The organism is Streptomyces sp. NPDC029164 (assembly GCF_055563995.1).
This window is the reverse complement of record NZ_JBVHWW010000018.1, coordinates 56,833-113,523: the sequence shown is the minus strand read 5'-3', so window position 1 is coordinate 113,523 and position 56,691 is coordinate 56,833. Positions and strand designations below refer to the sequence as shown.

General features: G+C 72.5%; 46 protein-coding genes, 1 tRNA gene and 1 riboswitch (2 of these 48 cut by a window edge). Of the genes, 19 read left to right on the top strand and 28 right to left on the bottom strand.

The annotated features are described in order from the left end of the window. Positions 1-1,296, top strand: the 3' portion of a protein-coding gene (locus ACZ4VT_RS19100; RefSeq protein ID WP_467951062.1) for a type III PLP-dependent enzyme domain-containing protein. 60 nt of this gene lie to the left of the window's left edge; the window shows 1,296 of its 1,356 coding nt (coding positions 61-1,356); the start codon falls outside the window, past its left edge; its stop codon occupies positions 1,294-1,296. Between the two features lie 99 nt (positions 1,297-1,395). Here ACZ4VT_RS19100 and ACZ4VT_RS19095 read toward each other — a convergent pair whose 3' ends face one another. Next, complete coding sequence (locus tag ACZ4VT_RS19095) at positions 1,396-2,238, bottom strand: MurR/RpiR family transcriptional regulator (RefSeq protein WP_467951060.1); 843 nt, start codon at positions 2,236-2,238, stop codon at positions 1,396-1,398. Positions 2,239-2,390: 152 nt separating this feature from the next. Between ACZ4VT_RS19095 and ACZ4VT_RS19090 the strand changes: the two genes are divergently transcribed. Continuing rightward, on the top strand, positions 2,391-2,765 hold the full coding sequence (locus ACZ4VT_RS19090) for a hypothetical protein (protein ID WP_467951058.1): 375 nt from the start codon (positions 2,391-2,393) through the stop codon (positions 2,763-2,765). 297 nt (positions 2,766-3,062) lie between these two features. Here ACZ4VT_RS19090 and ACZ4VT_RS19085 read toward each other — a convergent pair whose 3' ends face one another. Then, entirely contained in the window at positions 3,063-4,445 is a 1,383-nt protein-coding gene (locus tag ACZ4VT_RS19085; protein WP_362811416.1) for a cystathionine beta-synthase, read from the bottom strand. Positions 4,446-4,573: 128 nt separating this feature from the next. Here ACZ4VT_RS19085 and ACZ4VT_RS19080 point away from each other — a divergent pair, with 128 nt between their 5' ends. The 3 genes from ACZ4VT_RS19080 (at position 4,574) to ACZ4VT_RS19070 (ending at position 8,191) form a co-directional block, all read left to right on the top strand. Next, positions 4,574-5,587 carry an SGNH/GDSL hydrolase family protein gene (locus ACZ4VT_RS19080; RefSeq protein ID WP_467951056.1) on the top strand — a complete coding sequence of 338 codons (1,014 nt, stop codon included), beginning with the start codon at positions 4,574-4,576 and terminating at the stop codon, positions 5,585-5,587. A gap of 232 nt (positions 5,588-5,819) precedes the next feature. Next, positions 5,820-7,040, top strand: coding sequence for an acetyl-CoA C-acetyltransferase (locus ACZ4VT_RS19075; protein WP_467951054.1), 1,221 nt, complete (start codon positions 5,820-5,822; stop codon positions 7,038-7,040). A 326-nt stretch (positions 7,041-7,366) separates the two neighbouring features. Next, positions 7,367-8,191: a hypothetical protein gene (locus ACZ4VT_RS19070; RefSeq protein WP_467951052.1), complete on the top strand. Its 825-nt coding sequence runs from the start codon at positions 7,367-7,369 to the stop codon at positions 8,189-8,191. Here the strand turns inward: ACZ4VT_RS19070 and ACZ4VT_RS19065 are convergent. Continuing rightward, positions 8,175-8,519 carry a hypothetical protein gene (locus ACZ4VT_RS19065; protein ID WP_467951050.1) on the bottom strand — a complete coding sequence of 115 codons (345 nt, stop codon included), beginning with the start codon at positions 8,517-8,519 and terminating at the stop codon, positions 8,175-8,177. The two genes, ACZ4VT_RS19070 and ACZ4VT_RS19065, sit on opposite strands and share 17 nt — an antisense overlap. Before the next feature lie 101 nt (positions 8,520-8,620). Here ACZ4VT_RS19065 and ACZ4VT_RS19060 point away from each other — a divergent pair, with 101 nt between their 5' ends. Beyond that, the gene (locus tag ACZ4VT_RS19060) at positions 8,621-8,851 is read left to right on the top strand and encodes a DUF4287 domain-containing protein (protein ID WP_030716449.1); all 231 of its coding nucleotides are present in this window, start codon (positions 8,621-8,623) and stop codon (positions 8,849-8,851) included. Positions 8,852-8,966: 115 nt separating this feature from the next. On the opposite strand, the gene ACZ4VT_RS19055 is transcribed toward ACZ4VT_RS19060, so the two are convergent. Both ACZ4VT_RS19055 and ACZ4VT_RS19050 read right to left on the bottom strand, forming a co-directional pair. Next, positions 8,967-9,818: a Bax inhibitor-1/YccA family protein gene (locus tag ACZ4VT_RS19055; RefSeq protein ID WP_467951047.1), complete on the bottom strand. Its 852-nt coding sequence runs from the start codon at positions 9,816-9,818 to the stop codon at positions 8,967-8,969. A 146-nt stretch (positions 9,819-9,964) separates the two neighbouring features. Beyond that, positions 9,965-10,046: transfer RNA gene (locus ACZ4VT_RS19050), tRNA-Leu, on the bottom strand. 408 nt (positions 10,047-10,454) lie between these two features. Between ACZ4VT_RS19050 and ACZ4VT_RS19045 the strand changes: the two genes are divergently transcribed. Both ACZ4VT_RS19045 and ACZ4VT_RS19040 read left to right on the top strand, forming a co-directional pair. Beyond that, on the top strand, positions 10,455-11,219 hold the full coding sequence (locus tag ACZ4VT_RS19045; protein WP_362811422.1) for an ABC transporter ATP-binding protein: 765 nt from the start codon (positions 10,455-10,457) through the stop codon (positions 11,217-11,219). A 58-nt stretch (positions 11,220-11,277) separates the two neighbouring features. Beyond that, positions 11,278-13,830 (top strand): ABC transporter permease, encoded by a 2,553-nt coding sequence (locus ACZ4VT_RS19040; RefSeq protein WP_467951045.1) that lies wholly within the window; start codon positions 11,278-11,280, stop codon positions 13,828-13,830. 93 nt (positions 13,831-13,923) lie between these two features. On the opposite strand, the gene ACZ4VT_RS19035 is transcribed toward ACZ4VT_RS19040, so the two are convergent. The 9 genes from ACZ4VT_RS19035 to ACZ4VT_RS18995 form a co-directional block, all read right to left on the bottom strand. Beyond that, entirely contained in the window at positions 13,924-15,351 is a 1,428-nt protein-coding gene (locus tag ACZ4VT_RS19035; protein WP_467951043.1) for a class I SAM-dependent methyltransferase, read from the bottom strand. A gap of 145 nt (positions 15,352-15,496) precedes the next feature. Then, on the bottom strand, positions 15,497-16,873 hold the full coding sequence (locus ACZ4VT_RS19030; protein WP_467951041.1) for an NAD(P)/FAD-dependent oxidoreductase: 1,377 nt from the start codon (positions 16,871-16,873) through the stop codon (positions 15,497-15,499). 390 nt (positions 16,874-17,263) lie between these two features. Then, a complete protein-coding gene (locus tag ACZ4VT_RS19025) occupies positions 17,264-18,205 on the bottom strand; it encodes a Ppx/GppA phosphatase family protein (protein WP_467951039.1) in 942 nt (313 codons plus the stop codon). Continuing rightward, entirely contained in the window at positions 18,202-18,741 is a 540-nt protein-coding gene (locus ACZ4VT_RS19020; protein ID WP_351292336.1) for a DUF501 domain-containing protein, read from the bottom strand. Before ACZ4VT_RS19020 ends, ACZ4VT_RS19025 begins: the two co-directional genes overlap by 4 nt. A gap of 47 nt (positions 18,742-18,788) precedes the next feature. Then, positions 18,789-19,277 (bottom strand): FtsB family cell division protein, encoded by a 489-nt coding sequence (locus tag ACZ4VT_RS19015; protein ID WP_467951037.1) that lies wholly within the window; start codon positions 19,275-19,277, stop codon positions 18,789-18,791. A 100-nt stretch (positions 19,278-19,377) separates the two neighbouring features. Next, positions 19,378-20,664, bottom strand: a complete 1,287-nt coding sequence (gene eno, locus ACZ4VT_RS19010; protein WP_069920566.1) for a phosphopyruvate hydratase — start codon at positions 20,662-20,664, stop codon at positions 19,378-19,380. A gap of 274 nt (positions 20,665-20,938) precedes the next feature. After that, positions 20,939-21,640: a transglycosylase family protein gene (locus ACZ4VT_RS19005; RefSeq protein WP_467951035.1), complete on the bottom strand. Its 702-nt coding sequence runs from the start codon at positions 21,638-21,640 to the stop codon at positions 20,939-20,941. A gap of 3 nt (positions 21,641-21,643) precedes the next feature. Then, positions 21,644-21,816, bottom strand: a riboswitch (cyclic di-AMP (ydaO/yuaA leader). A 276-nt stretch (positions 21,817-22,092) separates the two neighbouring features. Further along, positions 22,093-23,133 carry a transglycosylase family protein gene (locus tag ACZ4VT_RS19000; protein ID WP_467951033.1) on the bottom strand — a complete coding sequence of 347 codons (1,041 nt, stop codon included), beginning with the start codon at positions 23,131-23,133 and terminating at the stop codon, positions 22,093-22,095. A gap of 69 nt (positions 23,134-23,202) precedes the next feature. After that, positions 23,203-24,510 (bottom strand): cytochrome P450 family protein, encoded by a 1,308-nt coding sequence (locus ACZ4VT_RS18995; RefSeq protein WP_467951031.1) that lies wholly within the window; start codon positions 24,508-24,510, stop codon positions 23,203-23,205. 148 nt (positions 24,511-24,658) lie between these two features. Between ACZ4VT_RS18995 and ACZ4VT_RS18990 the strand changes: the two genes are divergently transcribed. After that, on the top strand, positions 24,659-25,852 hold the full coding sequence (locus tag ACZ4VT_RS18990) for a globin domain-containing protein (protein WP_467951030.1): 1,194 nt from the start codon (positions 24,659-24,661) through the stop codon (positions 25,850-25,852). Positions 25,853-25,892: 40 nt separating this feature from the next. On the opposite strand, the gene ACZ4VT_RS18985 is transcribed toward ACZ4VT_RS18990, so the two are convergent. Beyond that, positions 25,893-26,885 (bottom strand): nucleoside triphosphate pyrophosphohydrolase, encoded by a 993-nt coding sequence (locus ACZ4VT_RS18985; RefSeq protein WP_467951029.1) that lies wholly within the window; start codon positions 26,883-26,885, stop codon positions 25,893-25,895. A gap of 28 nt (positions 26,886-26,913) precedes the next feature. Beyond that, on the bottom strand, positions 26,914-27,537 hold the full coding sequence (locus tag ACZ4VT_RS18980) for a SurA N-terminal domain-containing protein (protein WP_467951028.1): 624 nt from the start codon (positions 27,535-27,537) through the stop codon (positions 26,914-26,916). A gap of 177 nt (positions 27,538-27,714) precedes the next feature. On the opposite strand from ACZ4VT_RS18980, the gene ACZ4VT_RS18975 reads away from it, so the two are divergent. After that, complete coding sequence (locus ACZ4VT_RS18975) at positions 27,715-30,069, top strand: YfhO family protein (RefSeq protein ID WP_467951027.1); 2,355 nt, start codon at positions 27,715-27,717, stop codon at positions 30,067-30,069. On the opposite strand, the gene ACZ4VT_RS18970 is transcribed toward ACZ4VT_RS18975, so the two are convergent. The 3 genes from ACZ4VT_RS18970 to mfd all read right to left on the bottom strand — a co-directional run bounded on the left by ACZ4VT_RS18970 (position 30,057) and on the right by mfd (position 35,954). After that, entirely contained in the window at positions 30,057-31,577 is a 1,521-nt protein-coding gene (locus tag ACZ4VT_RS18970; protein WP_467951025.1) for a protein kinase domain-containing protein, read from the bottom strand. The genes ACZ4VT_RS18975 and ACZ4VT_RS18970 overlap by 13 nt on opposite strands. After that, a complete protein-coding gene (locus ACZ4VT_RS18965) occupies positions 31,574-32,200 on the bottom strand; it encodes a hypothetical protein (RefSeq protein ID WP_467951024.1) in 627 nt (208 codons plus the stop codon). The genes ACZ4VT_RS18970 and ACZ4VT_RS18965 overlap by 4 nt, the downstream gene beginning before the upstream one ends. A gap of 214 nt (positions 32,201-32,414) precedes the next feature. Next, complete coding sequence (gene mfd / locus ACZ4VT_RS18960; RefSeq protein WP_467951023.1) at positions 32,415-35,954, bottom strand: transcription-repair coupling factor; 3,540 nt, start codon at positions 35,952-35,954, stop codon at positions 32,415-32,417. Between the two features lie 425 nt (positions 35,955-36,379). Here mfd and ACZ4VT_RS18955 point away from each other — a divergent pair, with 425 nt between their 5' ends. Then, positions 36,380-37,642, top strand: coding sequence for a DUF2079 domain-containing protein (locus ACZ4VT_RS18955; RefSeq protein ID WP_467951130.1), 1,263 nt, complete (start codon positions 36,380-36,382; stop codon positions 37,640-37,642). Between the two features lie 97 nt (positions 37,643-37,739). Here ACZ4VT_RS18955 and ACZ4VT_RS18950 read toward each other — a convergent pair whose 3' ends face one another. Together ACZ4VT_RS18950 and ACZ4VT_RS18945 are read right to left on the bottom strand one after the other, a co-directional pair. Continuing rightward, the gene (locus tag ACZ4VT_RS18950) at positions 37,740-40,325 is read right to left on the bottom strand and encodes an ABC transporter permease (RefSeq protein WP_467951021.1); all 2,586 of its coding nucleotides are present in this window, start codon (positions 40,323-40,325) and stop codon (positions 37,740-37,742) included. Beyond that, positions 40,322-41,098 carry an ABC transporter ATP-binding protein gene (locus ACZ4VT_RS18945; RefSeq protein ID WP_376620465.1) on the bottom strand — a complete coding sequence of 259 codons (777 nt, stop codon included), beginning with the start codon at positions 41,096-41,098 and terminating at the stop codon, positions 40,322-40,324. The genes ACZ4VT_RS18950 and ACZ4VT_RS18945 overlap by 4 nt, the downstream gene beginning before the upstream one ends. A gap of 371 nt (positions 41,099-41,469) precedes the next feature. On the opposite strand from ACZ4VT_RS18945, the gene ACZ4VT_RS18940 reads away from it, so the two are divergent. Both ACZ4VT_RS18940 and ACZ4VT_RS18935 read left to right on the top strand, forming a co-directional pair. Next, the gene (locus ACZ4VT_RS18940; protein ID WP_467951020.1) at positions 41,470-43,125 is read left to right on the top strand and encodes an MFS transporter; all 1,656 of its coding nucleotides are present in this window, start codon (positions 41,470-41,472) and stop codon (positions 43,123-43,125) included. Between the two features lie 90 nt (positions 43,126-43,215). Then, positions 43,216-44,088, top strand: a complete 873-nt coding sequence (locus ACZ4VT_RS18935; RefSeq protein WP_467951018.1) for a hypothetical protein — start codon at positions 43,216-43,218, stop codon at positions 44,086-44,088. Between the two features lie 392 nt (positions 44,089-44,480). Here ACZ4VT_RS18935 and ACZ4VT_RS18930 read toward each other — a convergent pair whose 3' ends face one another. After that, positions 44,481-45,044, bottom strand: a complete 564-nt coding sequence (locus tag ACZ4VT_RS18930) for a CGNR zinc finger domain-containing protein (protein ID WP_467951016.1) — start codon at positions 45,042-45,044, stop codon at positions 44,481-44,483. Between the two features lie 81 nt (positions 45,045-45,125). Here ACZ4VT_RS18930 and ACZ4VT_RS18925 point away from each other — a divergent pair, with 81 nt between their 5' ends. Next, a complete protein-coding gene (locus ACZ4VT_RS18925) occupies positions 45,126-46,037 on the top strand; it encodes an alpha/beta fold hydrolase (RefSeq protein WP_467951015.1) in 912 nt (303 codons plus the stop codon). Between the two features lie 75 nt (positions 46,038-46,112). On the opposite strand, the gene ACZ4VT_RS18920 is transcribed toward ACZ4VT_RS18925, so the two are convergent. The 3 genes from ACZ4VT_RS18920 to ACZ4VT_RS18910 all read right to left on the bottom strand — a co-directional run bounded on the left by ACZ4VT_RS18920 (position 46,113) and on the right by ACZ4VT_RS18910 (position 50,633). After that, positions 46,113-46,988, bottom strand: a complete 876-nt coding sequence (locus ACZ4VT_RS18920) for a cellulose-binding protein (protein ID WP_467951013.1) — start codon at positions 46,986-46,988, stop codon at positions 46,113-46,115. A gap of 134 nt (positions 46,989-47,122) precedes the next feature. Beyond that, positions 47,123-49,612, bottom strand: a complete 2,490-nt coding sequence (locus ACZ4VT_RS18915) for an SUKH-4 family immunity protein (RefSeq protein WP_467951011.1) — start codon at positions 49,610-49,612, stop codon at positions 47,123-47,125. A gap of 7 nt (positions 49,613-49,619) precedes the next feature. Further along, positions 49,620-50,633 (bottom strand): SMI1/KNR4 family protein, encoded by a 1,014-nt coding sequence (locus tag ACZ4VT_RS18910; RefSeq protein WP_467951009.1) that lies wholly within the window; start codon positions 50,631-50,633, stop codon positions 49,620-49,622. A gap of 230 nt (positions 50,634-50,863) precedes the next feature. Here ACZ4VT_RS18910 and ACZ4VT_RS18905 point away from each other — a divergent pair, with 230 nt between their 5' ends. After that, a complete protein-coding gene (locus ACZ4VT_RS18905) occupies positions 50,864-51,442 on the top strand; it encodes a YwqJ-related putative deaminase (protein ID WP_467951007.1) in 579 nt (192 codons plus the stop codon). A gap of 2 nt (positions 51,443-51,444) precedes the next feature. Beyond that, positions 51,445-51,954: an SUKH-3 domain-containing protein gene (locus ACZ4VT_RS18900; RefSeq protein ID WP_362803046.1), complete on the top strand. Its 510-nt coding sequence runs from the start codon at positions 51,445-51,447 to the stop codon at positions 51,952-51,954. A 488-nt stretch (positions 51,955-52,442) separates the two neighbouring features. Here the strand turns inward: ACZ4VT_RS18900 and ACZ4VT_RS18895 are convergent, their stop codons facing one another. The 3 genes from ACZ4VT_RS18895 to ACZ4VT_RS18885 are packed head-to-tail and all read right to left on the bottom strand — an operon-like array spanning position 52,443 to position 54,996. Next, positions 52,443-53,456, bottom strand: coding sequence for an acyl-CoA dehydrogenase family protein (locus ACZ4VT_RS18895; RefSeq protein WP_467951004.1), 1,014 nt, complete (start codon positions 53,454-53,456; stop codon positions 52,443-52,445). After that, entirely contained in the window at positions 53,456-54,601 is a 1,146-nt protein-coding gene (locus ACZ4VT_RS18890) for an acyl-CoA dehydrogenase family protein (protein WP_467951002.1), read from the bottom strand. The genes ACZ4VT_RS18895 and ACZ4VT_RS18890 overlap by 1 nt, the downstream gene beginning before the upstream one ends. Further along, complete coding sequence (locus ACZ4VT_RS18885; protein WP_467951000.1) at positions 54,601-54,996, bottom strand: enoyl-CoA hydratase-related protein; 396 nt, start codon at positions 54,994-54,996, stop codon at positions 54,601-54,603. Before ACZ4VT_RS18885 ends, ACZ4VT_RS18890 begins: the two co-directional genes overlap by 1 nt. 215 nt (positions 54,997-55,211) lie before the next feature. On the opposite strand from ACZ4VT_RS18885, the gene ACZ4VT_RS18880 reads away from it, so the two are divergent. The 3 genes in view from ACZ4VT_RS18880 to ACZ4VT_RS18870 are tightly spaced (at most 26 nt apart) and all read left to right on the top strand, a layout consistent with a single transcriptional unit that may run on beyond the window. After that, on the top strand, positions 55,212-55,994 hold the full coding sequence (locus ACZ4VT_RS18880) for an SDR family oxidoreductase (protein WP_467950998.1): 783 nt from the start codon (positions 55,212-55,214) through the stop codon (positions 55,992-55,994). Positions 55,995-56,020: 26 nt separating this feature from the next. After that, the gene (locus ACZ4VT_RS18875) at positions 56,021-56,659 is read left to right on the top strand and encodes a TetR/AcrR family transcriptional regulator (protein WP_467950996.1); all 639 of its coding nucleotides are present in this window, start codon (positions 56,021-56,023) and stop codon (positions 56,657-56,659) included. A gap of 23 nt (positions 56,660-56,682) precedes the next feature. Beyond that, positions 56,683-56,691, top strand: partial view of an acetyl-CoA C-acetyltransferase gene (locus ACZ4VT_RS18870; protein WP_351593765.1) — the beginning only. It continues 1,149 nt past the right edge of the window; 9 of the gene's 1,158 nt are visible here — the first part of the coding sequence; it begins with the start codon at positions 56,683-56,685; its stop codon lies off the right edge, out of view.

The window sequence follows — 56,691 nt, the reverse complement described above, 5'->3', positions numbered from 1 at the left end:
GCCGCCGTCGAACAGGGACTCGTGGGCGGGGCCGACTCCGCGGAGCCCCTGACCTGCCTGCTGGACACCACCGGGATCCGGGCCTCCGCCGCCGCCCTGACCAGCGCCTTCGCGGACGCCCTGGCGCCCGGCACCCCCGTCCTGCACGCCTTCGCCGTCAAGGCCGCCCCGCTCGTCCCGGTCCTGCGGCTGCTCGCGGACGCCGGGCTCGGCTGCGAGGTGGCCAGCCCCGGCGAGCTGGCGCTCGCCCGGGCGGCGGGAGTGCCGGCCGGGCGGACCGTCCTGGACTCCCCCGCCAAGACCGTGGCCGAACTGCGCGAGGCCCTGGCCCTCGGCATCGCCGTCAACGCCGACAACCCGCAGGAACTGGAACGACTCGACGCACTGGTCGGCGCGGGCCCGGCCCGGTCCCCGATCGGCGTACGGATCAACCCGCAGACCGGCGCCGGGACCATCGACGCCCTGTCCACCGCCACGTCGACCTCGAAGTTCGGGATCGCCCTGCGGGATCCCGGGGCGCGCGAGTGGCTCGTACGGGCCTACCTGGACCGGCCCTGGCTCACCCGCCTGCACGTCCACTCCGGCTCACAGGGCGTCCCCCTCACCCTGATCGCGGAGGGCGTACGGGAACTGCACGCGCTGGCCGAGGAGATCAACGAGGCGGCCGGACGCCGCCAGGTCGACACCCTCGACATCGGCGGCGGCCTGCCGGTGAACTTCGCCTCGGACGAGCACACGCCCCGGTTCGACACGTACGTGGCCGCGCTGCGCGAGGCGGCCCCCGGGCTCTTCTCCGGCGCGTACGGCCTGGTCACGGAGTTCGGCCGGGCCCTGCTGGCGAAGCACGGGCTGGTGCTGGCGCGGGTCGAGTACACCAAGACCAGCGGCTCCCGGCCGATCGCGCTCACGCACGCCGGGGTGCAGCTGGCGACCCGCACCGCGTACGCCCCGGCGGCGTGGCCGGTGCGGATCCTGGCGTACGACGCGAAGGGCGTGCCGCGGGCCGGCGCGCCGGTGGCGCAGGACGTGGCGGGGCCGGCCTGCTTCGCGGGGGACCTGCTCGCGACGGCCCGGGAGCTCCCGCGGCTCGCCCCCGGCGACCTGATCGGTGTCCCGGACACCGGCGCGTACTTCTTCACCGCGCACTACGGCTACAACAGCCTCCCCCGCCCGGCGATCCACGGCTTCACGGTGGGTCCGGGGGACGAGGTCCGCTTCAGCCTCGCCAGGCCGGCGCAGCGCCTCACCGAGATCGTGGCCGAGGCGGGCGGCGCCCACGGCGAGGCCCTGCTGTAACCGCTGCGCGCGGCCTCCTGGGCTCCGCCCAGACCCCTGGGGACTCCGCCCCAGACCCCGCTCCGGGCAGAGCCCGGCGGGGTGCGGGAGCCGCGCCGGCTATTCCACGAAGAGGCCGCGCGCCGCGGCCCTGGCGTCGAAGGCTTCCAGCCGGGCCTGCGCGTCCGGGAGGGCGTCGGCCATGGCCTCCAGCAGCACCCGCCCCAGCAGCATCGGCGCGCACGCCGTGTCGAAGGCCAGCCCCGTCCCGACCGGCGCCGGGATCAGCAGGTCCGAGTGGCGGGCCACGGGCGCGAAGGCCGAGTCGGCGACCGTCACCACGGTCAGGCCGGCCGCCCGCGCGTGCTCCAGCGCCTCCGCCACCTCCCGGGGATGCCGCGGCAGCGCGAAGCACAGCAGCGCCGAGGCCCCCGCGCCGGCGGCCGCGTCGATGCGGTCGGCCAGCATCGAGCCGCCCTCGTCGAGGAGGCGTACGTCCGGGTGCACCTTGGCGGCGAAGTACGCGAACCCGCGCGCCTGCGAGGACGCCGCCCGCAGCCCGAGCACGGGCAGCGGGGCCGAGGCGGCGAGCAGCCGCCCCGCCTCCTCCACCGGCGCGGGATCGGCGAGCATCTCCGCCAGCTGCCGAAGGTTCTCGATCTCGCCCAGGACGGCCTGCTGGTACTCGTTGTACGAGTCCTCGTGCGCGGCCTCGACCCGCTCGGCGGGAGCCACCTCGCGCAGGTGCCGGCGCAGGGCGGGATATCCGTCGAAGCCCAGCGCCACCGCGAACCGGGTCACCGACGGCTGGCTCACCCCGGCCAGCTCGGCGAGCTCGACGCTCGACAGGAAGGGCACCTCGGCCGCCCCGCGGACCATGCAGTGCGCGATCCGCCGCTGCGTGGGCGTCAGCCGGTGCCCCTCGAACAGCTTCTGCAGCCGCGCGGCCGGGCTGTCGCTCATTGCCGTCCCCTCCGTCCCCGTGGGTCTATTCAGTCACCGAGCACTCTGCATGCGGTTATGCAGCTCGGCAAGCCGCGCCCGCGATGCGGATGCGCGCGGATACGGGGGCTAGCCCCAGTGCGGGGGCCCGAGGCGCTTCCTACGGTGAGGGTATGGACGCCCACGCCCAAGAGCTGAAGAAGGAACTCGACGCCACGCTGGACGCCCGGCGGGAGCTGGGTCCGGAGTACGAGGCCGCGCTGGTGGACTCGTTCGTCGAGAAGGTCGACACCCAGGTCCGGCGGCGCCTCGCGGAGGAACGCCTGTCCGCGGCCCGCGGCGACACCCGCCCCGCCGCCTCGCCGGCGGACGGGAACTTCGGCGAACGCTTCGGATTCGCGATCATCACCCTGGTGCTGGCGGTCCCGCTGTCGGCGATCGCCGCCGCGCAGGCGCACTTCAGCGGCCTTCTGGTCGCCTGGGCCGGGATCGTGGGCGTGAACTTCATCCACGCCAACAAGCGGTTCCGGCGCCGGTCCGCCGAGTAGGGCCGGACGAGAGTGTGCGCGGGGACCGCCGCACCCTCGGTTGCCCGAGGGGCGGGACGACGGCGGTCCCCGCGAAGGACACGGCCGGGTCAGGGCCGTCCGCGTCCGTGACGTCCGCGCGGTCCGGGAGCCGCTCCGGAGGTACGCGTACGCCGTTCGGTGGTGCCGGCCGGGTTCCGGTCTCCCGGTCCTCCCTGCCGACAACCACCACTGTGCCCCAGCCGTGTTAAGCCGGTGCTGCCGTCACGTGTCAGGCCCGTACCGTTTGCACGAAGGCCACGCGCGGCCCCGTACGGGCTACTTGGCCGACTTGGCCAGGAACGCCAGCAGGTCCTGACGGCTCACCACACCGGTGGGCTTGCCCTCGACGAGCACGATCGCCGCGTCCGCCTCGCCGAGCACCGCCATCAGCTCCGACACCGGCTCGCCCGAGCCGACCTGCGGCAGCGGCGAGCTCATGTGCTTCTCCAGCGGGTCGGTCAGCGAGGCCCGCTGCGCGAACAGCGCCGCCAGCAGCTCCTTCTCGACGACCGAGCCGATGACCTCGGCGGCCATCACGTCCGGGTGACCGGCGCCCGGCTTGACGATGGGCATCTGCGAGACGCCGTACTCGCGCAGGACCTCGATCGCCTGACCGACCGTCTCCTCGGGGTGCATGTGGACGAGGGAGGGGATGCCGCCCTCCTTGTCGTTCAGCACGTCACCGATGCGGGCGGCCGGTCCGGCCTCCTCCAGGAAGCCGTGTCCCGCCATCCACTCGTCACTGAAGATCTTGCTGAGGTAGCCGCGGCCGCTGTCCGGCAGCAGGACGACGACCACGTCGTCCGGGCCCAGGCCTTCGGCGGCCTTGAGCGCGGCCACGACGGCCATGCCGCAGGAGCCGCCGACGAGCAGGCCCTCTTCCTTCGCCAGGCGGCGGGTCATCTGGAAGGAGTCCTTGTCGGACACCGCGATGATCTCGTCCGTCACGTTCGGGTCGTAGGCGGTCGGCCAGAAGTCCTCGCCGACGCCCTCGACCAGGTACGGACGGCCGGAGCCGCCGGAGTAGACCGAGCCCTCGGGGTCGGCGCCGATGACCTTGACCTTCCCGCCGCTGACCTCCTTGAGGTAGTTGCCGGTACCGGAAATCGTGCCGCCGGTGCCCACGCCCGCGACGAAGTGGGTGATCTTCCCGTCCGTCTGGTCCCACAGCTCGGGGCCGGTGGTCTCGTAGTGCGAACGGGGGTTGTTCGGGTTGCTGTACTGGTCGGGCTTCCACGCGCCGGGCTCGCGCGCGAGGCGGTCGGACACGTTGTAGTACGAGTCCGGGTGCTCGGGGTCGACGGCGGTCGGGCAGACCACGACCTCGGCGCCGTACGCGCGCATCACGTTGATCTTGTCCATGGACACCTTGTCAGGGCAGACGAAGATGCACTTGTAGCCCTTCTGCTGGGCCACGATGGCGAGTCCTACACCCGTGTTGCCGCTGGTCGGCTCCACGATGGTGCCGCCGGGCTTGAGGGCTCCGCTCTGCTCGGCGGCCTCGATCATCCGTACGGCGATCCGGTCCTTCACGGATCCACCGGGATTGAAGTACTCGACCTTCGCAAGGACGGTGGCCTGCAGGCCTTCGGTCACACGGTTGAGCTTCACCAGCGGGGTGTTGCCGACGAGGCTGATCATCGAGTCGTGGAATTGCACCATGTTCTCCAAGGAGGGGACTCCACGGGTTCTCCGGGAGGTCTGGCCAGAGTATGCGTAAAGGGATTGGCCGACCGTGCGTACGGGGCAGGTAGGGATCAATGAGGACCGAGGAGGTGGCCTGAAGGGTGTCCAGGGCGAGAACGGCCCGCCGGATCGCGGCGGGGGCAGCGTACGGCGGAGGCGGACTCGGACTGGTCGGGGCCGCCGCGGTGGGTCTGGTGCTGGCCGAGGTGCAGTTCGCCAAGCGGACGGTGGGCACCGGGCTGGGGGATCCGCCGCGCGCCGACGGGCTGTACGGGAGCGAGTTCGGCGGCCCGGAACAGAGCCCGGGACCGCTGCGCCTGGGCATGCTGGGCGATTCCACGGCCGCGGGGCTCGGCGTACGGCGGGCCCGGCAGACGCCGGCGGCCCTGCTGGCGTCCGGGCTGGCGGCGGTGGCCGAGCGCCCGGTGGAGCTGCGCAACGTGGCCCTGTCGGGGGCCATGTCGGACGACCTGGACCGGCAGGTGGGGCTGCTGCTGAACGACCAGACACCGGCTCCGGACGTGTGCGTGATCATGATCGGTGCGAACGACGTGACGCGCCGGATGCCGCCGACCCAGTCCGTGCGCTGCCTGACCTCGGCCGTGCGGCGGCTGCGGATGGCGGGGGCCGAGGTCGTCGTGGGCACCTGCCCGGACCTGGGCACGATCGAGCCGGTGTACCAGCCGCTGCGCTGGGTGGCCCGGCGGGTCTCGCGGCAGCTGGCCGCCGCGCAGACCATAGGAGTGGTCGCGCTGGGCGCCCGTACGGTCTCCATGGGTGACCTGCTGGGCCCGGAGTTCGCCGCGAACCCGCGCGAGATGTTCGGCCCGGACTCCTACCACCCGTCGGCGGAGGGGTACGCGACGGCCGCCATGGCCGTGCTGCCGACGCTGTGCGCGGCGCTCGGCCTGTGGCCGGAGTCGGACCGGCTGGACGTGTCCCGCGACGAGGACATGCTTCCGGTGGCGAAGGCCGCGTCCGCCGCGGCGGGCCAGGCGGGCACGGAGGTCACGGCCGCCCGCGGCCCGTGGGTCCTGCTCAAACACCGCCGCCGCCGCCGCGTCCAGGCCGAAGACCCCTCATCCCCACCCGCCGGCGTCTCCGGCCCCTCCTGACCCCGCGGAGCCCGGCTCATTCGCGCCCCGCCCTTTCAGCCTCGCCGGCGTTTGAGGCGCGGGGTGTGGGGCAGGGCCCCACCAGCGGCGCCGCACATTCCGGCGTACGGGCCCCCAAGGGACCGCACCCCCGCGGGAGCGACCGGCATCACACTCCCAGGCCGGTGACCTCGACCGTACGGGGCGGTAACTTCGCATGCGGTCCCGCAACGACGCACCCCTTGGAGTCCCGATGCCCGAAGCCGTCATCGTTTCCACCGCCCGCTCTCCCATCGGGCGTGCCGGCAAGGGGTCCCTCAAGGACGTCCGCCCGGACGACCTGACCGCGACGATCATCCAGGCCGCCCTCGCCAAGGTCCCCGAGCTGGACCCGCGCCAGATCGACGACCTGATGCTCGGCTGTGGCCTCCCCGGCGGCGAGCAGGGCCACAACCTGGCCCGCATCGTGGCCGTGCAGATGGGCATGGACTACCTGCCCGGCACCACGATCACCCGCTACTGTTCCTCCTCGCTCCAGACCTCCCGCATGGCGCTGCACGCCATCAAGGCCGGCGAGGGCGACGTCTTCATCTCCGCGGGCGTCGAGACGGTCTCCCGGTTCGCGAAGGGCTCCTCGGACGGCCTGCCGGACACGCACAACCCGCTCTTCGGCGAGGCGGAGGCCCGTACGGCCGCCGTCGCGCAGAGCGAGGGCTCCTCCTGGCACGACCCGCGCGCGGACGGCCTGATCCCGGACGCCTACATCTCGATGGGGCAGACCGCGGAGAACCTGGCCCGCCTCAAGGGCGTGACCCGCCAGGACATGGACGAGTTCGGCGTGCGCTCGCAGAACCTCGCCGAAGAGGCCATCAAGAACGGCTTCTGGGCCCGCGAGATCACCCCGGTCACCACCCCCGACGGCACGGTCGTCTCCACCGACGACGGCCCGCGCGCCGGCGTGACCCTGGAGGGCGTGCAGGGCCTCAAGCCCGTCTTCCGCCCCGACGGCCTGATCACGGCCGGCAACTGCTGCCCGCTCAACGACGGCGCTGCGGCGCTGGTCATCATGAGCGACACCAAGGCCCGCGAGCTGGGCCTGACCCCGCTGGCGCGGATCGTCTCCACCGGCGTCACCGCCCTCTCCCCCGAGATCATGGGCCTGGGCCCGGTCGAGGCGTCGAAGCAGGCCCTGAAGCGAGCCGGCCTGACGGTCGGCGACATCGACCTGTTCGAGATCAACGAGGCCTTCGCGGCCCAGGTCATCCCGTCGTACCGGGACCTGGAGATCCCCCTCGACAAGCTGAACGTCAACGGCGGGGCCATCGCCGTCGGTCACCCGTTCGGGATGACCGGTGCCCGCATCACCGGCACTCTGATCAACAGCCTGCAGTTCCACGACAAGCAGTTCGGCCTCGAGACGATGTGCGTCGGCGGCGGCCAGGGCATGGCCATGGTCATCGAGCGGCTGAGCTGAGCCGTAGCCAAACCTGTCGGTTCGCACTGATCCAGAGCGATCTGATCAAGACCAGGCCCCAGTCGCCGCAAGGGATCCGGCCGGATCCCTTGCGGCGTACCGGCACCGGATCCAATCCCTTCGCGGCCGACCTGTGACCGAATCTCCCCCAGGATGTGACCTATCTCCTGGGGGATCGGTGTTTGTGCAGGTCAGCGGCAGTACAGGGGGTGCGGGTGTGACCAAAGCCCTGTCCAATTCGTGACGTAATGCACTGCACGCCATTCCCAGGTCGGGACACTCTGATGTAGGAAGTCGGGGGATCGAATCACCTCAGGAGTTAGTCAGTGAGCGCCATGTCTCTTGCCCTGCTGCTGACCACCGCCGCCGCCGCGGCCGTGGGCGCTGCTGCGCTGCACGCCGTCCACGGTCTGCGCAAGCAGGTCACCGCCCTGCGCACCGAGCTGGCGGGGCCGGTCCACCACCGCGGTGCGACCGTCCCGCACGCCCGCAGCGCCGTGGAGTCCCCCGCCGCCGAGATACGGGCCGCCGTGGCCGAAGCCCTCGCCGAGGAGCGCGAGCGCGAGCTGGCCGAGGCGCGCGCCTTCTGGGCCGCGCAGGAGGCCCGTGACGCCGCCGACGCCCCGTCGCTGCTGGGCGGCCTGTCCGGGCTCGGCGAGGACAGCCCCCTCTTCCTGCCCCGGCAGGCCGACATGGTGGGTCTGGAGCCCGTCCTGGGCGAGGAGGCCCTCGACGAGCTCCCCGGTTACTCCGAGGACTCGGCCGAGCTGGCCGCCGCCCGCCGGCGCCACCCCTCGCACCCCGACTTCGTACCGGCCCAGGCCTCGCACCCGGGCGCCGACCACGAGCGCACCGTCAACCGCCTGGAGGAGCTCGCGGAGGCCCGTACGGCCCTCGCGGACGTCCGCCCCGGCCCGCTGGGCACGCTCGACGTGTACGTCTTCACCGACGGCACGACGCTCTGTATGACCCCCGGGCACCGGGAGACCGCCGAGCGCCTCGCCGAGGCCCTGCGTTCGGGCACCGCACCGGTCCTGCTGGGCGGCTCGGGCATCTCCGGCGCCTACGCGCTGACCTTCTCCTGCGGTGACTCCGAGGACCCCGACAACAACGTCTACATCCTCGCGGACCGCGTCATCGCATCGCTCTGATCTCCGCCTGCTCCACCAGCCCCACGGCCTCGTCCAGCACCTCGGACGGGGCCGTCGCGCCGTCCGGGCCGGCCGGCGCGGCGCGCAGCGCCTCGGCGAGGTCCAGGCCGGCCACGGCCACCTGGTCCCCGACGACGAAGATGCCGGCGTCCGGCAGCTCTCGCGGCGCCTGTCCGGGGGCCTCCAGCCGCTGCGCCCGTGCGGAGAGCTCGCGGGCCAGTTCCAGGGCCACGGCGGCGGCTCCCTGCTGCAGGCGGCTCTGCGGGGCGGCCCGCAGCCGGTCGGCGAAACGTTCCACGACGGCGGTCAGGGGCGAAGTATCAAGCACCCGGCCGACCTTACGCGCCGCCCGGGCACCATTGCCAACGGGCGAACTCTCCGGCACGGTGGCGTGAAGAGAACAGCACGGCGATACCTCCGGAGGCGCCCATGTCCGTAGAGTTCTCCGAACAGACACACCGCAACATGATCGACAGAATCCCCCAGACCACCGGTCGTGAGGTCTCCGACTGGCTCCGCACCGTCGACGAAGGCCCCTCACTCGTCCGGTTCGAGGAGAAGGTCAGCTGGCTCCGCGGCGCGCACGAGCTGTCGTACGGCCAGGCCAAGGCGATCATCCACGAGTACGACCTGCGCAGAGCAGCGCGCCGGTTCGGCTGAACCCCTCCCCCGACCCCCGTTCCCCTAGACACGGGAAGGCCCCGCGAGCGGTGTGCTCGCGGGGCCTTCCCCATGCGGTGTGCCGTGCGCAGGGCGGGGCGGCCTGCGGGTCCTGCTAGTCGTCGCCCGACAGGATCGAGAAGATGCGCAGCATCTCCACGTAGATCCACGCCAGGGTCACGGTGAGGCCGAAGGCCGCCAGCCAGGCCTCGTCGCGCGGGGCGCCGTAGGCGATGCCGTCCTCGACCTGCTTGAAGTCCAGGGCGAGGAAGCAGGCGCCGAGGATGACGCCGATGGCACCGAACAGCAGGCCGAGGCCGCCGCTGCGGAAGCCGAGGCCGTCACCGCCGCCGAAGACCGCGAACAGCGTGTTCGTCAGCATCAGCAGGATGAAGCCGAGGGTCGCGGCCATCACGAAACCGTAGAAACGGCGCGTGACGCGGATCCAGCCCATCTTGTACCCGACGAGCACGGCGGCGAAGACGCACATCGTGCCCAGCACGGCCTGGATGACCACGCCGGGGCTGAGGTAGGTGCTGACGGCGGCGCTGATGACGCCGAGGAAGACACCCTCGAACGCCGCGTAGGCCAGGATCAGGCCCGGGGAGGCCTTGCGCTTGAAGGACTGAATGATCACCAGGACGAAGGCCACCAGGCCCGCGGCGAAGGCGATGCCATACGACTTGCCGAGGTTGGCCGGGTCGACCGGCAGCAGCACCCAGGAGAGGGTTGCCGTGACGATGAGCGTGCCGAGCGTCATGGCCGTACGGCTCACGACGTCGTCGATGGTCATCGCGTCGGCGCGCGCCGGTGCCTGCGGCATACCCGTGGTCGGGTCGGTCGCGTACGGGTTCGTCGCGTACGGGTTGGTCCCGGCCTGCTGGTGCTGCGGCGCTTCAAAGCCCGCGTGGCCACCGTTGTCGCGGCTGAACCCCCGTCGCGAGAAGACCGGGTTACTGCTCCTCATCTCACTCCTCCGTGGCCGCCGAGCGCGGCCTTGCAACAAGAGTAATGCGCTCGCAAAGAAAGCACCCTACTGCTGGAGGAGGATCTTAGGAGAAGGCAGGGCGAAGCGCAGGAGATAAACGAGCGGGCCTCGCGAGAGCTGCGGAGTGCCCGGAGCCGGACTTGAACCGGCACGGCCCGAAGGCCAGCGAGGTTTAAGCTCGCCGTGTCTGCATTCCACCATCCGGGCAGGGCGTGGCGGCCCCCGTGGAAAAGCCTTCAACGCTTGATCCGAGCCTATCCGTAACACCGTCGCCGTTGATCGGCCGTCAACCCGATGTTGTCTGATTTTATTGGCGCTTGAGGGATCGTCAGACCCGAGAACGCACGGTCGGCCCGTTCCGGGCGCCGCTCACCACCTGTACGGGATTGACGGGATTTCGACGGCCGCGCCACCCCGCGCGCCACCCTCCGCGCCACCCCGGGCCACCGCCCCGCCGGTCAGGGCTCCTGTCATACCAGAGGAGGAGGCGCGGCGCCCCTTGTCAGACTCCAGTGGGCCGGGAAACAAGCTCGGCGGCTGATCCGGAGCGGGGGTACCCGCGGCGAGGATGGGAACGTCCCGCACCGCAGATCGAGGAGCCGTCCTGTGACCACCATGAACTACGCCCCGCACACCGCTCAGGCCGTGGCCGCCCGCGCCACCGGCCTCTCCAAGGTGTACGGCCAGGGCGAGACCCAGGTGGTCGCCCTGGACAACGTCTCGGTGGACTTCGGGCAGGGGCAGTTCACCGCGATCATGGGCCCCTCGGGCTCCGGCAAGTCCACGCTGATGCACTGCGTCGCCGGCCTGGACACCTTCTCCGCCGGCTCCGTCCGCATAGGCGAGACCGAGCTGGGCGCCCTCAAGGACAAGCAGCTCACCCAGCTGCGCCGGGACAAGATCGGCTTCATCTTCCAGGCCTTCAACCTGCTGCCGACGCTGACCGCCCTGGAGAACATCACGCTCCCCATGGACATCGCCGGCCGCAAGCCCGACAAGCAGTGGCTGGACAACGTGATCAGCATGGTCGGCCTCGCCGGCCGGCTGGGCCACCGCCCCACCCAGCTCTCCGGCGGCCAGCAGCAGCGCGTGGCCGTGGCCCGCGCCCTGGCCTCCCGCCCCGAGATCATCTTCGGTGACGAGCCCACCGGAAACCTCGACTCCCGCTCCGGCGCCGAGGTCCTCGGCTTCCTGCGCAACTCGGTGCGCGAGCTCGGCCAGACCGTCGTGATGGTCACCCACGACCCGGTGGCCGCCTCCTACGCGGACCGCGTCATCTTCCTGGCCGACGGCCGGATCGTCGACGAGATGTACGGGCCCACCGCCGACGGCGTGCTCGACCGCATGAAGGCGTTCGACGCCAAGGGCCGCACCAGCTGACCCGGGATCTCCCTCCCCGCCCTCCTCCAGACCTCCAGCCCCAGGACTGAGATCCCCCATGTTCCGTACCGCCCTGCGCAACGTCCTCGCGCACAAGGCCAGGCTGCTGATGACGGTCCTCGCCGTCACCCTCGGCGTCGCCTTCGTCTCCGGCACCCTCGTCTTCACCGACACCCTCAAGAAGTCCCTCTCCGGCCAGTCCGCCAAGAGCTACGAAGGCGTGGCCGTCTCCGTCACCTCGTACGGCCAGGGCCGCGACGACAACGGCCAGAAGGAGGGCGAGCCCGGCCTCAGCCAGCAGACCCTCGACAAGGTCAAGGCCCTCGGCGGGGTCGACTCCGTCTCCGGCCGCGTCTCCGGCTTCGCCGGCGTGGGCGACGAGAACGGCAAGCTGATCGGCTCCGGCTGGTCCAACAAGGGCTCCAACTACGCCCCCGGCAAGGACGGCAAGGACCCGAACTACGCCTTCGCCCAGGGTGCCGGCCCGGCCAAGGCCGACGAGGTCGCGCTCGACAAGGCGACCGCTGACGCGGGCGGCTACCACGTCGGCGACAAGGTCCGCGTCGCCACCAACGGCCCGGTCAAGGAGTACTCCCTCGCCGGCGTCTTCACCACCGAGGACGGCGCCGTCCAGGCCGGCGGCAGCCTCGTGCTCTTCGACACCAAGGTCGCCCAGGAGCTCTACCTCAAGCCCGGCTACTACCAGGAGCTGTCGGTGGCCGCCAAGGCCGGCGCCTCCGCCGACCAGCTGCTCGCCGAGATCAAGCCGCTGCTCGACGACAAGAACACCAAGGCGCAGACCGGCGCGGCCCTCGCCAAGGAGCAGGCCAAGCAGATCGAGAAGGGCATGAGCAACATGAGCACCATGCTGCTCGTGTTCGCCGGCATCTCGCTCTTCGTCGGCGTCTTCCTGATCTACAACACCTTCACCATGCTGGTCACCCAGCGCACCAAGGAGCTGGCCCTGCTGCGCGCCGTCGGCGCGAACCGCGGCCAGGTCATGCGCTCGGTCCTCGCCGAGGCCCTGGTCGTCGGCGCCGTCTCCGCGGCCGTCGGCCTGCTCAGCGGCCTCGGCCTGGCGATCGGCATGCGCTCCCTGATCGGCTCCTTCGGCGCCAAGCTGCCGGGCGGCGCCCTCGTGGTCGCGCCGGGCACCATCATCGCGGCCCTGGTCATCGGCGTCCTGGTCACCACGCTGGCCGCGCTGCTGCCCGCCTGGCGCACCGGCCGGATCGCCCCCGTCGCCGCCATGGGCAGCGCCCACCTGCCGGCCTCGGCGAAGTCCCTCATCGTGCGCAACGTCATCGGCTCCGTCATCGGCGTCCTCGCCGTCGGCCTGGTCCTGCTGGGCGTGTCCACGGGCGGCTCCAACGGCCGCATGATCATGGGCGCGGGCGCGTTCTTCATGCTCATCGGCCTGATCGTGCTGCTGCCGCTGCTCTCCAAGCCGGTCATCTCGGCGGTCCGCCCCCTGCTCCAGAAGGCGTTCGGGGTTCCCGGCAAGCTGGCCGCGCAGAACGCCGTCCGCAACCCGCGCCGCACCGCCGTCACCGCCGCCTCCCTGGCGATCGGCCTGACCCTGGTCACCACCCTGTCGGTACTCGGCATCACCGTCGGCAAGGTCGTCGACCGCATGAGCACCGAGAAGCTCAAGGCGGACTACCGGGTCTCCATGGCGGGCGACATGGGCAGCCTGGACAAGTCGGTGGCCGAGACCCTGGCCAAGGCTCCCGGCATCAAGGCGGTCTCCCCGCAGGCGGCCGGCTTCCTCAAGGTCGGCGAGGACTTCCGCTCGGCCTCCGGTGTCACCCCCGGTGCCATCGACCAGATGCTGAACATCGAGGTCGTCAGCGGTTCGCTGGACGCCCTCGGCAAGGGCGAGCTGGCGGTCGCCGAGAAGACCGCCAAGAAGGCGAACCTGGCCGTCGGCTCCACGCTCCAGGTCCAGTTCGACGACGGCCGGCAGGACACCCTGAAGGTCGGCGCGGTCTACAAGGACCTGGAGGGACTGCTCTCCCCGTACGTCATCGACAACAAGATCCTCAGCGCCCACAGCGAGGAGCAGTACATCCCCGAGGTGTACGTCAACGTCGACGGCGGGGCCTCCACGGCCGGCCAGCAGAAGGTCGTCGACGCCCTCGGCAAGAACCCGGCCATCACCGTCGCCACCCAGCAGGACATGCGCAACGAGATGGGCGGCATGATCAACACGATGCTGAACGTCATGTACGGCCTGCTCGGCATGGCGCTGATCATCTCGGTGCTCGGTGTGGTCAACACCCTGGCGATGTCCGTCTTCGAGCGGACCCAGGAGATCGGCATGCTGCGGGCGATCGGGCTCGACCGCCGTCGGGTGAAGAACATGATCCGCCTGGAGGCCGTGGTGATCTCGCTCTTCGGCGCGGTCCTGGGCGTCGCGATCGGCGTCTTCCTCGCCTGGGCCGTCGGCACCACGATCGCGAAGTCCATGCCGAACTACGAGCTGGTCCTCCCGTGGGACCGGATCGGCATCTTCCTCCTGCTGGCCGCCGTGGTCGGCGTTCTGGCCGCCATGTGGCCGGCCCGCAGCGCCGCCCGCCTGAACATGCTGACGGCCATCAAGACCGAGTAGCGGGACGCGGGACGGCGACGAGACAGGGTCCCGTGGCGACATGCCCCGGGGCCCTGTCCGTTGTGCACATACGTTTCCGTTACGCCGTTTCCGTTACGCCCCCCAGGTGCGCAGCCGCAGCGGCAGGCCCGAGTCGCCGCCCGGCGCGGGCTTCACCGCGAGGACCTGGTTGACCCCGAGGCGGCCGTGCTCGAAGCCGAGCGCGGAGGCCGCCATGTAGAGCTGCCAGACCCGGGCCCGGCCCGGCGAGGTCAGCCGTACCGCCTCGTCCCAGTGCTCCTCCAGCCCCGCCACCCAGGCCCGCAGGGTCATCGCGTAGTGCTCGCGCAGCGCCTCCACGTCGCGGACCTCGAATCCGGCCCGCTCCAGTTCGCCGACGGTGGTGCCGAGCGGGGAGAGCTCGCCGTCGGGGAAGACGTAGGCGTCGATGAACGCGTCGATCCGGTACGCCTCCTCGTCGGGCTCCGGCCGCCGGGCGATCTGGTGGTTCAGCAGCCGCCCGCCGGGGCGCAGCAGGGCGTGCAGGGTGCGGGCGTACTCCCGGTAGCGGTCGGATCCGACGTGTTCGGCCATCCCGATGGAGGAAATCGCGTCGTACGGACCGTCCCTGACGTCCCGGTAGTCCTGGATGCGCAGCTCGACGAGGTCGGCCAGACCCGCCTCGGCGACCCGTTTGCGGCCGTACGCGGCCTGCTCGCGCGAGAGCGTGATCCCGGTGACCCGGACCCCGTACTCGCGGGCCGCGTGCAGCGCCATGGAGCCCCAGCCGCAGCCGACGTCGAGGAGCCGGTCACCGGGCCGCAGGGCGAGCTTGCGGCAGACCAGGTCGAGCTTGTCCCGCTGGGCCTGCTCCAGGGTGGAGCCGGGGCTCCAGTAGGCGCAGGAGTACACCATCGAGGGGCCGAGCACCCGCTCGTAGAAGTCGTTGCCGACGTCGTAGTGGTGGCTGATGGCCTGGCGGTCGCGCCCCTTGCTGTGCCGCCGCCCGCCCCGCCGGACCGCCTCCTCGGCGGGGGGCGGGGGCGGCGGCAGGGGACCGGCGAGCACGATCAGCTCCCGTACGGCCGCCCGGTGCGCCGGGTCCCGCCATGTGGCCCCCGGCAGCTCGGGCAGCCGGGGCAGCCGGGGCAGCCTCGGGAGGGCCGCGATGCCCTTTCGGGCCGTGTGGGGCACCGGACGGCCGCCCGGCGCCACGGCGGCAGCAGGAGGGCGTTCCGGGCGCCCCGCGGGGCCGGCGGGCAGCGGGGCGCGCTCGCGTTCCCACAGGACCCCCGCCACGCGGTCCAGCAGGCCGAAAAGATCGCCCTCGACGGTCAGTTCCCCCGCCACCCATGCGCGGGCCAGGCCCAGTTCGCCGGGCTTCCACAGCACTCGCCGCACGGCGCGGCGGTCGTGGATGACGAGCACGGGGCCGTTCGGCGGGCCGGCCTCGCTGCCGTCCCAGGCCCGGACGCGCACCGGCAGCGGGGCACCCAGCAGTGTCTCGGCAACAGCGGCCAGCCGCGGCGCGGCGTCGGTCATGGCGCACCTCCACAAAAGCTCCGACCCCTCCCTCTACCCATCCCGGAGCCCGGGTACGCCGAAGGGGCCGCCCGCACCACGGATGGCGGGCGGCCCCTTCGGGGACGTGCAGGTGGAGCTCAGGGTCCTGCCGGCTGGTGCCGGGTCAGGAAGCCTTGGCCTTCTGGGCCGTGGCGGCCGGAGCCGGGGCCGGCTTGGCGGCCTCGTAGAACTCCTCGCGCGGGGTTTCGAGAGCACCCAGCGAGACGACCTCGCGCTTGAGGAACATGCCGAGGGTCCAGTCGGCGAAGACGCGGATCTTGCGGTTCCAGGTCGGCATGGCCATGCCGTGGTAGCCACGGTGCATGTACCAGGCGAGCCGGCCCTTGAGCTTGATCTTCATCTTGCCCATGACGATCATCGCGACGCCCTTGTGGAGGCCGAGGCCCGCCACCGCACCCTTGTTGGAGTGCGAGTACTCGGCCTGCGGGAAGCCCCGCATGCCCGAGATGACGTTGTCGCCGAGGACCTTGGCCTGGCGCAGCGCGTGCTGGGCGTTCGGCGGGCACCAGGCGTTCTCGACGCCGGCCTTGCGGGCGGCCATGTCGGGAACCTGGGCGTTGTCGCCGGCGGTCCAGATGTAGTCCGTGCCCGTGACCTGGAGGGTCGGCTGGGCATCGACGTGGCCGCGGGGGCCCAGCGGCAGGCCGTAGCGGGCCAGCACCGGGTTGGGCTTGACGCCGGCGGTCCACACGATGGTGTGGGAGTCGACCTCGAGGCCGTTCTTCAGCACCACGTGGCCGTCCACGCAGGAGTCCATGGAGGTGTTGAGGTAGATCTCGATGCCGCGGGACTCGAGGTGCTCCTTGCCCCAGGTGCCGAGCTTGGGCCCGACCTCGGGAAGGATCTTGTCGGCCGCGTCGACCAGGATGAAGCGCATGTCCTCGCGCTTGATCGTGGAGTAGTACTTCGCGGCGTCGCGGGCCATGTCCTCGACCTCGCCGATCGTCTCGGCACCGGCGAAGCCGCCGCCGACGAAGACGAAGGTGAGGGCCTTGCGGCGGACGTTCTCGTCCGTCGTGGACTCGGCCTTGTCGAGCTGCTCGAGGACGTGGTTGCGCAGGCCGATGCCCTCTTCGACGCCCTTCATACCGATGCCCTGTTCGGCGAGGCCGGGGATCGGGAAGGTGCGGGAGACAGCGCCGAGCGCGATCACCAGGTAGTCGAAGGGCAGCTCGTACGCCTCGCCGACGAGCGGCGTAACGACGGCGACCTTGCGGTCCTGGTCGATGCTGGTGACCCGGCCGGTGAGAACCTCTGCCTTGGGCAGCACGCGTCGCAGCGGGACGACGACGTGCCGAGGCGAGATGCTGCCTGCGGCCACTTCGGGGAGGAAGGGCTGGTAGGTCATGTACGAGCGCGGGTCGACGACCGTGACGGTCGCCTCGCCGTAGCGCATCTTCTTCATGATGCGCTTGGCTGCGTACAGGCCTACGTACCCACCTCCTACAACGAGGATCCTGGGACGCTCCGTGGTGCTCATGGAACGAGTATCCAGCACCCAAAGGGGTGCCGCTCGTGAGCCCCTTCACAAGCAGTCGGGGGGCCTCTGCTACACTCCGCCGCCCACGTGACGGACGTCATGGCGCGCAACGGGAACCACCGTGTAACGGGAGTCGTTGTTCACCCGTCCTGAACTGGCCTCCAAGGCCTTGACCGGACTGGACCACAGGGGTTCGTCCATACCTCTGACGCGGAACCCGCGGCGTCCGCCGATCGCACGAACACACGCAGAAAAGGGCCCGAGGACCTCTGGAGGGGCCCAAACGGCCCTTCCGTCGGCCCCCCAGGCCCCTTTTCCTTGTGAAGAACTTCACGAACTTCATGTGGATCACGGGTCCGAAGACCCCTCAACCCCACGTTCGAAGGTCGTTCAGGCGATCGACCAGGCGATTCCGTCGAGGATGTCGTGCTCGGACACGATGACCTCGGTGGCGCCGATCCGCTCCATGATCGCCAGGAGCACCAGCACGCCGGCCCCGATCACGTCCACCCGGCCCGGGTGCATCACGGGGATCGCCGCGCGCTCGGCGTGGGTCGCCGTGAGCATCCGCTCGCTGACCTCGCGGACCTGCTCGTAGGAGATCCGCGCGTGGTGGATCTCCGAGGAGAGGTACTCCGGCAGGCCGAGGACGATCCCGGCCACCGTGGTGACCGAACCGGCCAGGCCCACCAGGGTGCGCGCCTCGGCCAGCGGGACGCTCTCGGCGGCCAGGTCGAGGGCGGCCTCGATGTCGGCCCGCATCGCGGCGATCTGCGCCGGGGACGGCGGGTCGGTGACGACCCCGTCCACCGCGAGGTGACGCTCGGTCATCCGGACGCAGCCCACGTCCACGGAGCGGGCGGCGCGCACGTGGTCCTCGCCGACCACGAACTCGGTCGAACCGCCGCCGATGTCCACCACCAGGAACGGCCGTTCCAGGTGTTCGTGGGCGACGAGCTCCTTGGTGGCGCCGGTGAAGGAGAACTCGGCCTCCTGGTCGCCGGAGATCACCTCGGGCTCCACGCCCAGGATGTCCTTGACGCCCTGCACGAACTCGTCGCGGTTCTCGGCGTCCCGGGAGGCGGAGGTGGCCACGAAGCGCACCTTCTCCGCTCCGAGCTCCTTGATGACCGCGGCGTATTCGCGGCAGGCGGCGAAGGTGCGCTCCAACGCCTCCGGGGCGAGGCGCCCGGTCCGGTCCACGCCCTGGCCGAGGCGGACGATGGTCATCCGCCGGTCCAGCTCGACCAGCTCGCCGGTGTCCGGGTCACAGTCCGCGACGAGGAGCCGGATGGAGTTCGTACCGCAGTCGATGCCGGCGACCCGGCTCACGCGTCCGACTCCTTCTTCTCCGCGCACGGGGTGACGCAGGCGCCCTTGGCCCACCACTCGGGCAGCATCGCCAGGGCCTCGTCACCGAACGGGTTCACGCCCGGGCCCGCGGCCAGGGAGTGACCGACCAGCACGTGCAGGCACTTGACCCGGTCCGGCATCCCGCCGGCGCTCGGGAACCCCTGGAGCACCTCGATGGCGTCGCGGCGCCGGATGTAGTCCTCGTGCGCGGCCTGGTAGGCGGCGGCGAGCTCCGGGTCCTCGGCGAGCCGGGCCTGCATCTCCTTCATCACGCCGTTGGCCTCCAGCGTGCCGATCGCGGAGGCCGCGCGCGGGCACGTCAGGTAGTACAGCGTGGGGAAGGGGGTGCCGTCGGGGAGCCGAGGGGCGGTCTCCACCACGTCCGGCTGCCCGCAGGGGCAGCGGTGCGCGATGGCGCGCAGCCCGCGCGGCGGGCGGCCGAGCTGCTGCTCGAACGCCTCGATGTCCGCGTCGGTCGGCTCGGTCCGGTCGGTCTGGGGCGGGGGCGTCTGCATGCCTGGAGGAAGTCTCTTCGTTCGGTTCTATGACGGATGGAACTGGTTCAGTCGCCGGGGCGGTCGGCCTTGTCGACGCCGTCCCAGACGTTCGAGTACCAGGGGCGGTCCGAGCCGGCCTGGCCGGTCCGGTGCGGTTCCGGGGGCTGGGCCCCGGGGTCGCTCATGATGTAGCCGATCTCCCCCGGGCGCAGGAAGTGCAGGTGCCTGCGTGCCTGCTGCTCGGCGTAGGCGTCGTCCTGCCAGCGGGCCTTTTCGTCGCGCAGCCGCTCCAGGCGCTCCCGCGCGGTGGCGGCGGCCCGCCGCTGCTCCGCGATCTCCGAGCGCTGGGAGACGTACTGGCGCATCGGATACGCGAGGGCGACGACCAGGGTACAGAGGACGAGCACGAGGAGCGCGGCCCGGCCGGTGAGCCGGCTGCGGCGGACCTGCCGGCGCGACTGCGAGCGGTAGACGTGGGCGGCGGTCCGCTCACCGAGCTGCTTGAGCCTGGTCGCGGTGGAGAAGGTGGAGAACCGATCCCGGTTCCCGGCCATTGGTCCGCCTCCCCTGTGTACGCACTACGCAAATACGTCCCCGCACACGGTACGGGACCGAGTGCGGGGACGTACGGAGGCCAGCCCCTCAGGGGGGTGATTAGCCCTTGAAGCGCGGGAAGGCGCTGCGGCCCGCGTACACCGCGGCGTCGTCGAGGATCTCCTCGATGCGCAGCAGCTGGTTGTACTTGGCGACGCGGTCCGAGCGGGCCGGGGCGCCGGTCTTGATCTGACCGCAGTTCACGGCGACGGCGAGGTCGGCGATGGTGACGTCCTCGGTCTCACCGGAACGGTGGGACATCATGCACTTGAAGCCGTTGCGCTGGGCCATCTCGACGGCGTCCAGGGTCTCGGTCAGCGAACCGATCTGGTTCACCTTCACGAGCAGGGCGTTCGCGGAGCCCTCCTCGATACCGCGGGCCAGACGCTCCGGGTTGGTGACGAAGAGGTCGTCGCCGACGATCTGGACCTTGGAGCCCAGCTTGTCGGTGAGGGTCTTCCAGCCGGCCCAGTCGTCCTCGTACAGCGGGTCCTCGATGGAGACCATCGGGTACGCGGAGACGAGCTCCTCGTAGTACTCGGTCATCTCGGCGGCCGAGCGGGACTGGCCCTCGAACTCGTACTTGCCGTCCTTGTAGAACTCGGACGCGGCGACGTCGAGCGCGAGCGCGATGTCCTTGCCCGGGGTGTAGCCGGCCTGCTTGATGGCCTCGACGATGAGGTCGAGCGCGGCGCGGTTGGACTCCAGGTTCGGCGCGAAGCCGCCCTCGTCGCCCAGACCGGTGGAGAGGCCCTTGGTGTGCAGGACCTTCTTGAGGGTGTGGTAGACCTCCGCGCCCCAACGCAGCGCCTCGGAGAAGGACTCCGCGCCGATCGGGGCGATCATGAACTCCTGGATGTCCACGTTGGAGTCGGCGTGCGACCCACCGTTGAGGATGTTCATCATCGGAACGGGCAGCAGGTGCGCGTTCGGACCGCCGAGGTAACGGAAGAGCGGCAGGTCCGAGGCCTCGGACGCGGCGTGCGCGACGGCGAGGGAGACGCCGAGGATGGCGTTGGCGCCGAGGGAGCCCTTGTTGTCGGTGGCATCCAGGTCGAACATGGCCTGGTCGATCAGGCGCTGCTCGGTGGCGTCGTAGCCGACGAGCTCCGGGCCGATCTGCTCGATGACGGCGAGGACGGCCTTCTCGACACCCTTGCCGAAGTAACGGTCGGGGTCACCGTCACGGAGCTCGATGGCCTCGAATGCACCGGTGGAGGCGCCGGACGGGACTGCAGCACGGCCGGTGCTGCCATCGTCGAGGCCCACCTCGACCTCGACCGTGGGGTTGCCTCGGGAGTCCAGGATTTCCCGGGCTACGACGACGTCGATGGACGGCACGAGCATCTCCTTCTGGGATGTGACGCTGGGTGTGCGGTGGCATGTCAGGCCGTGGGACGGCCTTGCCGCTTAGAGCCTAACCGGCCCGGGGCACTCGACCGGCCGACCGCCCGACCCCTGGGACGAAAAAGGGCCCGAATACCCCTCTTCCGGGACATAGGTCTCCGGTTCGTCGCCCGTTGTCCGGTACGCACGCCGCCGCCCGGCGCGTGGGGGGAGACGCGCCGGGCGGGGGGAATGCTGTGCGTTGCGTACGCTCTTGCGGCTATTGCCGCAGTGTTCAGCTGAGCTTCAGCTTCTGACCCGGGAAGATCAGGTCGGCGTCCGAGACTATGTCCTTGTTCAGCTCGAAGAGCTTCTCCCAGCCGCCCTTGACGCCGTTGACCTCGGCGATGGTGCCCAGGGTGTCGCCGGGCTTGACCTCGTACGAGCCGTTGCCGGTCTTCGGGGCCTCGGGGGCCGCCGGGCGCTCGGAACGGGTGGTCGGGGCCTCGGAGCGCTTGGTCTCCTTCTTCGGCGTGGCCTTCGGGGTGGCCTTCGTCTCGGTCTTCTTCGAGTCGGCCTTCGGCTTGTTCTGCGTCGAGGTCTCCGTGCCGCCACCGGCGTAGGAGGAGTTCGACAGACCCTTGCCGCAGTGCGGCCAGGCGCCCTTACCCTGGCCCTTGAGGACCTTCTCGGCGACGGCTATCTGCTGGGACTTCGAGGCCTGGTTGGCCTGCGCGGCGTACGACTTGCCGCCGTACGCGGCCCACGTCGAGGACGAGAACTGCAGTCCGCCGTAGTAGCCGTTGCCCGTGTTGATGGACCAGTTGCCGCCGGACTCGCACTGCGCGACCTTGTCCCACTCGGACGCGGTGGCGGCGCTGGCGGTGCCCGCGGCCATCAGGGGGGCGGCGACGGCCACACCGGCGACACCGGCGAGCGTGACGATGCGGACGGCCTTGGAGGTGCGACGGTGCTTGCCCTTGCCGGAAAGCAGCATGGAGTTTCTCCTCACCGACGCCTACGAGGTGAGCTGTCGGGTTCGGGCGAGTGAGTTGCCCGGCCGTGCGACCTAGCGCACGTCTTAACCCCTAGCCGGTGGCGTGACCGTCTCTCAACGGCCGCTCCCGGCGCCTACCTTGGTTCCCCCGCTCCTGCCTTCGGCGCTTGACGCGACGACTGTTCCCCCCGTCCGCCGGCAGGATTCGGCGATGCGGTCGAAGGAGCCCGCGGTGGCGGGCGAATCAGAAGGTAGACAGGTCTCTCCCCGATGTTCAACGAGGAACATCGGGGAGAGAGGGGCCCTACTTGCGCTCTCCGCAGGGGCGTTTGCGCAGGTGAGGACGGGGTTTGCGGAAGCCCCGGGGCGGGACACGCCAGTTGACCGGAAGAGACACATGTCTCACTTACAGATAACCGACAATCAGTTCTTTCCGGGCGCCTGAAGTGTCCTTATTGCATGGTTAGATCCAGGTTCTGTCCGGGCTTGATCAGGTTGGCATCCTCGCCGATGACCTGCTCGTTGGCCTCGTAGAGGCCGTTCCAGCCGCCCTTGACTCCCTTGGCAACCGCGATGGTCGCCAGGCTGTCGCCCTCCTGGACCGTGTACGTGGGGGCCGACGCGGCGTCAGACGGGACGGGGGCCTCGGGCGCGGGAGCGCCGCGGTGCTTGCCGCTGCCCTCGGCCGGAGCGCCTTCCGGAGTGGCGCCCGGGGTCGCCGGGGCGGTCGGGGCGGCCGGGTCCGCCGGGGTCGCACCCGGGGTGGTGGTGGGCGGGGTCGTGGGCGCCGAGGGGTCCACCGGGAGGGTCGGAGCCGTCGGGTCGACGGGCGGCAGCGGCGTGGTGCCCGGGGTGCCCGGGACCGCCGGCTGCGACGGGTCGACGGGAGGCGCCGTCGGGGCGTCCGGCGCCGGCATGACGGGGAGTCCGACGGACGGCGCGTCGGGGATCAGGAAGGGGCTGCCTGTCGGGCTGGGGGCCGCGTGGGTCGGGGCGCCGAAGTCCTTGGCCGGCTCGCCGCCGGTGGTGGACGGGACCGCGTCGTCCGGGCGGGAGGGCGAGGGGGCGATCGGGCCGGAGGTGCCGGGCAGACCGGGATCCACCTTGGCGGCGGGGCCCTGCTGCTCCAGTCCCGCCGAGGTGGCGCACAGCGGCCACGCTTGCGGTCCCTGCGAGGCCAGCACTCGCTCGGCCACGGCGATCTGCTGGGACCGGCTCGCGAGGTCGGCGCGCTCGGCGAAGTCGAGTCCGCCGGCGCCCTGCCACTCCTCCTGGGTGAACTGCAGCCCGCCGTACGCGCCGGTGCCGGAGTTGGCACTCCAGGAGCCGCCGCTCTCGCACTCGGCGACCTTGTCCCAGGTCGCGGTGTCGGCAGCGGTGGCATTGGTGGCGGCTAGCAGCGGCAGAGCCAGCGCGGAGCCAGTGACTCCGGCTGTGACTACCAGCGCGGGGACCTGGCGGGGGCGTCTGTGGCGGCCGTTCCCGGAACGCATGAGGTGCACCTTTCGCATAACAGCGGGGTAACGGCAGAACCTAGCGGCCTTCGAACGATTGTCACAAGTTCAAGCGGGATCTGACTTTTCATCAGAAGCCACACAAGTGTTTTGAGCCGCGAACCGGACGGGAAGAGTACGTAGCCCTCGCATGATCAACCCCCCGCGCCAGCGCAGGTCTTGGGGCGGAACAGCCAGTTCCAGATCGGGCAGGCGCGTCAGCAGGGTCGCGAGCGCCGTCTGCCCTTCGAGCCGTGCGAGCGGGGCGCCCAGGCAGTAGTGGATGCCGTGCCCGTACCCGAGGTGCTGGTTGTCGGTCCGGGAGAGGTCGAGGGTATCCGGTTCCGCGAACCGCTCGGGATCGCGGTCGGCGGCCGCGAGGACGACCAGGACCGGGTCCCCGGCCTCGATCCGCTGCCCGCCGAGGGTCAGCGGCTCGGTGGCGAACCGCCACGTCGCCAGCTCCACGGGGCCGTCGTAGCGCAGGAGTTCCTCGACCCCGGTGGCCAGCAGACCGGTCTCGCCGGCGGCGAGGGAGCGCTGGAGGCGCTCGCGCTGGCCGGGGTTCATGAAGAGGGAGTGGACCCCGTTGCCGATGAGGTTCACGGTCGTCTCGAACCCGGCGAAGAGCAGGATGAAGGCCATGGCGGTGGCCTCGGCCTCACTGAGGTGGTCGCCGTGGTCGCTCGCCCGGATCAGATCCGAGATGAGGTCATTGCCCAGATCATCCCTTTTGCGATGGATGAGTTCGCCGAGATAGGTCCGCATCTGCTTCACCGAGCGGGCGACGCCGCCGCGCGGGCCGCCGCCGTGGCGGATCATCATCCCGGCCCAGTCGCGGAAGTCGTCCTGGTCCTCGCGCGGTACTCCGAGCATCTCGCAGATGGCGTAGATGGGGAGCGGGAAGGCGAACTCGTGGATGAGGTCCGCCTCCCCCTTCGCCGCGAAGGCGTCGATCAGGTGGTCGGTGAGCGCCTGCACCCGCGGGGTGAACTCGGCGACCCGGCGCGGGGTGAACGCCTTCGACACCAGCCGCCGCAGCCGGGTGTGGTCCGGCGGGTCGATGTTGAGCAGGTGCGTCATCAGCTCCGCCTTGCGCTCCCCCGGGATCCCGGTCTTGCCCTTGGCGTGCGCCGGTTCCGCGTGGTGCGCCGGATTCTTGCTCAGCCGCTGGTCGGCGAGGGCCTGGCGGGCGTCGGCGTACCGGGTGACCAGCCAGGCGTCGACCCCGCTGGGGAGCTTGGTGCGGTGCACCGGTGAGTGCTCGCGCAGCCAGGCGTAGGCCGGGTAGGGGTCGGTCGCGAACTCCCAGTCGAAGAGGGTCGGGCCCTCGGAGGAAGGGGTGTCGGCGGGGTCTGCGGGGGTCTGCTCATGCACGTCACGACCGTATCCCGGCGCCGGACCACCATCCCATATGGCCCGTTCGTCGCGGCTGTCCGTAGATCGGCCATCGCTTGACCTCGCCTTCCCCGGCATTCCTACTTTCGGTTTTGTGGATGTGAGGATCTTGAAAAGCAGTTTCGCGGTGGTGGAGAGACGGGCCGAGCACGCGGTCAAGTTCTTCTACTCCCACCTCTTCTGGCACAACCCCGGAATCCGTGACCTCTTCCCGGCCTCCTCCGAGGACATGGAACGGCAGCGGGACCGCGTCTTCGCCGCGCTCACCCACGTGATCGCCCACCTCGACGACGAGAGCCTCCTCCCCTATCTCCGCGACCTCGGGCGCGACCACCGCAAGTTCCTGGCCCGCCCCGAGCACTACGCGGCCGTGGGCTCCAGCCTCCTCGCCGCGCTCGCCGCGACCTCCGGAGAGGCCTGGACCCCACAGGTGGAGAAGGCCTGGGCCGAGGCCTACCAGGTGATCGCCGACACGATGACGGCCGGCGCCGACGCGAGCGAGGACCCGCCGTGGTGGGACGCGGAGGTCGTGCGCCACCTCCGGTACGGGCAGGACATCGGGGTGCTGACCCTGCGGCCGCACGCCCCCTTCCCCTATGTCCCGGGCCAGTACACGAGCGTGTGCAGCGAGCGGGTCCCGGCGACGTGGCGCACCTACTCCCTGGGAAACGCCCCCCGCCCCGACGGCACCGTCGACCTCCACGTCAGCCGGATCGACCAGGGGCGGCTCAGCACCGCGCTGGTCAGCGAGACGCTGCCGGGCGAGGTCCTGCGGCTCGGTGCCCCCGGCGGGCAGCTGACCTTCCGCCGCGCCGGCCGCCCGGTCAGCCTCATCGCCGCCGGCACCGGCTGGGCGCCGATCCGGGCGATGCTGGAGCACCTCGCGGAACACCCTCCCGATCAGGACGTACGGCTCTTCGTGGTGGCGCGGGACGGCGCGCACCTCTACGACCGCCCGCTCATCGACACGTACGCCGCCTCCTGCCGCTGGCTCGGCGTCACCTACATCACCCCCGCCCCCGGACAGCACCGCAACCAGGCCACCGACCGGCTCGCGACGGCGCTCGGCCACCGCGCCCTGTGGCCGGACCAGGACGTCTACCTCAGCGGCCCGCCGCAGTTCATCGAGGAGACCGTCCACCTCCTCCAGGAGCTGGGCGCGCGCCCCGGCCGGCTCTTCCACGACTCCGTACCCGCCGCCGACCGGGGCCAGGGGCCCGGGGGCCGCCCGCTCGGCTTCGGCGAGTGGTTCCTGAACCGCCCCTCGCCGCACTGGCACAACCCCGCGGCCCGCGCGCCCCGGGAGTACGGGAACGACTGAACGCCGCCCGGGAGTACCGTCCGGGGCTACCGTCCGGGGGCTACTCGCCGACGCCCTCGGCGGCCCGGATCGCGTCCCGGTAGACGCGGGCCGCCGCGCGCAGTGCGGTCTCGGGGTCGGTCCCCTCCGCCTCGGCGCGTGCCGCCAGCGCCAGCAGTTCGTACCCGATGCCCTCACCGCGGGGCAGTTCCACGGGCACGCCGCCCGTGCGGACCCGGCCCGCGAGCTTGGCCGCGAGCGCCAGACCGGGCTGGCCCACCGGGATCCCGTCGGTGACCGACTCCCGCTGCTTCTCGACCGCCTTGGTGCGCTGCCAGTGCGCGTTCACGTCCTCCGGGGTCTCGGCCTCGGCGTCGCCGAAGACGTGCGGATGCCGGCGGATCAGCTTCTCCACGAGGGCACCGGCCACGTCGTCGATGGAGAACGCCTCGTCGGGATCCTCGTGCTCCTCGGCGATCCGCGCGTGGAAGACCACCTGGAGCAGGACGTCGCCGAGCTCCTCGCGCAGCTCCTCCCGGTCCCCGTCCTCGATGGCCTCGACGAGCTCGTACGCCTCCTCGATCGCGTACTTGGCCAGGCCCTCGTGGGTCTGCCGCGAGGTCCACGGGCACTCGCGGCGGACCCGGTCCATCACCTGGACCAGATCGAGCAGGCGCGCACCGGGCAGGTCGTACGAGCCGGGCAGCAGCTCCAGGTCGGGCATCCGGATCCGGCCGGAGCCGGCCAGGCGGGCCAGCCCGTCGGTGAGCCGCTGGTCGCCCTCCCCGCTCGGAAGCAGCACGACGGTGCGACCGCCCGCGCAGGCCTCGACCAGCTCGTGCGCGTCCGGGGTCCCGAAGGCGACCTCGATGCCCGCCTCCCGCAGGTACGGCAGCTGCGGGTGGCCCGGGTCGGCGCACAGCACCCGGTCCGCGGCGTGCAGGGTCTGCCACGCCGGCCAGGACAGCACGCCGGGGGCGACCCGGTGGCTGGTGGTCAGCAGGACGATGCGGCCCGTGGGCTCGGCGGCGGTGGGTTCGGAGTGCTCGGTCACCCTCCGAACCTACCTCCGGCCGGGCGCGTCAGGCTCCGGCGGGTGCCTGCTCGGGCCCGGTCCGCTGGGTGATCCAGGGGGTCTCCCCGGCGCCGAGCTTGATCTGCTTGACGTCCCAGGCGCCGTAGCGCGGGTTGACCTCGATGCGCAGGTCCGTCGCGGCGGCCCGGGCGGGCTCCTCCAGCTTCCCCTGGCCGTACTTCGCGGTGAGCTTGGTCAGCAGGACCCGGTCCCGCAGGAAGCGGTCGACCTGGCCGGGGGCCATGGCGCCCTTCTGCAGGAGCAGCGCCTCGAACTGCTCGGCCCCCTTGTTCTCCTCCACGTACGCCCGGCGTTCGTCCTCGATCTCCTTGACCGAGACGGAGACGCCGGCGGTTTCGGCCATCTGGTCGATGACGTGGCTCTGGAGCATCGAGTCGAGCTTCTGGCGCTCCAGGTTGGGGGTGCTCGCGATGAGCTCGGCGGCGGCCTGCCCGGTCCGGTTCTGCGCCACGCGGACGTCGTTGACCTGGGCCTGGAGGGCGGAGGTGGTGATCCGTTCGCCGCCGACGACGGCCGCGGTGCCGGGCCGGGCGTCGCCCGAGCAGGCGGACAGCAGAGGCGCCGCCAGAAGCAGGGCGGCGGAGACGGAGAGCGCTGTGCGACGGTGCAAAGGAGCCTCCAGGGCCGGGAGATTGTGCGTCGGTGCACAAGGGCCGTGCGGTGATCGATGGTATGCAGTCAGGGTGGTCCGAGCCACCGGTTCGACCAACGATTCCCGAGGTGTCGGGGTGCGCGTTCATCTGGCGGCCATCCTTCGGTCCCCCGGTGGTGCCAGGGTCGGCCCACCATGTCGACACCGCACCGCTCACAGCCCCGCTCGCCGCGCCGCCTGGGCCTGTCCGGCTCGGCGCTCGCCGCCCTGCTCACGGCGGTGGCCGTGTGTGCGGGGGACGCCGCCGCCCGCGTCTTCCCGTACGGACCGCGCCACCGCAGCATCAACGACCTCGGCAATCAGTTCGTGCCCTTCCACGCGCACCTGTGGGACCTCCTGCACGGCCGTGCCGAGGGCGGGCTGCTGTTCAACTGGCAGTCCGGGTACGGGACCAGCTTCCTGCCCGACCTGGGCACCTATCTGACGAGCCCGCTCTCCGTCCTCGTCGGGCTGTTCCCGCGCGCGGACATAGACCTCGCGGTGTACGTCGTGACCGTGCTCAAGATGACGGTCGCGGCGGCGGCGATGGCGTGGCTGCTGCGCACCCAGCGCCGCGGCCCGTGGTGGGCGGCGGGGCTGCTCGGGGCCTCGTACGCGCTGTGCGGCTGGTCGGTGATCGAGGCCTCCTACAACCCGATGTGGCTGGACGGGCTGATCGCCTTCCCGCTGCTGTGCCTGACCGGCGAATGGGCCCTGCGCGGGCGCCGGCTCGTGCTCGCGCCGCTGGTCGTCGCCGTCTGCTGGACGGCGAACTTCTACACCGCCTACATGGCGACGCTGGGTGCGGCGCTGGTGCTGGTGGTACGGGTGGTGCTGACCCGGGAGGGTCTGCGGACGCGGACGGCGGTGATCGCGCGGGCGGCCGGGACGACCCTGCTCGGGATCCTGCTCGCGGCTCCCGTGCTCGTCCCCCTCTTCCTCAGCTCGGGGCAGGCCTACCCGGGGTGGGTCAAGGAGTTCCGGCCGGTGTCCTGGGCGGACCTCTTCGCGCGGCTGCTGCCCGCGACGTACTCCTTCTCCTCCCCCGCCGTCTTCGTGGGCACCGGGACCCTGCTCCTGGTGGCCGCGCTGCCCTTCCACCGGGCGGTGCCGGTGCGCGCCCGGCTGTGGTGGGCGGGGCTGACGGTGGCCGTCGTGCTCTCGCTCCAGTGGGCCCCGACCCACCTGGCCTGGCACCTGTTCGCCACCCCGAACGGAAGCCCGTACCGGCAGACCTTCGTGCTCGCCGGGATCGCCGTCATCGCCGCCTGGACCGGGCTGGCGGCGGGCCTGCCGAGGCCGCCGGCCCTGGCGGCGGGGGCGGGCCTGCTCGCGGCCGCGGTGCTCTGGTCGCGCGGGAGCACGCTGGGGACGGACTGGGGGTACGCGCTGTTCGCGGGCGGGCTGGCACTGGCGGGCGCGGCCTGGTGGGCGCTGCGCCACCGCCGGCTGGCGCTCCCGGCGGCCGGGCTGCTGGCGGCGGTCCTGCTGGCGCAGGCCGCCGCGACGACCGCGTACGGGCACAAGGGGAAGCTGGGCGGGCTCGACGACTACCCGTCCTGGGGGTCGGCCCACACCGCGCGCGCCGAGGCGCTGGCCGGCGCCGGGGGCTGGCCGGCGTACCGCACCGACCCGAGCCGGCCCGCCCTGTCGGGCAACGACCCGATGCTGCTGGGCGGGGAGGGCGGCTCGTACTACAGCAGCCACACTCCGGAGGTGTTCACGCGGACGATGGTCGCCCTCGGGGCCGGCTGGACCTCGCGCGGACGCAACGTCCAGAGCATCGACAACCCGGTGACGGACGCCCTGTTCGCGGTCGGCGCGCGCCTGCAGCCCGACGGCACGGTCCGCCGCGCCGAGGTCCCGCCGCTGGTGACGACCCGCCCGCCCGGCGCTCCCCCCACCTACGGCGACTCCCCCTTCGCCAACCAGGAACTGCTCCTGGGGGCCCGGGTGTACGAGGACCCGCTCGCGCCCGGTGTCTGCCGCGCGGGCACGGAGGCCTACCTGTGGGCGCCGGAGTACAACGCCACGGCCCGCCTCGCGGACGGGCCCGCCTTCCGCCTGAACGGCAACGCCCCCCGCAACCGGGCGGCCCTGCAGCCGATGGGCGTCTCCCGCGGGGCCTCCTCGGCCCTGGTCTTCGACGCGGCTCCGCCCGCGCGGTGGACGCTGTCCTGCCTGGACCGGGCCCGCCTCGACATCGCGGTGGCCGCCTTGCGCGCCACGGCGGCGACCTCCCTGCACGTCGGCTCCTCGCGGATCCGGGCCGAACTGCCCGCGGGGACCACGGGCACGGCGGTCCTCTCCGTCCCCGCGATCGCCGGCTGGACGTGCAACGGCCGCCCGGCCGCGGCCCATCTGGGGCTGGTGGCCCTCCCCCTGGACGGCCGTACCAGCACGCTCAGCTGCTCGTTCCGCCCCCCGGGGCTGGTGCCCGGCGCGGCGGCGGCGGGGCTCGCCCTGGTGGTCCTGACCGCCCTGGTGCTCCGGCGGCGTCAGCGCATCTGACCGAGCCACTGCAGGGTGCGGCGGATCTCGGACGGGAAGGGGTGCGCCGGGCCGTGCAGGCGTTCCGCGTCGAACAACAGCCGGGCCAGGGCCTCGTGGGCCGCCTGCCGGTCGCCGAGGGAGAGCAGCAGGTGCGCGATCCGGCGGCGGACCTCCAGCGGCAGGCCCGGGTCCGGGTTGGCGTAGTGGTTCTCGAAGAGCGGGAGCAGCGAGCGGTACTCCGCCAGGGCGGCGGCCGGTTCGCCGAGCTGCTCCAGGCACTGGGCCGCGTCGTAGCGGAAGCGCAGGGACTGCGGGTCGCCGGCCGGGAACTCGTCGGCGAGGCGGCGCAGTTCCGGCAGGGCGCGGCGGTACTGGCCGTCGTCCATCAGCGTGGCGGCGTACTGCTTGCGCAGGGAGCGGACCACCGGGGAGTGCTCCCCGTGTTCGGCGGCCGCCGCCGGGAGGATGCCGCCGAGGATGTCCCCGGCCTGGGTGAGCCGCCCCTGGTCCAGGAGCTTGCGGGCCTCGTCGACGGCGCCGGGGATGTCGGGCCGGGCGGGCGTCGGGACCGGGGTGGGCGGTGAGGTCGGCTGCGGCGGGATCACGGTGGCCCGGTCCGGCCAGGGGGCGTGCGGGCGCAGGAAGGGGCGGGTCGGATCGAGCGGGCCGGCGGGGGCCCGGCTGCCGCTGGCGGGCAGCAGCGGGGCGAGGGCCTCGTAGACGGCCTGGGCGGAGGCGGGCCGGTCCTGCGGGTCCTTGGCGAGCAGGCGCATCAGGAGCGTCTCCAGCTCCTGCGGGATCTCCGGGCGCTTGGGCCGGACCAGGGCCGGCGGCTCGTACAGGTGGCGGTGGAGCACGCCGAGGGCGGTGGAACCCGCGAAGGGGACGTTGCCGCTGAGGAGTTCGTAGAGCAGCACGCCCAGGGCATAGAGGTCGGTGTACGGGCCGACCGCGCCGCTCATGGCCTGCTCGGGCGCCATGTACGCGGGGCTGCCGATGGGGGTGCCGGTGCTGGTGAGGCGGGTGGTGTCGGTGTCCATCACCGAGGCCACGCCGAGGTCCAGGACGAGCACGGTGCCGTCCGGGCGGACCATCACGTTGCGCGGCTTGAGGTCGCGGTGGACGATCGGCACCGCGTGCACGGCGGAGAGCACCGAGCACAGCTGCGCGACGACGGCGACCGCCCACTGCCAGGGGTAGGGGCCGTGCTCGGCGAGGTGGTCGGCGAGGTCGGTGCCCTCGACGTAGCCCATGACGAGGAAGAGTTCGTCGCCGTCGCTGCCGGCGTCGTGCACGGTGACCAGGCCGGGGTGGTCGACCTGCGCGGTCACCCGGCACTCGCGCACGAAGCGGCGGCGCAGTTCCTCGGCGACGGTGCCGGGGCCGGCGACCTTGTCGGGGCGCAGCAGCTTGACGGCGACGCGGCGGTCCAGGCGCTTGTCGTACGCGGTCCAGACCTGGCCCATGCCGCCCTGCCCCAGGATGGAGGCCAGCTGGTAGCGGTCCCCGATGAGCCGGTCCGTCACTGATTCGGGTCCTGGATCGCGGTCTGGTTCGGGTCCTGGTAGGGGCCGCCGGGCGGCGGGGTCTGCTTGCGCAGCAGTTCGCTGAGCTCGTCGAGTTCGGCGCGGACCTGCCCGATGCGCGGGGGCGGGGTCGGCTGCGGCGGCGCCTGCGGCGGGACCGGCGCGGCGGCGGGCTGCCGGGGCACGGGCGTCTGGGCGTGCGGGTACCCGTAGGCGGGCGAGGCCTGCTGCGGGTGGGCGTAGGGCGCGGCCGGGTACCCGTAGGCGGGCAGCGCGGTCCGCCGGGCCTCGTGGTGCTTGATGTCCGCGACGAGGAAGTACACGCAGACGGCGAAGCCGGTGAAGATCGAGCCACCGGCCCCGAGGTTGCCCTGCCAGCCGTTGACGTCGGGCGTCGGGTCGAGCTGGATCAGCGTCATCCACAGCACGGCGAGCGCGCCGGTGACCACCAGCAGCACCCAGTCGCGGGACTTGCGGGTCACCAGGGCGAGCCGCAGCATCGACCCCCAGGCCAGGAAGCCGCAGCTCAGGATGGGCAGCAGCATGAACACCACGCGCAGTGCCACCACGCCCCCGTCGGTGGACTGGGGGGCGTGCTGCGGCGGAAGGCCGGGGCCGTGCATCGCTGCTCCTGACGGGCCGTGCGGAAGAAGTTTCGGGTCTGAGGGTATACAGCGTTCCCGGCCATGAGTGAGGGGATGCACGCAACCGTTGCACGGTCGCTGCACGGCCCTTCACCCACGCCCGGAACGCCCCCCGGCAGGCGAATCGTCCCGACGTGTGCGGTGTCGCGACGGGCCGGGAGTCCGCATCGCGGAATCCCGGCCCCCACGGCGGTCAGGAGCCGAGGATGGTGGTGAGGAACTCTCCCGTCCAGGCCAGCAGTTCCCGCCCGACCACCGGCTTGCCGCCGATCTTGCCCGCCTTCGGGCGCGGGACCAGCACCTGTGAGGTGGCGGGCTTGAGCACGGTCCCCGGGTAGAGCCGCTTGAGGCGCAGCTCCTGCGACTCGCGCAGTTCCACCGGCCCGAAGCGGATGTTGTTGCCCTGGAGGGTGATGTCGCCGACCCCGCAGGCCCGGGCGAGCATCCGCAGACCGGCCACCAGCAGCAGGTTCTCCACCGGCTCGGGCAGCTTGCCGTAGCGGTCGGTGAGTTCCTCCCGTACGGCCTTGATGTCCGCCTCGGAACCGGCGGAGGCGATGGACCGGTATGCCTGCAGGCGCAGCCGCTCGCCGGGGGCGTAGTCGTGCGGGACGTGCGCGTCGACCGGAAGCTCGATCTTGACCTCCAGCGGCGGCTCCTCCTCCACCCCTCCCTCGACGGCCGCCCGGTAGTCGGCCACGGCCTCGCCGACCATCCGGATGTAGAGGTCGAAGCCGACGCCCGCGATGTGGCCGGACTGCTCGCCGCCGAGCAGGTTGCCCGCGCCGCGGATCTCCAGGTCCTTCATGGCCACGTACATGCCGGCGCCCATCTCGGTGTGCTGGGCGATGGTGGCCAGGCGCTCGTGCGCGGTCTCCGTGAGCGGCTTCTCCGGCGGGTAGAGGAAGTACGCGTACCCGCGCTCGCGGCCACGGCCGACGCGGCCGCGCAGCTGGTGCAGCTGGGACAGGCCGAAGTTGTCGCCGCGCTCCACGATCAGGGTGTTGGCGTTGGAGATGTCGATGCCGGACTCGACGATCGTCGTCGAGACGAGCACGTCGAACTTCTTCTCCCAGAAGTCCACGACGACCTGCTCCAGGGCCTGCTCCGACATCTGGCCGTGCGCCGTCGCGATCCGCGCCTCGGGCACGATCTCGCGCAGCTTGGCGGCCGCCCGGTCGATGGACTCGACCCGGTTGTGGATGTAGAAGCACTGGCCCTCGCGCAGCAGTTCACGGCGGATGGCCGCGCCGATCTGCTTCTCCTCGTACGGGCCGACGAAGGTGAGCACCGGGTGCCGCTCCTCCGGCGGGGTGGTGATCGTCGACATCTCGCGGATGCCGGTCACCGCCATCTCCAGGGTGCGCGGGATCGGCGTCGCGGACATGGTGAGCACGTCGACGTTGGCGCGGAGCTTCTTCAGCTGCTCCTTGTGCTCCACGCCGAAGCGCTGCTCCTCGTCGACGATGACCAGGCCCAGGTCCTTGAACCTCGTCTCCTGCGAGAAGAGCCGGTGGGTGCCGATCACGATGTCGACCGAGCCCTCCTTCAGCCCCTCCAGGGTGGCCTTGGACTCCGTTTCGCTCTGGAAGCGGGACAGCGCCTTCACCTTGACGGGGAACTGCGCGTACCGCTCGGAGAAGGTGCCGAAGTGCTGCTGCACGAGCAGCGTGGTCGGCACGAGGACGGCGACCTGCTTGCCGTCCTGGACCGCCTTGAAGGCCGCCCGGACCGCGATCTCGGTCTTGCCGTAGCCGACGTCGCCACAGATCAGCCGGTCCATCGGGACCGACTTCTCCATGTCCTCCTTGACCTCGGCGATGGTGGTGAGCTGGTCGGGCGTCTCCGCGTACGGGAAGGCGTCCTCCAGCTCGCGCTGCCAGGGCGTGTCCGGGCCGAAGGTGTGGCCGGGGGCCGCCATGCGGGCGCTGTAGAGCTTGATGAGGTCGGCGGCGATCTCCTTGACCGCCTTCTTCGCGCGCGCCTTGGTCTTGGTCCAGTCGGCGCCGCCGAGCCGGTGCAGGGTCGGGGCCTCGCCGCCGACGTACTTGGTGACCTGCTCCAGCTGATCGGTGGGGATGTAGAGGCGGTCCCCGGGCTGGCCGCGCTTGGCCGGCGCGTACTCCACCAGCAGGTACTCGCGGGTGGCGCCCTGCACGGTCCGCTGGACCATCTCGACGTAGCGGCCCACGCCGTGCTGCTCGTGCACGATGTAGTCGCCGGCCTCCAGGGTCAGCGGGTCGATCGTCTTGCGGCGCCGGGTCGGCATCCGGCCCAGGTCCTTGGTGGCGGTCCGCTGGCCGGTCAGGTCCGTCTCGGTGAGGACGGCGATCTTCAGGGCCGGGTCGACGAACCCGTTGTCGATCGAGCCGCAGGCGACGTGGACGATCGACGGTTCCAGGGTCCGGAGCTCGGCCTCCAGCCGGGCCGGGATGCCCTCGCCGCCGAGCACCTCGACGGTACGGGCGGCCGGGCCGTGGCCCTCGGTCAGGTAGACGGTGTGCCAGCCGTCGGCGATCCAGCCCTTGGTGTCGGCCAGGGCCCGGGCGGTGTCTCCGCGGTAGGCCTCCGGCGCGTGCATGCCGAGCTTCAGCGTGTCCCCGCCCACCGTCTCGTCGGCGGCGAAGGGGGAGACCGACCACCACATCATGTTCAGCTCACGGGCCCGGTCGCGGACGTCCGCGATCCCGCGCAGCGAGGCCGCGCCGACGTCGAGGGGGGCCTCCCCGCCGCCCGCGGTGGCCGCCCAGGAGGCCATCAGGAACTCCTGGCTCGTCGCGACGAGGTCGGAGGCCCGGGTGCGGACCCGCTCGGGGTCGCAGACCACGGCCATCGCCCCGGCCGGCAGGACGTCGATCAGCAGCTCCATGTCGTCGACGAGGACCGGGGCCAGGGACTCCATGCCCTCGACGGCGATCCCCTCGGCGATCTTGTTCAGCAGTTCGCCGAGCTCGGGATGGGCCTCGGCGAGGGCCGCGGCCCGCTCCCGTACGGCGTCGGTCAGCAGCAGCTCGCGGCAGGGCGGGGCCCACAGCCCGTGCTCTGCGACCTCCAGGGAGCGCTGGTCGGCGACCTTGAAGTAGCGGATCTCCTCGACCTCGTCGCCCCAGAACTCGACGCGCAGCGGGTGCTCCTCGGTGGGCGGGAACACATCGAGGATGCCGCCGCGCACGGCGAACTCCCCGCGCTTCTCGACGAGCTCGACGCGTGCGTACGCGGCGGCGGCCAGCGCCGCCGTGATCTCCCCCAGGTCGGCGCTCGCGCCCTGGCGCAGGCTGACCGGGACCAGGTCCCCGAGCCCCTTGACCTGCGGCTGGAGCACGGACCGGATGGGGGCGACGATCACGCTGACCGGCCCGGCCGCCGGATCGTCCTTGCTGGGGTGCACCAGGCGGCGCAGTACGGCGAGCCGGCGGCCCATGGTGTCGCTGCGCGGGCTGAGCCGCTCGTGCGGGAGCGTCTCCCAGGACGGGTAGTCCACCACTGCGTCCTGGGAGCCCGGCGGCATCATGGAGCGCAGGGCGGCGGCCAGGTCCTCGGCCTCGCGCCCGGTGGCGGTGACCGCGAGCACCGTCCGCTCGGTCCGCCGGGCCAGCGCGGCGATCGCGAAGGGCCGCGCCGCGGCGGGGCCGACCAGGTCCACGTGCATGCGGTTGCCGTCCCCGGCCGCGGTGACCGCCTCGGCGAGGGCGGGGTCCCGGGTGACGGCGTCGAGCAGTCCGTGCAGGCTCATGAAGAAGGCTTTCCGTCCGGTGAAGGGGCAACGCGAAGGACCCGACACGTCGCACGGGCCGGGGGTTCCCACCCTACGACGCACCCCGCCGCCACGCGCGGGAGATTCAGGTCGCCCGTCCGGGTGACGGATCGGGCGCCCGCGCGGGCCCGGACCGAAGGGTTCACGGACGCAACCGGGGGTGCGTCCGAGCCCCTCTACGATGTCGAGGTACTGACGTCAGAGCTCGCCGAGGGGGCACGAAGGCCGTGACGAGCGATGCCATAGTCCGGCCGGAAGCCGCGGCGGATCCGGTGCCGCCGGACCCGGTGCGGGCGAAACCGGCGCGGTCGAAACCCGTCGGGAGCCGGTGGGCCGGACCGTACGCGGTCGCCGGCGGCCTGTTCCTCGTCTACCTCGTCCTGTCCGTCGGGCGGTTCCGGCGGATGGACTGGGCCTCCTGGGACCTGGGCATCTTCGAGCAGGCGATCCGCGCGTACGCGCACCTGCAGGAGCCCGTCGCGGACCTGAAGGGGCCGGGCGCCAACATCCTCGGCGACCACTTCAGCCCGATCATCGCGCTCGCCGCCCCCGTCTACCGGCTCTTCCCCGGCCCGCTCACCCTGCTCGTCGTGCAGGCGGCGCTGTTCGCGCTCTCCGCCGTCCCCGTCACCAGGGCGGCCGGACGGCTCCTGGGCCGGGCCCGCGGCCTCGCGATCGGCATCGCGTACGGGCTGTCCTGGGGCGTCCAGCGGGCCGTGGAGTTCGACTTCCACGAGATCGCCTTCGCCATGCCGCTGCTGGCCTTCTCGCTGGAGGCGGTGCTCGCCCGGCACTGGCGGGCCGCGCTGCTGTGGGCACTGCCGCTGGTCCTCGTGAAGGAGGACCTCGGCTTCACGCTCGCCGCCCTGGCCGTGGTCGTGGCCTGGCGGGCCTGGACGACCGACCGCCGGACCGCGTGGACCGCGCTCGGCGTCGCCGCCTTCGGCGCCGTCTTCGCCGTCCTGGTCTTCACCGTCTTCATACCGGCCTTCGCCACCGAGGGCTACGGCTACTGGCACAAGATCGACGGCGGCGGCCCGTTCGCCGGCACCGGCACCAAGCTGGCCACCCTGGGATGGGTGCTGATCCCCACCACCGGACTGCTCGCCCTGCGCTCACCGCTGCTGCTGGTCGCCGCGCCCACCCTCGGCTGGCGGTTCCTGTCGGGGGACGACCACTACTGGTCCACCGACTGGCATTACAGCGCCGTGCTCATGCCCGTCGTCTCCCTCGCCCTCGTCGACGCCATCGACACGTTCCGGCGCAGCGAGCGGCCCCGGCTGCGCGCCTACTCCCTCCAGCTGCCCACCGCCGTCCTCGCCGCCGGCCTCGCCCTGGCCGCGACGGCCATGCCGACCGCCAAGCTCACGGAAGCGCGTACGTACGGGAAGCCCGACCGCGTCACGGCCATCGAGCGGCTCCTCGACCGGATCCCCGACGGGGCCACCGTGGAGGCCGACACCACCCCGCTGACCCGGCTGACCTCCCGCTGCCGCGTCCTGTGGATCGGCGGCAGCAAGGGCGTGGTCCCCGACTGGATCACCATCGACAACTCGTCCAAGTGGGCCGGCGAGGATCCCGTCGTCTACGCCGGCCAGCTGCACCCCGGTGAGCGGTACACCCTGGTGGGCGAGGCCGCCGGGATCGTCCTGATGCGGCGCGGCTGACGAGCGGCCGACCGCGGCCGACCGGCCGAACGACAAGGCGCCGGCCCGGAACCAAAGGTCCCGGGCCGGCGCCCTCCCCCGTACGACCGCGCGGCGGTTATTCGCTCGCGATCGCGTTCAGGACGTTCATCCGCCCGGCCCGGAAGGCCGGGACCAGTGCGGCGAACAGGCCCACGAAGGCCGAGGCGGCGAACACCCCGATGATCGTCGGCCACGGGATCTCCAGGACCTTCAGGCCCTGGAGCGCCAGCAGCTGCTGGGCGCTGGCTCCCCAGCCCATGCCCAGCCCGAGGCCGAGCAGGGCGCCGAAGAGGGCGATGACCACCGACTCCAGGCGGATCATGCGGCGCAGCTGGCGGCGGGAGAGGCCGATGGCGCGCATCAGGCCGATCTCGCGGGTCCGCTCGACCACCGACAGGGCCAGGGTGTTCACGACGCCGAGGACCGCGACGATGATGGCGAGGCCGAGGAGCCCGTAGACCATGTTGAGCAGCTGGCCGACCTGGTCCTTCAGGGACTGCTTGTAGTCGGCCTGGTTGCGCACCGCGTACTGCGGGTACTCCGCCATCGCCGCCTTGACCGCCTTGTACGCGGCGGCGTCGGACTGTCCGTCCTTCGCGCTGGCCAGCAGCATGAAGGGCAGCGGCAGCCGGTCCGCCGGGACGTTCGCCCGGGCGATCTCGGTGCTGATGTACTTCATGGTCTTGTCGATGTTGCCGCCGTCGCTGGTGATGGCCGCGACCTTCAGCTTGACCGTGTTGCCGCCGGTGAAGGCGACGGTCAGCTCGTCACCGAGCTTGATGCCGTGCTTGGTCGCGTACTCCGAACCCACCGACATGGAGTCCTTGCCGTACGCCGCCGCGTGCTCGCCGGCGACCATCTTGCGCCGGATGTCCTGGGCGTACGTCGGGTCGGTCGCGCCGAGGCCCACCTCTTCGGCGGCGCCGTCGGGGGCGGTGACCTTGGCCGGCACCTCGCGGTAGGCGGTGACGTGGTCCAGGCCCGCGGTGGCGCGCAGCGCCTGCTCGGCCTGCGGCAGCATGGGCTGCCCGGTCTCGGAGTTGATGATGTAGTCCGCACCGACGGACTTGTCGAGCTCGTCGGTGGCGGAGGCCACCATCGAGGAGCCGACCACCGACAGGCAGGCGACCAGCGCGAGGCCGATCATCAGCGCGGCGGCGGTGGCGCCGGTGCGGCGCGGGTTGCGCAGGGCGTTGCGCTCGGCGAGCCGGCCGACCGACCCGAAGGGCCGCAGCACGACGCCGGAGAGCACCCGTACGACGCCCGCGGCGAGCAGCGGGCCGATCACGATGAAGCCGATGAGGCTGAAGACGACGCCCAGGGCGAGCCACAGCGATCCGGGGCCGGCCTTCTCGGCGGCCGCGGCGAGGAAGAGCCCCGCGGCGCCGATGCCGGTGAGGACCAGGCCGAGGGCGGCGCGGATGCGGCCGGCCTTCTTGTCGCCGGGCGTGCCGGACTCGCGCAGCGCGGCCATCGGGGAGACCTTGCCGGCGCGGCGGGCCGGGACGAAGGCGGAGACGACGGTGACGAGGACACCGAGGACGATGCCGACGACCGGGGTGGTCCAGGCGACGGTGAGGTCGTCGGTGGACAGGTGCATGCCCATCTGGCCCATGAGCTTCATCAGGCCGACGGCCAGGCCCACGCCCGCGCCGACGCCGAGGACCGAGCCGACGACGCCGAGCAGGAACGCCTCGACGACCACGGACTTGAGGACCTGTCCGCTGTCGGCGCCGATGGCGCGCATCAGGCCGATCTCGCGGGTGCGCTGGGCGACCAGCATGGAGAAGGTGTTGAAGATCAGGAAGATGCCGACGAGGAAGGCGATGCCGGCGAAGCCGAGCATCACGTACTTCATGACGTTCAGGAAGGAGCCGACGTCCTTGCGGTTGGCGTCCGCGGCTTCCTTGGCGGTCTGCAGCTTGTACGTGTCCGCGCCGACGGCGGCGGCGATGCTCTGCTTGAGCTGCTCGTCGCTCACCCCGTCCTTGGCGGTGACGTTGACGTGCGTGAAGGAGCCGGCGGAGCCGAGCAGGGCCTGCTGCGAGGTGGCCGTGTCGAAGTAGACGACGGCCGCACCCGGGTTGGTCACGGTGAAGGTGGCGATACCGCTGATCCTGGCGCGGATGTCGCCGGTGATGGCGATGGTGCGCAGCTCGTCACCGAGCGCCAGTCCGTGCTTCTTCGCGGTGTCGGCGTCGACCATCACCTCGGTGGGGCCGCGCGGCGCCTGCCCCGAGGTGATCTTCATCGACTTGAGCTCGTTGTCGCTCCAGTTGCCCGCGATGGTCGGGGCACCGGTGGTCGAGCCCATGTTCTCGTTCTTGGAGTTGACCACGGTGACGGACATCGAGACGACGCCGCCCTCGGCGCTCTTGACGCCCTCGGCCTTCTTGATCTGCTCGACGGCCGAGCCCGCGAGCATCTCGGGCTTGCCGCGGTCGGGGGTCTCCTCCCCGCCCTTGGCCTCCTTCGGACTGACGGTCACGTCGGAGTTGGTGACGGCGAACAGCTTGTCGAAGGTGGTGTTCATGGTGTCGGTGAACACCAGGGTGCCGCAGACGAAGGCGACGGAGAGCAGGACCGCGACGGCGGAGAGCGCCATCCGCCCCTTGTGCGCGACGAAGTTGCGCCGCGAGGTCTTCAGGACGGTGTTGCTCATGACGTCCGCCCGCGCGCGTCGAAGTCCTTCATCCGGTCCAGGACCTGGTCCGCGGTGGGCCCGTACATCTCGTCGACGATCCGGCCGTCGGCCAGGAAGATGACGCGGTCCGCGTAGGAGGCGGCGACCGGGTCGTGGGTGACCATGACGATGGTCTGGCCGAGCTCGTCCACCGAACGGCGCAGGAAGCCGAGCACCTCCGCGCCGGCGCGGGAGTCCAGGTTTCCGGTCGGCTCGTCACCGAAGATGATCTGCGGGCGGGCGGCGAGGGCGCGGGCGACCGCCACGCGCTGCTGCTGGCCGCCGGAGAGCTCGGTCGGGCGGTGCTTGAGCCGGCCCGCGAGGCCGACGGTCTCCACGACCCGGTTCAGCCACTCCGCGTCGGGCTTGCGGCCCGCGATGTCCATGGGGAGCGTGATGTTCTCCAGGGCGTTGAGCGTGGGCAGCAGGTTGAAGGCCTGGAAGATGAAGCCGATCCGGTCGCGGCGCAGCTGCGTGAGCTTCTTGTCCTTCAGCCCGGTGATCTCGGTGTCGTCCAGGTGGATCTGCCCGCTGGTCACCGTGTCGAGACCGGCGAGGCAGTGCATCAGCGTGGACTTGCCGGAGCCGGAGGGGCCCATGATCGCCGTGAACTGGCCGCGCATGATGTCCACGTCCACGTCGTCGAGGGCGACGACGCGCGTCTCCCCCGAGCCGTACGCCTTGACGAGCTTCCGCGCCCGGGCCGCGACGGCTTCATGCCCTCCAGTACCCCCGTGCCTGGTTTCGGTCATAGCCGTTGTCACGGTCTTTCTCCCTTTTCGCGTGTGTGCGTCTGCGTGCGTCTGCCTGCGTCTGCGGGCTGCGTGCGTCCGCGTGCGTCGTCATGAAGTCTGCGGCGGGCGGGGCCTCGGCACGCTGGTGCCCATCGCCGTATCCACCCGGGGGTTATCCCCACCCCCCACCTCCCGGTCCGTATGTTCCAGTTAAGGAGACCCCGGGGGCCCTCACCTCCTCCGCCGGGAGGAACCGCCCCTGGCCCGTTGTGCGGAGGGACCCCTAGGGGATGTCCACCCTTCGAGGGAGCAGGCCTGGGGGATACCGCGGAACGCGGGGGCGGTGAGAAGGTGTTCCCCGCAGTTACGTGCAGGGGGAAGGAATCTCGGTGGCCGCAGCGGAGAGCACGGGCGGAGGCCAGGACGGCATACCCGAGGGGCGTGCGGACCACGCTCCGGGGACGGCGGGGGCGGCCGTTTCGGCCACGGGCCCGCAGGCCCCCGACGGAGCGTCCGGCGGTGGGGACGCCGGCGGCGGCGCCCGGAAGGCCGGCGGCCGGCCGCCGGCCCCCGTGGTCGCCTCGCTGATGCTCGGCATGGCCCTCGTCGCCCTCGACAGCACCATCGTCGCCACCGCCGTCCCGCAGATCGTCGGCGACCTCGGCGGCTTCTCCGTCTTCTCCTGGCTCTTCTCCGGCTATCTGCTGGCCGTCACCGTCACCCTGCCCGTCTACGGGAAGCTGTCCGACACCTTCGGCCGCAAGCCCGTCCTCCTCTTCGGCATCGGCCTCTTCCTCGTCGGTTCGCTGCTGTGCGCCCTCGCCTGGAACATGGCCGCCCTCATCGCCTTCCGGATCGTCCAGGGCCTGGGCGGCGGCGCCCTCCAGGGCACGGTCCAGACCCTGGCCGCCGACCTGTACCCGCTGAAGGAACGCCCGAGGATCCAGGCCCGGATGTCCAGCGTCTGGGCCACCTCGGCCGTGGCCGGTCCGGCGCTCGGCGGGCTCCTCGCCTCGTACGCGCACTGGCGCTGGATCTTCCTGCTCAACCTGCCACTGGCCGCCCTCGCCCTGTGGATGGTCACCCGTCACCTGGTGGAGCCCGTACGGTCCCCCGGGCGCCGGGGTCCCGTCGACTGGGCGGGCGCCCTGGCCGTCTTCGCCTGCGGCGGGCTGCTGCTCTTCGCGCTCGTCCAGGGCGGGGTCGCCTGGCCGTGGCTGTCCGCGCCCTCGCTGGGGCTGCTCGGCGCGAGCGCGGTGCTGGCCGTGGTGGTGGTCGTGGTGGAACGCCGGGCCGAGGAACCGATCCTGCCGGGCTGGGTCTGGCGGCGGCGCACCATCGCCGCGGTCAACCTGGCCCTGGCCGCGCTCGGGCTGCTGATGGTCGCGCCGATGGTGTTCATGCCGACGTACGCCCAGTCCGTGCTCGGCCTCGGGCCCGTCAGCGCCGGGCTGGTGATGTCGGTGATGACCCTGAGCTGGCCCCTCAGCGCCGCCCTCAGCCAGCACGTCTACCGGCGCATCGGCTTCCGGAACACCGCGGCCGTCGGGATCGGCCTCGCCGCGGTGATCCTGTACTCCTTCACCCTGCTGCCGCACCCCGCCCGGCCCTGGCAGCCCGCGCTGATCATGCTGCTGCTGGGCGGCGCCCTCGGCCTCTTCCAGCTCCCGCTGATCGTCGGGGTCCAGTCCACGGTGGGCTGGGCCGAGCGCGGGACCACCACGGCCTCGGTGCTCTTCTGCCGGCAGGTCGGCCAGAGCGTGGGCGCCGCCCTGCTCGCGGCCGTCGCCAACGCCACCATCGCCGCCCGCCTGGCCGACGCGCCCGTACCGGGGCTCCCGGACCACCTCGACGACGTGGCGAAGGCGCTGGAGCGGCCGGGCCTGCTCCCGGGGGCCGCCGCCGACTACCTGCGCGAGGCCGTCGCCGCCGCCGTGGAGCACATCTTCCTCGGTGCGAGCGCGGCCGCCGTGGCCGCGCTGCTGGTCCTGCTGCTGGTGGCACCCCGCAGGTTCCCGGTCCTGCCGGAGCTGCGCGAGGAGTAGCGGGCCAACGGCCGCACGGCCGGCCTGACTTGTCATGGCCGGACCAGTGGGAGACCCTCGTACGCAGCACCGTCATCCGGGGGGAACGACATGGCATCCGCACTGTGCGTACTGCTGTTACTGGCCGCGCTGGCCGGTCCGATCGGCCTGCGGCTGCGCAGGAACCCGGCGTTCGTCACCGGCCGCGACGGCCGGCTCTCCACCTCCACGGCGCTCGCCCTGGCCTGGACGGTGATCCTCGTCTGGCTGCTGCTCGCGATCCTCGCGTACGGGCTCACCGCGGGCGGCGGCGTCGCCTACTTCCGGGCCGCCGACGGCCCCTTGTCCCAGCTGACCACGGTGTACCTGCCACTGCTCGGCGGGCCGTACGTGGCGCTGATCGCGGCGAAGACGGTCGTCGGCCTGCGGGTGGAGAACGGCACGCTGGCCAAGCCCGCCGCGAAGCCGACGCCGTCGGGGCGGCGGCCGCTGCGGGAGCTGATCGCCAACGACAGCGGGCGCACGGACCTCGTCGACCTCCAGTACGTCGCGCTCAGCGCGGTCACGATGCTGTACGTGGTGCTGTTCTTCCTCGCGGACGTGGGCGCCGGGCTCCCCCGGCTACCCGCCGAGATGTGGGCCCTCACGGGCGCCCCGGCGGGGGCCTACCTGGTGAACAAGATGGCCGTCCGCGGCAACCCGGTGATCACCGACGTCTCCGTGGCCGACGGCCTGCTCACCGTCGAAGGCGGCGGCTTCGGCCCCGGCCCCGCCGGCACCCCGGCCCGGGTGACCGTGGACGGCGCCGCCGTCCCCGCCTTCCTCGACCCCGCGACGGGCACCCTGAGCGCCCCCCTCCCGCAGGGCACGACCGCCCCCTTCGCGGTGACGGTCACAGCCCGCGGCCTCCGCAGCGACCCGTACGTGTACGAGCCTCCGCCCAAACCGGCCACAGCACCGGCCCCTCAGCGGGCGGCCGACTAGACCGCCTCTGCCGCATCAGTGTGTGCCGGGGCTCCGCCCCAGACCCCGCGCCTCAAACGCCGGCGGGGCCGAATTGGTGCGGCGAAGCCGGATGGTGCGGCCAGGCTGGGGTAGCAGCCGGGCCGGTTGGGCCGGGGTCGGGTGTGTGTCGGGGTGATCCCCGCAGGGCGCCGAACACAACAAGGCCGATCAATCCGACCCCCCGCCACGTTCGGCGCCCGAGGAGACGCCCCGGCGCGCGCCCGACCCCGGCACAACCGGCCCCCACCGCACCCCGGTCCGAGCGACCCGGTCCGAGCGGTGCAACCGGCCAACCCGAAGCCCGGCCCGAGCGGCGCAGCCACCCGGCGCCCAAGCCTGACCTGCTCGGCTCCCGGCCAGGGCCCGGCCCGTCACTCGTCCGGCTGCCCTCTGTGGCGGGCGTAGTAGCGGGCCACCCGCGCCCGGTTGCCGCACACCGAGGCGACGCACCAGCGGCGGCGGGGGTGAGCCGGCAGGAAGAGCAGCACGCAGTCGTGCGCCTCGCACTCACGGACCTGCCCCACCCGGGGATCCGTCAGGAGTTCCGCGACCGCCTCGGCCAGTTCGGCGGCGAGCCGCGCGGCCGGACCGGCCGGGCGGTGCGCGGGCGCGGTCGTGCCGCCCTCCCGCGTCCAGGCCAGCACCCGGTGGGACGGCGCCGCGGCCAGCGCCCCGTTCAGCGCGGCCAGCGCCCCGGCCGGGGGCCGCTCGCCGCGCCGGGCCGCGTCGAGCGCCGGGCGCGCGGCCTCCCGTACGGCCTGTACGGCGGCCACCTCGGCCGCACCGACGGCGCCGACCGGGGTCAGCCGCCCGGCGTGCACGTCCAGCCAGGCCACGAGGCCCGCCGCGTCGGCGACGAGGTCGCCTTCGGCGGTACGGGTGTTGAGGAGGTCCAGCGCGAGGGGCTCACCGGTGAGCGGGAAGGTCACTGTCACCCGACTAATGCTACTGCAAGCACTTGACCCATTAGCGATCACCGGCAAGACTAACGGACACGAAGCCACAGGAGGCATGTGATGACCGCTCGTCGCACCATCCCCACCATCCAGCACCGCACCGTCGACGTGGACGGCGTCCGCGTCGCCTACCGCGAGAGCGGCCCCGCCGACGGGCCCGTCCTGCTGCTCCTGCACGGCTTCCCCACCGCCTCGCACCAGTTCGCCCGCCTGATGGACGCCCTCGGCGACACCCCCTACCGTCTGATCGCCCCCGACTACCCCGGCTTCGGCCGGACCGAGGCCCCGGCCGGATTCACGTACACCTTCGACCGGCTCGCCGACGTCATGGAGGGCTTCACCGAAGCCCTCGGACTCGACCGCTACGCCCTGTACGTCTTCGACTTCGGCGCCCCCGTCGGACTGCGGCTCGCCGTGCGCCGCCCGGAGCGGGTGACCGGCCTGATCGTCCAGAACGGCAACGCGTACGAGGAGGGCCTCTCCGACGCGGCCCGCGAGTTCGCCGGGCTCCGGCGCGAGGTCCCCGGCAACGAGGGGCGGATCCGCGGCCTCTTCACCCTGGAGGGCACCCGCTTCCAGTACGAGACCGGCGTCGCCGACACCGGCCTGATCTCCCCCGACAGCGTGACCCTCGACGTGCACCACCTCGGCCTGCCGGGGCGCGCCGACGCCCAGGCCGACCTGGCCTTCGACTACCGCTCGAACTTCGCGCACTACCCCGCCTGGCAGGCGTGGCTGCGGAGCGCGGGGGTGCCGGTGCTGGTCGTCTGGGGCGCGGGCGACCCCTTCTTCACCCCGGCGGGCGCCAAGGCCTACCTCCAGGACGCCCCGGACGCCGCCGTCCACGTCTTCGAAGGCGCGGGCCACTTCGCCCTCGAAACCCACCTCCCGCAGATCGCCCCGCTGATCGAGGACTTCCTCACCGACCTGACCACTTCCGGCCCCGCCACCTCCGGCCCCGCCGGCGTTTGAGGCACCACTTCAGCCTCTCCGGCGTTTGAGGAGCGGGACTCCGGGGGCTTGGCCTGCGGCAGCGGCGGCGCGGGCTCAGCCCTCCGCGGGGGCGGCGCGGCCCGTCAGGGCGGCGAGGCTGGAGCGGACGTGGTTCATGTGGGCCCGCATCTCGTCCTCGGACTCCCCGTGCTCCCGCAGGATGCGGTCCGTCTCCCGCCCCACCCGCTCCTCCCGCACCCGCGCCGCCGCCACCAGCTCCGCCGCCCGCGCCTCCGCGTCCTCCTGGCCGTGCCGCGCCGACTCCTCCGCCTCCGCGAACCCCCGCCGGGCCTCCGCCAGGCGGGCCTGCGCGTACTGCTCCAGCTCGGCGTGGCGCGCCTCCAGCTCCGCCTCCCGCGCCGCGAGGCCCCGTTCCGCCGCCTCCCACCGCTCCGTCTGCTCCCGCTCGCGCTCCGCCAGCTCCGCGTCCGCCCGCCGCCGCGTCTCCGCCAGCGCGGCCGCCGCCTCCGCCCGCCATGCCGCCGCGTCCTCCCGGGCCTGCGCCCGTACGTCGTCCGCCTCGCGCTGCGCCCGCAGCAGGCCCTGCCGGACCCGGACCTCCGTCTGCTCGCGCACCGCCTCCGCGTCGCCCCGCGCCAGCTCCGCCGCCCGGTCGGCCCGCGCCTCGGCCGCGCCCAGCGTCGCGAACGCGTCCGCCCGCGCGTCCATCCGTACGGCGTCCGCCTCCTCCTCCGCCAGCAGCAGGATCCGCCGGGCCCGCTCGCCCAGTTCGTCGTACGTCTGCGGGGCGAGCCCGGCCACGGTCTCCCGCAGCCGCTCCGCCTCCGCCTCCATCTGCTTGGCCAGGACCGTCAGCCGTGCCACCCGCTCCCAGGCGTCGTCGCGGCTCCCGGAGAGCCGGGCGAGATACCGGTCGACCTCTTCCATGCGGTAGCCGCGACCGCGCACGGTCGCAATGGGTGCACTCATCCTGGATGCGCCTCTCTCGCGGGGATTCCCGTCAAGGATGCGCCATTTGATGCCAGAAGCCCGAATGGCCGGGCCGAGACCCCCTCCGAGGGTCCCGACCCGGCCATTCCACCGGTCACCCGATCAGGGCGACCTCAGAGCAGTCCGTCCCACATCTGCTCCAGCAGCACCGACCACCAGCTCTCCGGCGACGCCAGCGCCGCACTGTCGAGCCCGGCCAGATTCGCCTGGAAATCGACGGTCCACCGGCCGGCCTGCTCCGGCGTCAGATGCTGGCGCAGCCGCCACATGTGACCCAGCATCGCCAGCGAACGCACGAACTGCGGCAGGCTCGAGTTCACGAACTGCGGCGGCACCGGAGCACCGCCCGGACCGCCCTCCACCGGCACCGCCACGATGTGCGCGGTCCCGTACTGCACGCAGAGCGCCTTGCCGAAGTCGCTGCCGACGACCAGGTACGAGCCCGCGTCCGAAGCCGGCTGCACCTGCCGCTGCGCGGCCATCTCGGCGAGCGTCGGCACCGGCTGACCCGGCACCGCCTGCGCCCAGAAGAACGGCCCGAAGTCGACCGGCAGACCCGACCACATCAGCGTCTGTGCCACGATCTCCGGCACACCCTGACGGGACACCGCCCGCTGGTCGAAGCGGAACACGCCCTGCGGACCGAACGCCCCCGCCAGTTCCTGCGCGATCGCCTCCAGCGGGATCGCCTGCTGCAGCGGGACCTGCGGCAGGGGCGCCCGTACCGGCGCGGGGCGCGCCGGACCGTCCGCCACCTGGTGCAGCTCCCCCTGATGGGTGAGCAGGTGCCGCATACCGGCCTGCCGGCCCGCGTGGTCCTTCCCGTACGGGGCCACGCTGGTGATCCGCACCTGCGGCCAGGTCTCCCGGATCATCCGCGCGCAGTAACCGCCGGGCAGCTCACAGGACTCCAGCTCGGTGTGCAGCTCCAGCACCTGCTGCGGCGGCACGTTCATGGCGCGCAGCTCGTGCAGGATCTGCCACTCCGGATGCGGGGTGCCGGGCGCCGAGCGGCGGATGAGCTGCTGCTCGGAGCCGTCGGGCGCGCGGTAGCGCAGCACGGCCTGGTAGCCGGGGCCGACCGTGGGCGCACCGGTCGGGACCTGGACCGGCGGCTGCGCCACGGGTCCGCCCGGCGGCGGGCCGGGCGGGCCGGGCGGCTGCGGTACGCCGGGACCGGCCAGCATCGTCGCGGCGTGGTCGAGCCCGCCACCGGGCGCGCCGGGAGCGCCGGGAGCGCCCGGCGGACCGGGCGGCTGGGGTACGCCGGGACCCGCGAGCATCGTCGCGGCGTGATGGGCACCGGGCGCACCGGGCGGACCGGGAGGCGCCGGGGGCTGACCCGTCACGGCCGGACCGGCCAGCATCGTCGCGGCATGGTCCAGCCCCCGGCCGAGCGACCCGGGAGCCCCCGGCGGACCGGGCGGGCCGGGAGGCTGCGGCGCGCCGGCGCCCGGGGCACCGGGCGGACCGGGAGGACCGGGAGGCGCGGGCGGCTGACCGGTCACGGCGGGACCGGCGAGCATCGTCGCGGCGTGGTCGAGCCCGCCCCCGGGCACACCGGGGGCGCCGGGCGGACCGGGCGGCTGACCGGCCCCGGGCGCACCGGGGGCACCGGGCGGGCCGGGCGGCTGCGGTACGCCGGGACCCGCGAGCATCGTCGCGGCGTGATGGGCACCGGGCGCGCCGGGCGGACCCGGCGGCGTCGACGGCTGACCCGCACCCGGCGCACCGGGGGCACCAGGCGCACCGGGAGGCGTCGGCTGCTGGCCCCCGGGCCCACCCGGCCGGGAGACCTGCGCCTTGCTCGTCGGAGCGTCGGCGATGTCGGCCGCCGGCGAACCCAGCGCGGGCACCACGGCCGTCCTCGGCAGCCGGCTGCCACCCGGCATCAGCGTGGTCTTGGCCTCCGGGGCCACACCGGAGGACGGCCGGTCCTCCAGGTCCGACCCGGACAGCGGCGGCGCGAACACGGTCGCGGGCAGCGGCACGGACGCGTCGTCCGTGCCGGAGTTCACATCGGTGCCCGCCCACGGCGTGGCACCGGTCGGCACCGCGGCCGGGGCCGGGCCGGCCGCCGGGACGCCGTCGTTGGCCGTCGGCTCGTACGGGATCTCGCCCCCGCGCCGCAGCGGCACCGCTTCCACCGGCGCCGAAGGCGGGGCCGCGGCAGCGGGCTCATCACCAACGGAAGCCGAAGCGGGCGCGGGCGTCGGCGCCGGCGGAATCCCCGCCCGGTCCGCGGCCTCCTGCAGCCACTCCGGCGGACTCAGCATGAACGAGGTCTGCTCCGAGTCGATCCGCGGCGGCGGAACCGAAGCCTCCGAAGCGGCCGAAGCGGCGACCGCCCCGTACTCCTCCTCGTACCGGCGGATCACCTCACCCACCGGCAGCCCCGGCCACAGCGTCACCTCGCCGCTGTCCCGCGCGATGACCAGCCGCTGCCGGCCACCCCCGGACACCGGACCCGCCGCACGGTCCTCCGCCCACACCACGAACCCGAGCCCGAACTCCCGTACGCGCACCTCGCGGTGCTGGTACGCGGGAACGTCCCCGTTGATCCACTCTTCGGCGCGCTCCTGCGCCTGCGCAAAGGTCACCATCGCGCCGTCACCCCTCATCCGAACCGGGACGCACCGACGGAACCGGCCCCGCCACGGGAACCGAGCGTGCGAATCCGCCGTCCACCATCAGACCGGCCACCGTCTCCAGCTCCGGCGGGTTGCCCGCCAGCCGCTCCAGAAAGGCGTCGAAATCAGCACCGCACGGCAGCAACAACCGCTCCACGCGCTCCTGTACCGACCAGCCGTCCTGGTCGCGCGCATCGTCGTACGGGGAGAACCACACCGAGCCGATGCCCTCGCCCTTCACCTTCAGGGCGAGCAGCCCGCCCTGCGCGAAGGCCACGCACAGGTAGTCCTTCGTCAGGTGGTCCCGCAGGCACTTGTTGACGTACACCAAGTCATTGACCGCCGCCTCCTCACGCACCGTGAAGAACGGCTGGTCCACCAGCAGACCCAGGTCCACGTCCAGGCCCGCGCCCACCGGCGCGCAGCCGCCCGCGGCCTTCAGGAACGAGCGGAACGCCTCCGGCAGCCGGTAGCCGAGGTCCTCCTCGACCCCCTGCACCTGCTCCTCGGCCACCGAGACCACCGACTTCGGCAGCCCCATGTGCACCGGGCGCAGCTCCTGCAACGGCCGTGTCCCGCGCTTCTCGTGGTCCACCGGAGCGGTCGCCAGCCCCGCGTGGTGCCGCAGCAGCGCCTTCACCTCGACCGGGACCAGCTCCATGCGCCGCGAACCCGCCACGTGGTGCCAGGTCCAGCCGTGCGGGGTCGCCACCGGCCCGACCGTGTCCCACAACTCGTGCCCGGCGGCCTTCATCGCCGCGTTCGCGGACACGTAGTCCGTCAGCCGCAACTCGTCGACGCCGAAGCCCTCCGGCGGCTCGGCGATCTCCACGGCCGCACGCGCGTACGCGGAGAAGTCCGGATGCCCGTTGCCGTCCATCCGCACTCCGTGGGGATGCCGAGCGGCCCGGACCGGGTCCGGGAAATGCACGACCTGCCCCGAGTAAGCGGCGTTGGGTGGCGCGGCCTGCTGCCCGAGCCGACCTGTCGTCATGGCGGTAGCCCCCTGCTGGATCTGGCTGGTTCACCACAGCCTATGTGCTGGGGCAAGAGCCTCACCCGCGCGCGACCGGCACACCCACCGCGGGGCCAGGAACATCCGAATTGATACGAATATTCGACCCCGCTTCCGCATGACAGGTGACATTTGGCAGGCTGTCCCCGCAGCACGGGGGCGTGCGCGACAGCGGTCACCACCGCCGCCACGGGAGGGAAAGCGCGACCATGCACCACACGGCAACACGCACAGAACCGGGCGACACCACCCCGGAGGCACCGGGCACGCCGGCAGCCGCGGGCCCGGCCGGCGAGGCGGCCGGCCCCGCCGGCGACCCCCGCCTGCGCTGGAGCAGCACCGACGGCCGCCCCGTCGCACCCGCCCTGCGCTTCCGCCGCGACGGCATCCTCCCCACCGTGGCCGCCGCCCTCTCCGTACGCGGCGAAACCCTCACCGGCACCGCCGGCAAGGCCGACCAGCCCCCCGTGCTCCACCCGCTCGTCCAGGACTTCCTCGACACCCTCACGAGCGGCCAGCGCGAACGTTTCACCGGCCGATGTCCCGAGGCGATACTGCTCTCCCGCCACCTCGCCGCCGTCGAGGCGGCCCGCTCCCGGCGCGCCTCCCGCAAACCGCTCTCCGCGAGCGAGGCCCGCCGCTCCCTCAAGCACTCCAAGATCACCGCGCGCCGCATCCGCGAGGACGGCGACCCCCTCCACGGCAGCTACGCACCGCCCTGCCGCTCCTGCGACGCCCTCCTCGCCCACTTCGGCGTACGCCCCGTCGACCTCACCCCAGCCGAGTAGCCATGACCCCCACCTCCGCCTCCTACGACCGCTCCTCGGCCACCCGCTTCCCGGTCGCCGTGGACTCCGCCCTGCGCACGGCCGGCTGGGAGCCCGGCCGCTGGGACATCAAGCAGGCCGAGTACTGGGCCGACGCGCTCCGGGACCACACCACACCGGCCGGACACCGGCACACCGTCTTCCCCGCCGCCGTCGAGGCCTGGGCCGAGTTCGGCGGCCTCACCATCACCGCGCCCGGGCCCGGCCGCCAGATCGCCCCGACCCCGGTCCGGCTCGACCCGCTCACGGGCCTCCACCTCGCCCGCACCTTCGCCGACCTCGGCCGGGCCCTGTCCACCCAGCTCTGCCCCCTCGGCGTCGAGGCCGACGGCGGCTCCCACCTCGCCCTCGACCGCGAAGGCCGCGTCTACGGCATCGACCACACCGGCGACTGGTACCTCGGCTCCACCCTCGACGAAGCCCTCACCCTCCTCCTGACCGGCCTCCAACCCACCCGCCTCACCACAGCCTGACCCGTCCCCCCACCCGGGCTCCGCCCGAACCCGCGGCTCAAACGCCGGAGGGGCTGGAGCAGTGCGGCGAGGCGGAATGGCGTGGCGCAGGCTGGAGTAATGCAGCGGGGTTCGACCGTGCGGCTCAAAGACCGGGCTCCGCCCCGCACCCCGCGCCTCAAACGCCGGCGGGGCTGAATTTGTGCGGCGAGGCTGGATGGTGCGGCAAGGTCGCAGGTTCTGGGGTAGCAGCCGGGCCGGTTGGGTCGGGGTCGGGTGTGTGTCGGGGTGTCCCCGCAGGGCGCCGAACACAACAAGGCCGATCTCTCCGACCCCCCGGCACGTTCGGCGCCCGAGGAGACACCCCGGCGCGCGCCCGGCCCCGGCCCAACCGGCCCCCACCCCGTCCCGGCCCGAGCGGCGCAGCCAACCGGCAGCCAACCGGCCCGCCCCCCTTACAACCGGCCCACTGCCCTGCCGACCCGCCGGAGGCAACCGGCCCGGCCCCGTTACAGCCGACCCCACCCCCCTGCCGCGCAGCCGGAGGCAACCGGCCGCAGGACCTCCGCCCGGCAGGCCGGCGGCGTACCCCAAGCGTCCCGCAGCGGGCGGGCCTTGCGCAGCCACAGGGACAGGTCCAGCTCCTCCGTGTAGCCGACCGCGCCGTGCAGCTGGAGCGCCGTCATCGCGGCCCGCTGGCAGGCTTCGCCCGCCGACAGCTTCGCCGCCGCCACGTCCGGTGCGGCCGGCGACAGGGCCGCCGCCCACACCAGCGGGCGGGCGAACTCCAGGGCGAGCAGGGTGTCCGCCAGGCGGTGCTTCACCGCCTGGAAGGACCCGATCGGGGCCCCGAACTGCGTGCGCTGCTTCGCGTACTCCACCGTCCTGGCCAGCAGCGCCTCGCCCACCCCCAGGCACTGGGCCGCCGTCAGCAGGCGCGCCCAGCGCAGGGCCGTCTCCGCCGCGGCCGCCACCGCGGGGCCCGCGGCCAGCAGTTCGCCGTCCGGGGCCGGCCGGAACAGCCGCCGGGCCGGGTCCGTCGACGCCAGCGGCTCCCCGCGCCCGCCCGCCAGCCGCAGCTCGCCCGCCGGTGACACGGTGAAGCAGTGCGTCGCCGCGTCCGCGTCCAGGGCGTACGGGCCGCCGCCGGGGAGGGTCAGCGTGGCCGAGGACTCGCCGGCGACCAGGCCCGGGACGAACCGTTTCGCCAACCCCTCGTCACCCAGCTCCGCCAGGAGGACCGACGCGGCCGCGCTCTCCACCAGCGGCCCCGGCACCCCCGCCCGGCCCAGCTCCACGAAGCCGAGGGACAGCTCCAGCGGGAGCAGTCCGAGGCCCTCGTACGGCTCCGGCGCGGCCAGCGCGAACAGGCCCGTCCCCGCGAGCCGGGACCGCAGCGCCCGCCCCGGCCCGTGCTCGCCGTCCGCCCAGGCCCGCACCGTCGCCGGGACCTCCGCCGCGCCCAGCAGGGAGCGCAGCGTACGGGCGAAGTCCGACTGCTCGTCGGTCGGCAGGAAGCGCATCAGCGGCGGCCCTTCGGAAGGCCGAGCAGCCGCTCGGCGATGATGTCGCGCTGGATCTCGTTCGTCCCCGCGTAGATCGGCCCGGCCAGGGAGAAGATCCACGGTTCGGCCCACTCGCCCTCCGCGAGCTCCGCGTCCGCGCCCAGCAGGTCCAGCGCCGTCTCGTGCAGGGCGATGTCGTACTCCGACCAGAACACCTTGTTCAGACTGGACGCGGCGCCGACGGCGTCGCCCGCCGCGAACCGGGCGGCGTTGGCCCAGGTGAACAGTTCGTACGCGCGCGCCCCGACCACCGCGTCCGCCACCCGGTCCCGCAGCGCGGTGTCGGAGGGGTCGCCCTGCGCGCGCCACAGCCCGGTCAGCCGGTCCGCCGCCGCCAGGAAGCGGCCGGGGGAGCGCAGGGTCAGCCCCCGCTCGTTGCCTGTCGTCGACATGGCGATCCGCCAGCCCTGCCCCGGCTCCCCGATCACGTCCTCGTCCGGTACGAAGACCCCGTCCAGGAAGAGCTCCGCGAAGGCCGGCTTGCCGTCGAGGCGGCCGATGGGCCGCACCGTCACCCCCGGCGCCCGCAGGCCGAACATCAGGTACGTCAGCCCCTGGTGCGGTTTCGGGGTGTCCGGGTCGGTGCGGAAGATCCCGAAGGCGCGGTCCGCGAAGGCCGCCCGCGAGGACCAGGTCTTCTGGCCGGACAGCAGCCAGCCGCCCTCCGTCCGCACCGCCCGCGACTTCAGCGAGGCCAGGTCGGAGCCCGACTCCGGCTCCGACCAGGCCTGCGCCCAGATCACCTCGCCGCTCGCCATCGACGGCAGCACCCGGGCCCGCTGCTCCGCCGTCGCGTGGTCGAAGAGGGTCGGCGCGAGGAGGTTGATGCCGTTCTGCGAGACCCGGCCGGGGGCGCCCGCAGCCCAGTACTCCTCCTCGAAGACCAGCCACTTCACGAGGTCGACGCCCCGGCCTCCGTACTCCTCGGGCCAGGACACCACCGACCAGCGGTCCGCGTGCAGCAGCGCCTCCCAGTCCCGGTGGGCCGCGAACCCCTCCCGCGTCTCCAGGGAGGGCAGCGGCCGCGCCGGCACGTGCTCGGCCAGCCAGGCGCGCGCCTCGGCCCGGAAGGCCTCCGTGTCCGCCGTGTGCACCAGCTCCATCAGCCGTTCGCCTCCTTCAGGGCGGCACTCTTCAGCGCGGCGCTCTTCATGGCGGCGCTCTTCATGGCGGACACGTTCATGCCGCCGAGCGGGTCCGCGGCCGTCTCCGCGTTGTGGGCGTGCGCCAGGTGGTGCAGGCCGAACACCGAGTCCATGCCGGTGTGCAGCCCCTGGAGGTCCTCGGCCTGGTTGGCGTCGTGGCCCGCGGAGAAGCGCTCCCCGGCCCCCGCCAGGACGACCACCCGCACCTCGGGATCGTCGGCGGCGCGGTAGAAGGCGTCGTCCAGGGCGTACGTCATGGCGCTGTTCTGCGCGTTGCGGTAGCGGGGGCGGTTCATGGTCACGTACGCGACCGGGCCGCGCCGCTCGTACAGCACCACCGGGGCTTCGGGCATGCGGGGATCCTTCCCTAACAAGTGTTTGGTAGGTTAACGTACGGCCATGAGCGGCGTCGAGGAGTTCCGCACCGAGGTTCGGGACCCGTACGAGTTCCACGACGGGCAGCGGCTCTTCCTCTTCTCCCGCGCCGACACGATCTACGCGGCTCGGAGCAGATCCAGCGCACCCTCATCGCCGAGCGGATCCTCGGCCTTCCCAAGGAGGTACGGGCGTGAACACCCCCGGCTATGTCCCCGGGCACGGACTGCTGAAGGACCGCACCGCCGTCATCACCGCGGCCGCCGGGGCCGGGATCGGCGGGGCCACCGCCCGCCGCTTCCTGGAAGAGGGCGCCCGCATCGTCATCGGCGACGCCCACGCCCGCCGCCTCAAGGAGACCGAGGAGGCGCTCGCCGCCGGGTTCGGGGCGGACCGGGTCGCCTCCCTGCCCTGCGACGTCACCGACGAGGACCAGGTCGCGGCCCTCTTCGCGCTCGCCGAACAGACCCACGGCCGCCTCGACGTCGTCGTCAACAACGCCGGACTCGGCGGCACCGCCGCCCTCGTCGACATGACCGACGAACAATGGGGCAAGGTCCTCGACGTGACCCTGAACGGCACCTTCCGCTGCACCCGCGCCGCACTGCGCTCGCTCCGGGCGTCCGGCGGCGGCGGGGTCATCGTCAACAACGCCTCCGTCGTCGGCTGGCGCGCCCAGACCGGCCAGGCCCACTACGCCGCCGCCAAGGCCGGGGTGATGGCGCTGACCCGCTGCGCGGCCCTGGAGGCCGCGGAGTTCGGCGTACGGATCAACGCGGTCGCTCCGAGCCTGGCCATGCACCCGCACCTGGTGAAGGTGACCAGTGCGGAGCTGCTGGCCGAACTCACCGCCCGCGAGGCCTTCGGCCGGTACGCCGAACCCTGGGAGGTCGCCAACGTCATCGTCTTCCTGGCCAGCGGCTATTCCTCGTACATGACGGGCGAGACCGTGTCGGTCAGCAGCCAGCACGCCTAGCGGATGCCCTGGCCGAGAATGGACGCGTGCCAACGAACCAGCCGAACCAGCCGACACCCAAGAAGCAGCCGCAGGTGACGGCCTCGCCCGAGCGGCGCCGCGAACTCCTCGACACCGCCGCCGAGGTCTTCGCCGCACAGGGCTACAACGCCACCACCGTCCGCAAGATCGCCGACGCCGCCGGCATGCTCGCCGGCAGCCTCTACTACCACTTCGATTCCAAGGAATCGATGCTCGACGAGATCCTCTCCGCCTTCCTCACCGAACTGTGGGAGGGGTACGACACCGTCCTCGCCGCCGGTCTCGGCCCCAGGGAGACCATCGAGGCCCTCGTCACCGAGTCCTTCCGGGAGATCGACCGGCACCGCGCCGCCGTCGCGATCTACCAGAAGGAGTCCCGCACCCTCTCCGCACAGCCCCGCTTCCACTACCTGTCCGACTCGCAGCAGAAGTTCGAGAAGGCCTGGCTGGGGACGCTGGAGCGGGGGGTCGCCGCCAAGGTCTTCCGCGCCGACCTCGACATCCGCCTCACCTACCGCTTCGTGCGCGACACGGTGTGGGTGGCGGCGTCCTGGTACCGGCCGGGCGGACAGCACAGCCCCGAGGAGATCGCCCGCCAGTACCTGTCGATGGTGCTGGACGGGATCGCCCTCCGCCCCACGTGACAGATCCGATCCGAGGAGTCCCGATGCCCGAG

Excerpts from the sequence above, each read along its gene's own strand:
- ACZ4VT_RS19095 (WP_467951060.1), bottom strand. The coding sequence starts at position 2,238 with ATGAGCGACAGCCCGGCCGCGCGGCTGCAGAAGCTGTTCGAGGGGCAC.
- ACZ4VT_RS19090 (WP_467951058.1), top strand. The coding sequence starts at position 2,391 with ATGGACGCCCACGCCCAAGAGCTGAAGAAGGAACTCGACGCCACGCTG.
- ACZ4VT_RS19075 (WP_467951054.1), top strand. The coding sequence starts at position 5,820 with ATGCCCGAAGCCGTCATCGTTTCCACCGCCCGCTCTCCCATCGGGCGT.
- ACZ4VT_RS19060 (WP_030716449.1), top strand. The coding sequence starts at position 8,621 with ATGTCCGTAGAGTTCTCCGAACAGACACACCGCAACATGATCGACAGA.
- ACZ4VT_RS19055 (WP_467951047.1), bottom strand. The coding sequence starts at position 9,818 with ATGAGGAGCAGTAACCCGGTCTTCTCGCGACGGGGGTTCAGCCGCGAC.
- ACZ4VT_RS19045 (WP_362811422.1), top strand. The coding sequence starts at position 10,455 with ATGAACTACGCCCCGCACACCGCTCAGGCCGTGGCCGCCCGCGCCACC.
- ACZ4VT_RS19040 (WP_467951045.1), top strand. The coding sequence starts at position 11,278 with ATGTTCCGTACCGCCCTGCGCAACGTCCTCGCGCACAAGGCCAGGCTG.
- ACZ4VT_RS19035 (WP_467951043.1), bottom strand. The coding sequence starts at position 15,351 with ATGACCGACGCCGCGCCGCGGCTGGCCGCTGTTGCCGAGACACTGCTG.
- ACZ4VT_RS19030 (WP_467951041.1), bottom strand. The coding sequence starts at position 16,873 with ATGAGCACCACGGAGCGTCCCAGGATCCTCGTTGTAGGAGGTGGGTAC.
- ACZ4VT_RS19020 (WP_351292336.1), bottom strand. The coding sequence starts at position 18,741 with ATGCAGACGCCCCCGCCCCAGACCGACCGGACCGAGCCGACCGACGCG.
- ACZ4VT_RS19015 (WP_467951037.1), bottom strand. The coding sequence starts at position 19,277 with ATGGCCGGGAACCGGGATCGGTTCTCCACCTTCTCCACCGCGACCAGG.
- eno (WP_069920566.1), bottom strand. The coding sequence starts at position 20,664 with ATGCTCGTGCCGTCCATCGACGTCGTCGTAGCCCGGGAAATCCTGGAC.
- ACZ4VT_RS19005 (WP_467951035.1), bottom strand. The coding sequence starts at position 21,640 with ATGCTGCTTTCCGGCAAGGGCAAGCACCGTCGCACCTCCAAGGCCGTC.
- ACZ4VT_RS19000 (WP_467951033.1), bottom strand. The coding sequence starts at position 23,133 with ATGCGTTCCGGGAACGGCCGCCACAGACGCCCCCGCCAGGTCCCCGCG.
- ACZ4VT_RS18975 (WP_467951027.1), top strand. The coding sequence starts at position 27,715 with ATGTCGACACCGCACCGCTCACAGCCCCGCTCGCCGCGCCGCCTGGGC.
- ACZ4VT_RS18965 (WP_467951024.1), bottom strand. The coding sequence starts at position 32,200 with ATGCACGGCCCCGGCCTTCCGCCGCAGCACGCCCCCCAGTCCACCGAC.
- mfd (WP_467951023.1), bottom strand. The coding sequence starts at position 35,954 with ATGAGCCTGCACGGACTGCTCGACGCCGTCACCCGGGACCCCGCCCTC.
- ACZ4VT_RS18955 (WP_467951130.1), top strand. The coding sequence starts at position 36,380 with ATGGACTGGGCCTCCTGGGACCTGGGCATCTTCGAGCAGGCGATCCGC.
- ACZ4VT_RS18950 (WP_467951021.1), bottom strand. The coding sequence starts at position 40,325 with ATGAGCAACACCGTCCTGAAGACCTCGCGGCGCAACTTCGTCGCGCAC.
- ACZ4VT_RS18945 (WP_376620465.1), bottom strand. The coding sequence starts at position 41,098 with ATGACCGAAACCAGGCACGGGGGTACTGGAGGGCATGAAGCCGTCGCG.
- ACZ4VT_RS18935 (WP_467951018.1), top strand. The coding sequence starts at position 43,216 with ATGGCATCCGCACTGTGCGTACTGCTGTTACTGGCCGCGCTGGCCGGT.
- ACZ4VT_RS18925 (WP_467951015.1), top strand. The coding sequence starts at position 45,126 with ATGACCGCTCGTCGCACCATCCCCACCATCCAGCACCGCACCGTCGAC.
- ACZ4VT_RS18920 (WP_467951013.1), bottom strand. The coding sequence starts at position 46,988 with ATGAGTGCACCCATTGCGACCGTGCGCGGTCGCGGCTACCGCATGGAA.
- ACZ4VT_RS18915 (WP_467951011.1), bottom strand. The coding sequence starts at position 49,612 with ATGGTGACCTTTGCGCAGGCGCAGGAGCGCGCCGAAGAGTGGATCAAC.
- ACZ4VT_RS18910 (WP_467951009.1), bottom strand. The coding sequence starts at position 50,633 with ATGACGACAGGTCGGCTCGGGCAGCAGGCCGCGCCACCCAACGCCGCT.
- ACZ4VT_RS18905 (WP_467951007.1), top strand. The coding sequence starts at position 50,864 with ATGCACCACACGGCAACACGCACAGAACCGGGCGACACCACCCCGGAG.
- ACZ4VT_RS18900 (WP_362803046.1), top strand. The coding sequence starts at position 51,445 with ATGACCCCCACCTCCGCCTCCTACGACCGCTCCTCGGCCACCCGCTTC.
- ACZ4VT_RS18895 (WP_467951004.1), bottom strand. The coding sequence starts at position 53,456 with ATGCGCTTCCTGCCGACCGACGAGCAGTCGGACTTCGCCCGTACGCTG.
- ACZ4VT_RS18890 (WP_467951002.1), bottom strand. The coding sequence starts at position 54,601 with ATGGAGCTGGTGCACACGGCGGACACGGAGGCCTTCCGGGCCGAGGCG.
- ACZ4VT_RS18885 (WP_467951000.1), bottom strand. The coding sequence starts at position 54,996 with ATGCCCGAAGCCCCGGTGGTGCTGTACGAGCGGCGCGGCCCGGTCGCG.